Annotated in this window: 37 protein-coding genes; 20 read left to right on the top strand and 17 right to left on the bottom strand. The window is 67.1% G+C overall.

All coding sequences use genetic code 11. The features are described 5' to 3' along the window. Nucleotides 1-98: 98 nt before the first annotated feature. From ABZ260_RS04950 to ABZ260_RS04990, 9 genes are all read left to right on the top strand, one after another. Nucleotides 99-926, top strand: a complete 828-nt coding sequence (locus tag ABZ260_RS04950; protein ID WP_355613173.1) for a class I SAM-dependent methyltransferase — start codon at nucleotides 99-101, stop codon at nucleotides 924-926. 174 nt (nucleotides 927-1,100) lie between these two features. Next, on the top strand, nucleotides 1,101-1,940 hold the full coding sequence (locus ABZ260_RS04955; RefSeq protein ID WP_355613105.1) for a hypothetical protein: 840 nt from the start codon (nucleotides 1,101-1,103) through the stop codon (nucleotides 1,938-1,940). A gap of 43 nt (nucleotides 1,941-1,983) precedes the next feature. After that, nucleotides 1,984-2,280 carry a hypothetical protein gene (locus ABZ260_RS04960; RefSeq protein WP_355613107.1) on the top strand — a complete coding sequence of 99 codons (297 nt, stop codon included), beginning with the start codon at nucleotides 1,984-1,986 and terminating at the stop codon, nucleotides 2,278-2,280. 16 nt (nucleotides 2,281-2,296) lie between these two features. Continuing rightward, entirely contained in the window at nucleotides 2,297-2,626 is a 330-nt protein-coding gene (locus ABZ260_RS04965; protein ID WP_355613109.1) for a PadR family transcriptional regulator, read from the top strand. Between the two features lie 2 nt (nucleotides 2,627-2,628). Beyond that, nucleotides 2,629-3,042 (top strand): DUF1048 domain-containing protein, encoded by a 414-nt coding sequence (locus ABZ260_RS04970; protein WP_355613111.1) that lies wholly within the window; start codon nucleotides 2,629-2,631, stop codon nucleotides 3,040-3,042. Next, the gene (locus ABZ260_RS04975) at nucleotides 3,042-3,848 is read left to right on the top strand and encodes an ATP-binding cassette domain-containing protein (protein ID WP_355613113.1); all 807 of its coding nucleotides are present in this window, start codon (nucleotides 3,042-3,044) and stop codon (nucleotides 3,846-3,848) included. The genes ABZ260_RS04970 and ABZ260_RS04975 overlap by 1 nt, the downstream gene beginning before the upstream one ends. A 9-nt stretch (nucleotides 3,849-3,857) precedes the next feature. Further along, nucleotides 3,858-4,619 (top strand): ABC transporter permease, encoded by a 762-nt coding sequence (locus ABZ260_RS04980; protein ID WP_355613115.1) that lies wholly within the window; start codon nucleotides 3,858-3,860, stop codon nucleotides 4,617-4,619. 91 nt (nucleotides 4,620-4,710) lie between these two features. Further along, the gene (locus ABZ260_RS04985) at nucleotides 4,711-5,919 is read left to right on the top strand and encodes a cytochrome P450 (RefSeq protein WP_355613117.1); all 1,209 of its coding nucleotides are present in this window, start codon (nucleotides 4,711-4,713) and stop codon (nucleotides 5,917-5,919) included. Nucleotides 5,920-6,265: 346 nt separating this feature from the next. Then, nucleotides 6,266-7,627: a serine hydrolase domain-containing protein gene (locus tag ABZ260_RS04990; RefSeq protein WP_355613119.1), complete on the top strand. Its 1,362-nt coding sequence runs from the start codon at nucleotides 6,266-6,268 to the stop codon at nucleotides 7,625-7,627. Between the two features lie 237 nt (nucleotides 7,628-7,864). On the opposite strand, the gene ABZ260_RS04995 is transcribed toward ABZ260_RS04990, so the two are convergent. From ABZ260_RS04995 to ABZ260_RS05040, 10 genes are all read right to left on the bottom strand, one after another. Next, nucleotides 7,865-8,197, bottom strand: coding sequence for a hypothetical protein (locus ABZ260_RS04995; protein WP_355613121.1), 333 nt, complete (start codon nucleotides 8,195-8,197; stop codon nucleotides 7,865-7,867). Nucleotides 8,198-8,218: 21 nt separating this feature from the next. Then, nucleotides 8,219-8,593, bottom strand: a complete 375-nt coding sequence (locus ABZ260_RS05000; RefSeq protein ID WP_355613123.1) for a hypothetical protein — start codon at nucleotides 8,591-8,593, stop codon at nucleotides 8,219-8,221. A gap of 278 nt (nucleotides 8,594-8,871) precedes the next feature. After that, a complete protein-coding gene (locus tag ABZ260_RS05005) occupies nucleotides 8,872-9,453 on the bottom strand; it encodes a DUF4352 domain-containing protein (RefSeq protein WP_355613125.1) in 582 nt (193 codons plus the stop codon). A gap of 301 nt (nucleotides 9,454-9,754) precedes the next feature. Next, complete coding sequence (locus ABZ260_RS05010; protein ID WP_355613127.1) at nucleotides 9,755-11,836, bottom strand: DEAD/DEAH box helicase; 2,082 nt, start codon at nucleotides 11,834-11,836, stop codon at nucleotides 9,755-9,757. Beyond that, on the bottom strand, nucleotides 11,833-13,167 hold the full coding sequence (brxD, locus tag ABZ260_RS05015) for a BREX system ATP-binding protein BrxD (RefSeq protein WP_355613129.1): 1,335 nt from the start codon (nucleotides 13,165-13,167) through the stop codon (nucleotides 11,833-11,835). The genes ABZ260_RS05010 and brxD overlap by 4 nt, the downstream gene beginning before the upstream one ends. After that, a complete protein-coding gene (locus ABZ260_RS05020) occupies nucleotides 13,164-14,762 on the bottom strand; it encodes a hypothetical protein (RefSeq protein ID WP_355613131.1) in 1,599 nt (532 codons plus the stop codon). The genes brxD and ABZ260_RS05020 overlap by 4 nt, the downstream gene beginning before the upstream one ends. 1 nt (nucleotide 14,763) lies before the next feature. Continuing rightward, entirely contained in the window at nucleotides 14,764-15,690 is a 927-nt protein-coding gene (locus ABZ260_RS05025; RefSeq protein WP_355613133.1) for a protein phosphatase 2C domain-containing protein, read from the bottom strand. A 35-nt stretch (nucleotides 15,691-15,725) separates the two neighbouring features. After that, entirely contained in the window at nucleotides 15,726-16,394 is a 669-nt protein-coding gene (locus tag ABZ260_RS05030) for a VWA domain-containing protein (RefSeq protein WP_355613135.1), read from the bottom strand. A gap of 10 nt (nucleotides 16,395-16,404) precedes the next feature. Continuing rightward, nucleotides 16,405-16,941: a hypothetical protein gene (locus tag ABZ260_RS05035; RefSeq protein ID WP_355613137.1), complete on the bottom strand. Its 537-nt coding sequence runs from the start codon at nucleotides 16,939-16,941 to the stop codon at nucleotides 16,405-16,407. Next, nucleotides 16,941-18,692 carry a hypothetical protein gene (locus ABZ260_RS05040; RefSeq protein ID WP_355613139.1) on the bottom strand — a complete coding sequence of 584 codons (1,752 nt, stop codon included), beginning with the start codon at nucleotides 18,690-18,692 and terminating at the stop codon, nucleotides 16,941-16,943. Before ABZ260_RS05040 ends, ABZ260_RS05035 begins: the two co-directional genes overlap by 1 nt. A 533-nt stretch (nucleotides 18,693-19,225) precedes the next feature. Here ABZ260_RS05040 and ABZ260_RS05045 point away from each other — a divergent pair. The 4 genes from ABZ260_RS05045 to ABZ260_RS05060 all read left to right on the top strand — a co-directional run bounded on the left by ABZ260_RS05045 (nucleotide 19,226) and on the right by ABZ260_RS05060 (nucleotide 28,496). Next, nucleotides 19,226-19,369: a hypothetical protein gene (locus tag ABZ260_RS05045; RefSeq protein WP_355613141.1), complete on the top strand. Its 144-nt coding sequence runs from the start codon at nucleotides 19,226-19,228 to the stop codon at nucleotides 19,367-19,369. A gap of 169 nt (nucleotides 19,370-19,538) precedes the next feature. Next, nucleotides 19,539-20,555, top strand: a complete 1,017-nt coding sequence (locus ABZ260_RS05050) for a serine/threonine-protein kinase (protein ID WP_355613143.1) — start codon at nucleotides 19,539-19,541, stop codon at nucleotides 20,553-20,555. A gap of 10 nt (nucleotides 20,556-20,565) precedes the next feature. Then, nucleotides 20,566-23,367, top strand: coding sequence for a DEAD/DEAH box helicase (locus tag ABZ260_RS05055; RefSeq protein WP_355613145.1), 2,802 nt, complete (start codon nucleotides 20,566-20,568; stop codon nucleotides 23,365-23,367). Further along, nucleotides 23,364-28,496, top strand: coding sequence for a class I SAM-dependent DNA methyltransferase (locus tag ABZ260_RS05060; protein ID WP_355613147.1), 5,133 nt, complete (start codon nucleotides 23,364-23,366; stop codon nucleotides 28,494-28,496). Before ABZ260_RS05055 ends, ABZ260_RS05060 begins: the two co-directional genes overlap by 4 nt. Nucleotides 28,497-29,179: 683 nt before the next feature. On the opposite strand, the gene ABZ260_RS05065 is transcribed toward ABZ260_RS05060, so the two are convergent. After that, nucleotides 29,180-29,641, bottom strand: a complete 462-nt coding sequence (locus ABZ260_RS05065) for a hypothetical protein (protein WP_355613149.1) — start codon at nucleotides 29,639-29,641, stop codon at nucleotides 29,180-29,182. A gap of 116 nt (nucleotides 29,642-29,757) precedes the next feature. Here ABZ260_RS05065 and ABZ260_RS05070 point away from each other — a divergent pair, with 116 nt between their 5' ends. The 4 genes from ABZ260_RS05070 (at nucleotide 29,758) to ABZ260_RS05085 (ending at nucleotide 41,432) form a co-directional block, all read left to right on the top strand. Then, entirely contained in the window at nucleotides 29,758-36,315 is a 6,558-nt protein-coding gene (locus ABZ260_RS05070) for a DEAD/DEAH box helicase (protein ID WP_355613151.1), read from the top strand. A gap of 2 nt (nucleotides 36,316-36,317) precedes the next feature. Beyond that, complete coding sequence (locus ABZ260_RS05075) at nucleotides 36,318-38,483, top strand: UvrD-helicase domain-containing protein (RefSeq protein WP_355613175.1); 2,166 nt, start codon at nucleotides 36,318-36,320, stop codon at nucleotides 38,481-38,483. Further along, nucleotides 38,480-39,385 carry a serine/threonine-protein kinase gene (locus ABZ260_RS05080; RefSeq protein ID WP_355613153.1) on the top strand — a complete coding sequence of 302 codons (906 nt, stop codon included), beginning with the start codon at nucleotides 38,480-38,482 and terminating at the stop codon, nucleotides 39,383-39,385. The genes ABZ260_RS05075 and ABZ260_RS05080 overlap by 4 nt, the downstream gene beginning before the upstream one ends. Nucleotides 39,386-39,560: 175 nt before the next feature. Continuing rightward, nucleotides 39,561-41,432, top strand: a complete 1,872-nt coding sequence (locus ABZ260_RS05085) for a DUF262 domain-containing protein (protein ID WP_355613155.1) — start codon at nucleotides 39,561-39,563, stop codon at nucleotides 41,430-41,432. A gap of 123 nt (nucleotides 41,433-41,555) precedes the next feature. Here ABZ260_RS05085 and ABZ260_RS05090 read toward each other — a convergent pair whose 3' ends face one another. Genes ABZ260_RS05090 through ABZ260_RS05105 form a run of 4 tightly spaced genes read right to left on the bottom strand, consistent with a single transcriptional unit; the run spans nucleotide 41,556 to nucleotide 43,141 of the window. Continuing rightward, on the bottom strand, nucleotides 41,556-41,765 hold the full coding sequence (locus ABZ260_RS05090) for a DUF397 domain-containing protein (RefSeq protein ID WP_355613157.1): 210 nt from the start codon (nucleotides 41,763-41,765) through the stop codon (nucleotides 41,556-41,558). Between the two features lie 23 nt (nucleotides 41,766-41,788). Next, complete coding sequence (locus tag ABZ260_RS05095) at nucleotides 41,789-41,998, bottom strand: DUF397 domain-containing protein (protein ID WP_355613159.1); 210 nt, start codon at nucleotides 41,996-41,998, stop codon at nucleotides 41,789-41,791. 23 nt (nucleotides 41,999-42,021) lie between these two features. Further along, the gene (locus ABZ260_RS05100; RefSeq protein ID WP_355613161.1) at nucleotides 42,022-42,231 is read right to left on the bottom strand and encodes a DUF397 domain-containing protein; all 210 of its coding nucleotides are present in this window, start codon (nucleotides 42,229-42,231) and stop codon (nucleotides 42,022-42,024) included. A gap of 16 nt (nucleotides 42,232-42,247) precedes the next feature. Continuing rightward, entirely contained in the window at nucleotides 42,248-43,141 is an 894-nt protein-coding gene (locus ABZ260_RS05105; protein ID WP_355613163.1) for a helix-turn-helix transcriptional regulator, read from the bottom strand. Between the two features lie 351 nt (nucleotides 43,142-43,492). Here ABZ260_RS05105 and ABZ260_RS05110 point away from each other — a divergent pair, with 351 nt between their 5' ends. Both ABZ260_RS05110 and ABZ260_RS05115 read left to right on the top strand, forming a co-directional pair. After that, nucleotides 43,493-43,999: an ATP-binding protein gene (locus tag ABZ260_RS05110; RefSeq protein ID WP_355613165.1), complete on the top strand. Its 507-nt coding sequence runs from the start codon at nucleotides 43,493-43,495 to the stop codon at nucleotides 43,997-43,999. Nucleotides 44,000-44,268: 269 nt separating this feature from the next. After that, the gene (locus tag ABZ260_RS05115) at nucleotides 44,269-44,835 is read left to right on the top strand and encodes a hypothetical protein (protein ID WP_355613167.1); all 567 of its coding nucleotides are present in this window, start codon (nucleotides 44,269-44,271) and stop codon (nucleotides 44,833-44,835) included. A 318-nt stretch (nucleotides 44,836-45,153) separates the two neighbouring features. Here ABZ260_RS05115 and ABZ260_RS05120 read toward each other — a convergent pair whose 3' ends face one another. Further along, nucleotides 45,154-45,636, bottom strand: coding sequence for a MarR family transcriptional regulator (locus ABZ260_RS05120; RefSeq protein WP_350912475.1), 483 nt, complete (start codon nucleotides 45,634-45,636; stop codon nucleotides 45,154-45,156). Between the two features lie 91 nt (nucleotides 45,637-45,727). Here ABZ260_RS05120 and ABZ260_RS05125 point away from each other — a divergent pair, with 91 nt between their 5' ends. Next, the gene (locus ABZ260_RS05125; RefSeq protein WP_355613169.1) at nucleotides 45,728-46,543 is read left to right on the top strand and encodes a class I SAM-dependent methyltransferase; all 816 of its coding nucleotides are present in this window, start codon (nucleotides 45,728-45,730) and stop codon (nucleotides 46,541-46,543) included. Nucleotides 46,544-46,855: 312 nt separating this feature from the next. On the opposite strand, the gene ABZ260_RS05130 is transcribed toward ABZ260_RS05125, so the two are convergent. After that, on the bottom strand, nucleotides 46,856-48,563 hold a 1,708-nt coding region (locus ABZ260_RS05130), incomplete at its 5' end, for a tetratricopeptide repeat protein (protein ID WP_355613171.1).

The following is a 48,563-nucleotide window of genomic DNA, read 5'->3' on the forward strand; positions in this document are numbered from 1 at the left end:
GCCGGAGGGCGAAGTGGAGTTCGACGGTGCCAAGCGTCAAGCGTGTCGCGGTTGCGGGAGCCATCGTTCTTTTCGGGATGGCCGGGCTGGTCGGGCGCATGCCCACTATACCGCAGGGACAATCGCACCCTTCCGAGAATGAGCCGCACAAGGCCAGACAGGTGGCGGAGTCGTTCGGGGCGGACGCCGAACGCTACGACCGGGCCCGGCCCCGCTATCCCGACGCCCTCGTGGAGCGGATCGTCGCCGCCGGCCCCGGGCCCGACGTCCTGGACGTCGGCTGCGGCACCGGCATAGCGGCCCGGCAGTTCCAGGCGGCCGGCTGCACAGTGCTGGGCGTCGACCCCGATGAGCGGATGGCCGAGTTCGCGCGGCACAGCGGGGTCGAGGTGCAGGTGGCGACGTTCGAGGCCTGGGACCCGGCCGGCCGAACGTTCGACGCGGTCATCGCGGGCCAGGCCTGGCACTGGGTGGACCCGGTCGCGGGCGCCGTGAAGGCGGCCCAGGTCCTGCGGCCCGGCGGCCGGCTGGCGGTGTTCGCGCATGTCTTCGAGCCGCCGCCCGCCATCGCGGAGGCCCTCACGGCGGTCTATCGGCGGGTGGTGCCCGACTCGCCGTTCAACGGCCGGCCACCGAAGCAGGGCCTGGACATCTACCAGGAGATGTTCACCGTGTTCGCCGACGGAATCCGAAAGGCGGACGAGTTCGGCGACCCGGAGCAGTGGCGATTCGACTGGGAGCGGTTCTACACCCGCGACGAGTGGCTGGATCTGCTGCCCACGACCGGTGGCCTCACCCGGCTCCCGGCGGACAAACTGGCCGAAGTACTGGCAGACGTCGGGGCAGCCATCGACGCGATCGGGGGCGGCTTCACGATGCCCTACACCACGATGGCGGTCACCGCGGTAAAAATCGGCACCGTCTGACCCGGCTTTCCGGGGTATCCGACGCCGCGGGCAGGACGCCCGCCTTGTGGCCGGGATGAAAGCGCGGTTGGAGAGATCCGGATCGTATCGGCGGTGGCGTGAAAGTACATCCGGGGTCGGAGCTCGATTAGGGTTGAGCGCTTTGTTCGCTTTCTCGCCCCCCGGGAAGTACATATGCGTTCCATCCGTTCCGGCCGTCGATATCGTTTCGGATGGCTGGCCGCATTCGTCGTGGGCGGTTATCTGGCCGCGGTGGTCGCATTCGGGGTCGTCGCGCTGGTGAGCGGTGACGACAGGGTTCTCCGGCCGTTGGTGGTTCTCCCGGGAGAGCCGGGCGCGGGCCGGCAGGTGTTGTTCCTGCTCCTGGTCGGTGCGGCGCAGGGCTGGGCGCTGTGGCAGATTCTCCGCGGGCGGGTCGCCGGGGAGATCGGCGAGCAGGGGAGAGCCGTCCGCCTGCTGCGGGTGGCGCTCTATGTCAATGTGGCCCTCTTTTCGCTCGATTGGTTCGCGGCCTATCTGCCTTGGCGGACCTACGACCTGGAAGAGCTAGGACAGCTCGCCCTGGTGGTGCTGTTCTACCGGGTGCTGGACGGCGCCTCCCGCGCGCTACGGCTCACCGCGCTGGCGGCTGGGACGCTCGCCGTGGCGGGCTCGATCGGTGAGGAGGTGCTCGGCCTTCTCGATCTCCGGAGCCTCGAAGGAGGCTTCGAGATCGTCCAACTGGACGGGTTGACCTGGCTGCTCTGGATGCTGCTGACCCTCGTGGCCCAGGCCGGGGACGGCAGGTGGGGCAGGGGCACCGTGTGGTCGGGGGTGGCGTCCATGGCGCTGCCGTTCTTCGTCGCACCGCTGGCGTTCGCCTTCACCAATGATCACTTCGCCCTCGTGGGGTTCTGGGGCGTGGTCAACCTTTTCTGGCCGGTCTGGCTGGCCCGGTCCGCCCATGACCTCGCCGGCCCGCACACCAGCCGCTCTGGCACAGCGCCGCTCTCACCGCGTCCGCGCTCATCCTGACGTTCCTGTACGGACGGCCGCGCGTTCGCCGTACCGGGTGGCCGTGGCGTGCGTCGCGTCGGTCGTGACGCTCTGCCTGTTCCCGGTGGCGGACCAGGTGCGCGGCCCGGTCACCTCGCGCGGCGACGGCGATCCCTTCGAGGACGGCCTGCTCGACCTGCTGCAGAAGAACGAGCTGGTGGCGGCGCTCCCCGGCCACCTGATGGTCGGCGTTCACTCCGAGATCAGGCTGCCCGCCCCCACATGCTCGCGGCCCCCGATTGCCCCCTGCCGCTATTCGGTGTTGCTAGGTACCAGTAGTCGGTGTTACTTTGTACTGGTAGTTAGCGTCACCGAGTAGCGGCAGGGGGTGTTCCGTGGGCAAGCAACTGACGGAGATGCTCAAGGGAACGCTGGAGGGCATCGTTCTGGCGATCCTGTCCGGCCGGCCCGCGTACGGCTACGAGATCACGGCGTGGCTGCGGGAGCAGGGCTTCTCCGACATCGCCGAGGGCACCATCTACGCGCTGCTCGTCAGGATCGAGCAGCGCGGCCTCGTCGACGTGGAGAAGGTCCCGTCCGAGAAGGGGCCGCCGCGCAAGGTGTACTCCCTGAACGCTCAAGGACGGAAGTACCTCGAAGAGTTCTGGAGGAACTGGAGCTTCCTCACCGAGAGGCTCGAACAACTCCGCGAAGGAGGGAAGTAGACGTGGTCACAGGGTCGAACGAGCCGAAGAGCCGCTACCTGCAGTACCTGGAGGTGGTCACCGGGTCGCTCGAGGACAAGCGGCGCTACCGGCAGTACAAGGCGCGCATCAAGCAGCTTCCCGAGAACTATCGCACGGCCGTCGAAGCGCTGGAGCGGTACCTGATGCACTTCGGGCCGGCGGACGGCGCCGGCGCGATGGCGATGTATGAGGATCTTGCCGATCTGTTCGAACAGAGCGCGGCGGACGGAACCCCAATCCGCGGCATCTTCGGGGAAGACCCCGTGGAGTTCGTGGAGGCGTTCGTGGCCAACTACCCGATCGGGCAGTACAGAACCCGGGAGCGGAACCGCTTCACCGGCGCCATCGAACGCGCCGCCGGCGAAAACACCGCAAGAAAGGACAGGACAGACTGATGACGACACAGCAAGCCCAGGCGATCCAGGTGCAAGGTCTGGAGAAGTCGTACAAGGACCTGCATGTGCTGCGCGGCGTGGACTTCACCGTGGCGCGGGGCAGCATCTTCGCCCTGCTCGGCTCGAACGGGGCGGGCAAGACCACGGTCGTGAAGATCCTGTCCACGCTGCTCAAGGCGGACGCGGGGACGGCCGGCGTCAACGGCTTCGACGTCGCCACGCAACCGGCGAACGTGCGAGAGTCCATCAGCCTCACCGGACAGTTCGCCGCCGTCGACGAGATCCTCAGCGGGCGGGAGAACCTCGTGCTGGTCGCCCGGTTACGGCATCTCAAGAATCCCGGCCAGATCGCCGATGACCTGCTGAGGCGTTTCTCGCTGACCGACGCGGGCGCGCGCAGGGTGTCGACGTATTCAGGTGGCATGCGCCGCCGCCTGGACATCGCGATGAGCCTCATCGGCAATCCGCCAGTCGTCTTCCTCGACGAGCCGACGACCGGGCTCGATCCCCAGGCGCGCATCGAGGTGTGGCAGGCCGTCAGGGAACTCGCCGCCCAAGGCACGACGGTGCTGCTCACCACGCAGTACCTGGACGAGGCCGAACACCTCGCCGACCGGATCGCGATCCTGCACCAGGGCCGGATCATCGTGAACGGCACCCTGGCCGAACTCAAGCAGCTACTCCCGCCCGCCAAGGTCGAATACGTCGAGAAGCAACCGACCCTGGAGGACATCTTCCTCACCCTCGTCGGCACCGACGGCAAGGACGGCGACGCCGACAAACACCGCATCTCGGTACGCAAGTAAGGAACAACGATGAGCAAGCATTTCTTCGGTGACACCGCCGTCCTGCTGGGACGCTCCCTGCGCCACATCACACGCAGCGTGGACACCATCGTCACGACCGCGATAATGCCGATCGCCATGCTGCTGATGTTCGTCTACGTGTTCGGCGGCGCGATCAACACAGGGTCGGTCTCGTATGTGAACTACCTGCTGCCCGGCATTCTGCTCATCACGGTCGCCTCGGGCATCGCCTACACCGCGTTCCGGCTGTTCATGGACATGAAGGGCGGCATCTTCGAGCGCTTCCAGTCCATGCCGATCGCGCGGTCGTCGGTGCTGTGGGCGCACGTGCTGACCTCGCTGGTCGCCAATCTGATCTCGCTCGTGGTCGTCGTGCTCGTCGCCCTGCTCATGGGTTTCCGCTCGGGGGCGGGAGTGCCGGCGTGGCTCGCGGTCGCCGGCATGCTGATCCTGTTCACCCTGGCGTTGACGTGGCTCGCCGTCATCGCCGGTCTGTCCGCGAAGTCCGTGGACGGCGCGAGCGCGTTCTCCTACCCGCTCATCTTCCTGCCCTTCCTCAGCTCGGCGTTCGTGCCCACCGACACCATGCCCGGCCCGCTGCGCGTCTTCGCCGAGCACCAGCCGGTGACCTCCATCGTCAACGCCATTCGCGACCTGTTCACCCAGCAGCCGGTCGGCACCGACATCTGGATCGCCCTGGCCTGGTGTGTCGGCATCCTCATCGTCGCGTACGTCTTCGCCATGAACACCTACCGCCGCAAGATCTCCTAGGCAATATCGGTCGGGCTTGTCGTAATCCCGATGAGCGTGGCGGACAGTTCGAGCTCCACACAACACGTCCTATCGCGAGACAGGGAAGATCATGACTGAATCCCTCCACACCGTCACGACGATGCCGGCGGCGCGTCAGTCCGGCTGTCCCTTCGACCCGCCCAAGGAGCTGATCGACGCCCGCGAGCACGGCCCGATCAGCCGCTTCCCCTTCCCCGACGGGCACCAGGGCTGGCTGGTCACCGGCTACGACCTGGTCCGGGCGCTCCTGGCCGACCCGCGATTCAGCTCGCGCAAGGAACTCATGCGCCACCACCCGCTGATCGACTACGGCGACATCGAGGTCCCCCCGGCGCCGCCCGGCGAGTTCCTCCTCATGGACGAGCCACAGCACGGCCGCTACCGCAAACCACTGGTCGGTAAGTTCACCGTCCGCCGGATGCGACTGCTCACCGAACGCGTCGAGCAGATCACCGCCGACCACCTGGACGCCATGGAGAAGGCCGGACCGCAGGTGGACCTGGTGACCGCGTTCGCCAAGCCCATCCCCGCCATCGTGATCTGCGAGCTGCTGGGCGTGCCGTACGAGGACCGGGGCTTCTTCCAGGAGAACATCGACAAGTTCCTCGGCGGAGAGGTCGGCGACGAGGAGCTGATCGCGGCCTACACCGCGACCCAGCAGTACCTCGCCGAGTTGGTGGCGGCCAAGCGCGCGAACCCCACCGACGACGTGCTCAGCGACCTGCTCGACAGCGACCTGACCGACGAGGAGCTGCAGGGGATGGCCCTGATCCTGCTGTCGGCCGGGTTCGACACCACCGCGAACATGCTGGCGCTGGGCACCTTCGCGCTGCTGCGGAACCCGGACCAGCTCGCCGCGCTGCGCGCCGAGCCCACGCTCACCGACCAGGCCGTCGAAGAACTGCTGCGGTATCTGAGCGTCGCCAAGCAGTTCCACAGGGTCGCGCTGGAGGACATCGAGCTGGGCGGCCACACCATCACGGCCGGTACGACGGTCATCCTGTCGCTCAACACCGCCAACCGCGACCCCGAGCGCTTCCCCAACCCCCACGTGCTCGACCTGCGCAGGCAGGACGGCGGCCACCTGGCCTTCAGTCACGGCATCCACCAGTGCCTGGGCCAGCAGCTCGCCCGCGTCGAGATGCGCGTCGCCTTCCCCGCACTCCTCAACCGCTTCCCCACGCTGCGCCTGGCCGTACCCGCCGAAGAGGTCGCCCTGCGCCCGGAGACCGCCGACATCTACGGGGTCAAGAGCCTCCCGGTCACCTGGGACGCGTAACCACGAACCAATGACAGGCGAGAGCACGTACGGGCCGCCCGCCACCGCTGTGCCTGCTCGCCTGCGGCGATCGCGTCCGCGGCCCGTTTACGCCCGTATTCCGGTGGCCCCCTGACGAGGGCGGCTCGCGTTCCACGACAAGACCACCAAGTGCGAGCCGGAGCGACACGACGGCATGGAACCGATGGCCGGCCGTGTCCGCCTTCGACGAAAACTGCTCGTGCTCCTCGCACACCACTCTTGCCGCACCGATCCAGCAACACGGACCGTCCCGGTCGATCCGACGTACGTCTGCTCCAGAAGTCTCAGACTCCCTGCATTTCAGATCTCCAGAAAGGAATACAGCATGGAGGACACGACAAGCGGGACACCCGAACAGGGACACGTCGGGCGCCGGACCGTGTTGAAGGGCGTGCTGGGTGCCGGCGCGCTCGCCAGCACGCACGCCGCCCTCGCCGGCCGCGCCAACGCCTCCGTGAGCGGTGACGATGCCGGGCACGGTGTCGAGCACGGCTGGGGAAAAGTCGCCGACGCGTTCCGCAAGAACTTCAAAGACAACCCTGGCGAGGTCGGCGCGGCGTGCAGCGTCTACGTGGGCGGCCGCCCCGTCGTCAACCTGTGGGGCGGCCTCGCCGATCGCGAGGCGAACCGACCGTGGCGCAAGAACACCATCGTCCAGGTCGCATCCACCACGAAAGGTGCCACCGCGATCTGTGCCCACATGCTGGCACAGCGAGGTGAGCTGGATCTGGACGCCCCGGTGGCCCGGTACTGGCCGGAGTTCGGCGCTGCCGGCAAGGGCCAGATCCCGGTGCGCTGGTTACTGTCACACCAGGCCGGTCTGCCGATCGTCGACGGACCGCTGACATTCGAGCAGGCCTGCGCATGGCACCCGGTCATCCGTGCACTCGAGGCGCAGAAGCCGCTGTGGCAGCCGGGCACCGAGCACGTCTACCACAGCTTCACGTTCGGGTTCCTGGTCGGGGAGGTCGTGCGCCGGATCTCCGGCAAGTCACTGGGCAGGTTCTTCGCCGAGGAGGTGGCCGCCCCGCTCGGACTGAGCGCCTGGATCGGGCTGCCTGAGAAACAGGAGAGACGGGTGGCCCGGATCCACTACGCCGCACCGTTCAGCGTGGAGGAGCTCACGGCCGGGCTGATCGCGATCACCGGACTCGACGCGGACACCGTCACCGTATGGGTGAACGCCGTGTGGGGCCCGGGCTCGGTCCAAGCCCGCGCCGGCGAGCTCGGCGGCGCCCTGGACAACACGACCGGCTATCACACCACGCGTGCCTGGCGCGCGGCCGAGTTCCCGGCCGCGAACATGCTCGCGGACGCGCGATCGGTGGCGCGGATGTACGCCGCCACGGTCAGCGACGTCGACGGGGTGCGGCTGCTCGATCCGTCAACAGTCGAGAAGATGACAGCCGTCCAGACCGACAAGACGCCGATGCACGGGCTGCCGCCGGGGCTGAACATCCCGGCTGACCGCTCCTTCTACATGTCACTGGGGTTCTGGCGAGCCTGCCCGCCGCTGCCGATGGCCGGGCCGGGGTCGTTCGGCCACCCGGGCTCGGGCGGATCGATCGGTTTCGCCGACCCCGATGCCGGTGTCGGCTTCGGCTACGTGACCAACCTCTGGAACTTCCGGCCCGACGACCCGCGGGCGTCGAACCTGGCCAAGGCCGTCCGGTCCTGCCTCGGTTGACGACAGCCCTCGCGTGACGGAACTCCAGGAGACGCTGCAGGAGCCGGCAGACCGGCACGACATCCCCGACGCCGGCGTCGTTGACCGCCTGCGGCGGGGGAGATAGGAGGCACTGGCCGAACTGGTCGATCCGGGTGGGTCCGGTGGGTGAGCTGCGCGGCACCGGGCAACTGCTGTGGGCGCTGCCCGGCTCCTGGGTCGAGATCGAGCAGGGCCGAACGGCAGTGCTGGTAAGCGTCAGCACAGCACATCGAGGAGCTCGTCAAGCAGCTCACGGTCCTGGAGTACGGTCGCCGTCTCGCCCAGCAGGACGTCCACCCGCTGGGAGTGCCGGTCGACCCGGAGATGGAGGCGGGTGGCGAGCAGATGGTTACGGACGCGCGGGCCGCCGGGCACCTCACAGGAGAGCAGGCCGGTCGCCAGCACCAGTTCCAGCTGGTCCTCGACCTGGTCCAGTTGGTTGGAGATCGAGTAGAGGTCGCGGTACCAGCGCTGCTGCCGTTGCCGCTCCCGTTCCGCCTCCGCCCAGGCCTGCCAGGAAGGCAGCCAGTCGCCATAGGCCCTGACCACCTCGGGCCGGTCCTGCCGGGTCTACCGGCGGGACGTCGTCTGCCCGTTCTCGTCCGTTTCCTCGATGCGGCGCGGACCGGTCTCGGACAGCTCCGGAGCGTCCAGTTCGGCGTCGATGAGCTCATCGTGGCGCAGCCAGCCGTCGAGCCTGTCCGGGGGAGCCGGGTGTGGTGCGCTCCGGACGGGATCGACGGAGAGGAAGACCTCGCCCAGCCCTGCCTCGCGATCCGGTTTGACCTCGTTCGGCAGGTCTGCCAGCCAGAGCACCTGACTGTGTTGGCGGAGGTCCCGGATCGGGGCCCGGCGGGCCGATGCGAGGTCGCGGAGAAACTCCACCAGGCGCGTGCTGGAGTCGATCAGCTGGGGATCGTGGGCCCGGGACTGCTGCACGCTCACGTGGTTCCCTTCTCCTTCGAGTCGTGGGGGGGGTGAGGCGAGGTGATGGGCGCCTGGGGATACGAGCGACGTCAGAGGTCGGGCGCGAGCAAGGCTTCTCTTCGGAGGAACGATTCCGAGTGGACGAGATTTTAGTGGTGGCCGGGTCGTGAAGGAATGGATCGTTCCCGTAATGAGATGACCCTGCGGCTCCGTGCGGTACGGACGCCGATGATCCGGGCCTCGCGCCTGAACCGCCGGGCGGCCTCCTCTGGTTCGATCCGAAAAGGGGCGCGTGGTCAGTCGTTCAGGGCGACGGTGACACCGCCGGAGAAGGGGGAGTCGTGTAGTTCGATCGCCTTGATCCTGAAGTTCTTCGGGACGTCGAAGAGCAGGATCCCGTTGACCGCGTTGCCGGGGTTGATGGTGTTGAGGAAGGCGTTGGAATTCTTCAGCCCGAGGGCGGCGGCGCCGGAGTCGGGGTCGTACTGCCTGCCCTTGGTGTCGATGAGCTTCTGCGAGGAGTCGCTGAACAGCTGGGACTCGTCGCCGATGTTCTTCACGGTGACGTGCACCAGGACGTACTGCCCCTGGGCATCAGATCCGACGTACTCGTCGCCGACCCGCGCGACGCCCTTCTCGATCTTGGTGATCCTGAAGGCGAACTTGCCGTCCCTGACGGTGTCGCCGATTCCCGCCGACTTGGGTTCGGTCTTCTTCGCGGGGGCGGAGGTGTCGGTGGCCGCGGTGTCGTCCGAGCTCGCTGAGTTCCCGCTGTCCTTGTCGCCTCCGCTGAGGAGGACGCCGATCACCACCAGGCCGATCAGCACGGCGGCGCCGATGAGGATCGCGCGCAGGCAGCCGCCTCGCTTCCGCTGCACGATCACCACCTGTGGAGGGGGTTGGGGGTGGCCGTGCTGCGGGGGTTGCGGGTTTCCGTGCATGGCGGGACCTCGCTTTTCCAGGGGGTGGGGGCGATCGTGCGACGCCAGTGAATCATAGTGTGAATACGATGCACAAGATTAAGACTTGTGACTGTCGCATATATGCATATCATCACTAATTGATGTATCTCGTTCTTGTCTGATTGGATTGCACTCAAGTCGCGGCAGATACCCCGGAGCGCGTGTGTTGCCGCACCCCGGGGCGGGCAGGTTCAAGCAGCCAGGACGACCGCCCTGGTCACCGGACCAGAAGACGTGTCGGTTCGGTGAGTACGTAGGCCGCGGCGGGGAAGTCGGCCAGGCGGGCGGCCAGCGTCTCGACGGCGAGTTCGCGCGGTAGCGCGGTGTTGAACTTGAGCCCGTTCAGCGCCCTGTCGTCCACCTGCGGGTGCCGGAGGTGGAGAGCGCGAAGGTCAGCGCGCCGGAGCGGTCCGGTGAGGTCGGCGCGGAGCCGGACGCGTAGGTCGTCCACCCGATGGATGGGATCGGCCAGCGACCCCAGGGTGGCCATCAGCGTGGCGTTGCCCCGGTAACCCGCCCAGGTCCACCAGTAAAGGTCACCGTCCTCGCGCACGATCACGGTGCCGTCGGGGTGGACGGTGTCGGCGATCTCCGCGCGGACCTTGGCGAGTACGTCGACGGCCCGGCGGGTGAGTCGTACCGGAGGGTCGGTGCCCAGGGCGACGTCCCGCATGGCGCGGGCCAGCGCGAAGGACGTGCCGCCGAACGCGGTGGACGTCCAGCGGGCCTCCCCTCCGGTTCCCTCCACGGGGTCGACGAAGCACCGCCGCCGCTTCCAGTCGATCCAATCGACCTTCCAGGTCCGCCCCGCCAGCAGCAGCAGACGCGGTCCCTGCACCGAGGAGGTCAGCAGACCGGGATCGGTACGGCCGATCTCGACGCTGCCGTGCAGCACGGTGAACTCCGGCGGTGCGGTGAAGACTGCGGTCAGGTCCATGAAGTGGCGATGCCCGAAGCGCTGCTCGGCCTCCGGCCCGATGAGCAGCATGCCGCCGTCCCGTTCGAGGAACCCCTCGGTGACCAGGTGGTCGAGCACGGGTCGGGCGGAACGAAGCTCGAAGGGGGACAGGCCGTTCCACCAGTCAGGCCAGAGCGAGTCGCCGATCCGCCCCTCCTGCAGGGTGAGCGCGAGCAACTGCTGCGCGACGATGTGCCGGGGGTTCGGCGGCGGCTGCACGGGCTCGACGTAACCCGTTCCCCATAGTCGCAGCAGACCGGCCGCGGCGAGCAGGTCGTCCCGGCTCAGCGCCAGCAGCAGGCAGTTGCGGGTACCCGCCGAGCGCCGGCCGGTACGGCCCAGCCGCTGCAGGAACGAGGCGACCGACCAGGGCGCGTTGATCTGGATGACCCGGTCCAAGTCGCCGACGTCGACCCCCAGCTCCAGGGTGGAGGTGGAGACGATGACGCAGTCACGGGCCTGGGCGAAGGCCTCCTCGGCGCGGCGGCGTTCGTCGGCGGAGAGCGAGGCGTGGGACAGGAAGGTGGTCACGCCGTGGCCGCGGAGCGTCTCGCCCAGCTCCTCGACCATGCGCCGGGAGTCGCAGAAGACCAGCCGCTTCTCACCCGCGTGCAACGCGGCGATGACCCGTGCCGCGTTCGCCACGGAGCCGACGTAGTCAAGCTCGATGTCGGGGGAACGGGAATCGGTGACCGTCCCGGGGGAGATCACCCGCGCGGGCCGGTCCGTACCGGTTCCCTGCAGCCAGGAGAGCAACTCGCCGGGGTTGCCGACGGTGGCCGAGAGACCGATCCGCTGGATCGGGCGCTCGGCCAGGTGGGTGAGACGTTCCAGGACGCAGAGCAGGTGCCAGCCCCGATCGTCCTTGGCGAAGGCGTGCACCTCGTCCACCACCACGGTCCGCAGGTCCCGCATGAAACGCCGGTGGTCCACCCGGGTCCCGATGAACATCGCCTCCAGCGACTCCGGGGTGGTCAGCAGCACGTCCGGCGGGTCACGCAGGATCGACTGCCGCCGCGAGGCGGAGACATCGCCGTGCCAGAGCTCCACCCGCCTGCCCAGCCAGGTCGCGTACCTCTGCAGCCGTGGCAGCAGGTTGTTGAGCAGCGCCTTCAGCGGGCACACGTAGATCACCGACAGGCCGCTCCAGCGCTGCTCCTCCATCATGGAGAGCAGCGGGAACACCACCGCCTCGGTCTTGCCCCCGGCGGTCGGGGCGACCAGCAGCGCGTCCAGCCCGTCCCCGATCGGGGTGAGGGCATCGGCCTGCAGCGGCCGGAGCCGGGACCAGCCGAGGGTGTTGGTGACGTGGTGGGCCAGCGTCGGGTGCAGCGCGATCACAGCAGGTCGAGTTCCACCTCGTCCGCCGACACGGCCCGAGGTACCCGGCGGGTCGCGTTGCGCTCGTCGTCGTTCAGTTCGGTGTCGAGGACGGTCAGGCGGTAGTGCCTGCGGGGGGCGAACTCCTCATGCTCGGCCACCCGGTGCAACACGTCCGCGACGAGTTTGCGCAGGAACGTCCGCGGTGCCGTGCCCACCCCCAGGTGGCCCGCGACGGCGGTGGCCAGTTCCTTGATGTAGCCGTCGTCGACCAGCGACCTGATCCGCGCCTCGGCGGGATTCCCCTCGGCATAGAGGTCGCGTACGGCGCAGCCGAGCTGGACGAGCTTGTCGGTGTCGAAACCGGTGAGCCGGATCTGCACCGCGTGGGCCGTGTCGAACCGGGGGTCGGTGTCGAAGTCGGTGGCCAGCCGCTGAGCCAGCGGCGTGAGTCGCTGTACCCCCTGCTGCCCGTCGTAGAACGCGGGGGTGCCGGTGATGACGAGATAGAGCCCGGGGAACCGGCCCTTGTCGATCTCGTCGATGAGCTGCCGGAGCGTGTTGAGGCTCCGCTCCCGGATGTCGCTGCGCATCCGCTGCAGCGTCTCGATCTCGTCGAGCACCACGAGCAGTCCGGGATGACCGCAGTCGCGCAGCACGGTCAGCAGGCCCTGCAGGAAACCGAGCGCGTTCCCCGAGTCCAGGTTCCCCTTGATGCCCGCGTAGCGGCGGACCGTCGCCGCCACGTTCGGCTCCCCGCCCACCCAGGCCAGTAACCCGTCCGCGGTGGCCTGGTCCCCGGCGAGCCTGGCCCGGCGGTAGAAGCGCAGCGCGGTCGCGAAGGCGGGAGCGTTCTGGGCCGCCTCGGTGAGCCGGGACTCGATGAGTTCGTCGACCGCCGAGACCATCGCCCGCCGGTCGTCCTTGGCGATCCCCGTCGCGGCACTCGCGTCGTCCTCCAGGGTGAGCAGCCAGGTGTCGACGATCTCGCGCAGCGCGCTCGGTGGGCTGCTGGCCGTGGAGAGGCCGCTGATCAGGGCACGGTAGACGGTCTCCAGCTTGTGCAGCGGAGTCTGGGTGTCCGAGATCTGGATCTCGCTGGTGGCCATCCTCATCCGCTTCGCCCGCTCGGCGAGCCAGCGCGCGAAGAAGGTCTTGCCGGAGCCGTACTCGCCACGGATCGCCTTGAAACCGGCGTTGCCTCCGGTCACGGCGGTGAGGTCCTCGTCGAGCGCCTTCTCGAACCGCTCCATGCCGACCGCGAAGAGATCGAGCCCGTTCTGCGGTACGGTGCCGCGCCCCAGGGCGTCGATGATCTGCCGCCGTCTCGCCCGGCTGACCTTACGTGTCACGGTTCGACCTCCTCGTCGAGAAACTGTTCCTTCAGAAGCCCCAGGTTCAGGTCGACGGTCTGGTCTCCGTCCTTGAGCGTGAGGACGTCGTAACCATCCACATTGAGCAGCCGCTTCGCCGTGACCATCAGCAGCCGGGTCCTGTCCACCGGCTCACCGATCAGCGCCGCTACCTCCGTCACGGCGAGACGGCCGCCTCGCGCCTGCAGTGCGTCGAGCAGCAGGACCACCTTGTCGTCGGAGATATTGCCAGGGGAGATCCGCCGCTGCTCGGCGAACTCGTCGGACGCGGTGACCCGTTCGCCGAGCGTCAGCGGCCGACTCGGGGCGGCCGGTTCGGCAGGTGCCGGGGCGACGGGAGAGCTTCGGCGCGGTGCGGGCGACGCGGCGGGGGGCAGTGACCGCAGGGGTGGCGAGGGCGGTGGTGAAGGCGGTCGGGGCAGCGACCGCATGGGGGGCGGGGGGAGCGGTGGTGAAGGCGGCCGGGAAGGCGGCGCAATGGGAGGCCGCGACCGCATGGGCGGTGGTGAAGGCGGCGCGGAGAAGGGCAGGGAGATCGGCAGATATACGCGAGGTTCTCCCGATGACGTTTTCGAAGGATCATCCGCCGGTGTCACCGGACGGAGACGGTCCTTCGGCACTGAGTGGATCGGCTGCGAGAGCCGCTTGGCGCCGGGGAGATGGATATCCGCCCGCTCGGGAGGCACGGTGACCTGCCGGACCGGGGGCCGGTTCAGCAGGATCCGCCTGCGGCCGAGAACCGCCTGAGCCCACTCCGCGGCGGTCGGGCGGAGCCCACGCGGGGTGGCTGCCTGGGCGAACAACCCGGTGACTGCGGTGGCCACGTACGGATCCAGCCCGGAAAGCAGCTCCGGTTCCGCACCGGGGCGGACATAGGCGTTGCGGGTCAGCAGACGGCCCATGAGCAGTGCGAGTTTGTAGCGGTCGGTGTCCAGATCGGGGCCGGTGGCGGGCTGGTGAGGATCGTCCCAGTCGGGGGTGTGCGCCTGCCGCAGCACGGGCTCACCGCCATGGCGGCGGAAGCCGTCACAGTCGAGGACGAATATCCGGTACGGCGGGGCCGGCCGCCACAGCAGGTTGCGGAACGAGATATCGCCGAGCACGAACCCGTGCCCGTGCAGCAGGTCGATCAACTGGGCGGCGAGCAGGGCGATGGTGACTCGGCCTTCGAGGTCCGGCTGGTGCAGGTCCTGCCAGGACCAGTTGGGGGTGTAGAGCAGGTACTGCAACTCGACCAGCTTGGACTTGCCGCCGATGGTCCCGCGGAACTCGCCGGGGACCTCATGCATGAGGAACCCGGTGACCCGGTCGCCGTGCAGGACCCGTGCCACCGGCCACGCGCAGTGGGCGAAGAGCAACTGCCGGTCCCCGGGGGGAAGGGCGTGGCCGAAACTCACCAGGTCGGCGAGGGCGTGGCCGTTCACCGTCCCGGCCTGCGGCATGTACTCCTTGTAGACGAGCGGACCGGGGCCGTGCACCCGGGTGACCACTCCCTGGCCGCCCTCGCCCAGCGGCTCGGACTCCAGTGACAGCGAGGTGCGTTGCCGGTCATGGGGGTGCGTGCCGAAGGCCATCTCAGACCCTCCAGACGCAGATCGCCGTACGGTCGTCGTCATAGCTTTTGGCGCGGAAACTGGACTGCCAGAAGAACTCCGGCAGGGAGGGTGGCTCCGCCTGACTCCACCACGCCGAGAGCTGGTCACCGACCCGGCTGTTCCGCGTCAGCGGCGTGGAGATGCCGTCTGTACAGAGCAGCAGCATGTCACCCGGTTCGAGGTCGGCGACCGCGACCTCGACATGCCCGATGTCGCCGGGAAGCGCGTGGGTCGCCGAGCTGGCGATCGTCTCCTCGCCCTCCTTCCCGAAGCACTCCTCCCAGACGCCCCTGCGCAGGAGGAACGCCGTGCTGTCACCGACCCGCATGAGGCGGGCGCGATGCGAGGAGGCATCCGCGCTCTGGTCGATGACGGCGGCGAGGAAGGTGGTGCTCAGCGCGTCCGCCGGCACCTCGTGTTGCACGGCCTGCTTGCGGATGTCATCGGCGATGCCTTCGATGAGATACTCCGCCGCGACCTGGAGATCGGTGTACGCCCGAAGATCGGTGATATTTCGGTAGGCGGACGCACACGCCTGGGATGCCCCCGCGTGAGACAGTTCCTTGCTGCCGAGCCCGTCGGCGACACAGGTCAGCAGCTGGGCCTCGCCGGTCTGCCACAGTCCCATCGCGTCCTGACGAGGGGTGCCGTAGTAGCGATGTGCGTCCCCCCGGATCGAGGCGGCCCGCACGACCAGTCCGGGCAGCGCGGCGCCGTCCAGTTCACTGTCTGGGCGTCCGAGATGCTCGGGATGGGGGGTCGGTAGTACACCGGGGTCCGAGCGCAGCATCGGCGGTCGACCGATGACCAGCGGCTCCGGGAACGTCGGGACCGGCGTCGATGGTTCGGGGAGCGCCTGGACCGGCTCAGGCAGCTCGGGTCGCGCGCTTCCGTGTGACTGCTCCACGTGGGGGATTCCTCTGAGGTCCGGTTGGGGTGGGATCAGACGGGTTCGGCGGCCAGTACCGTGTAGCCCTTGGCTTGTTCGGGGAAGGCCATCAGCGCGCCGTTCGACGAGTTGGCGGAGGCGACTGCTGACTGGACCACGGAGTTGAGCAACTGCCGGGCGAACTCGCGGAGCGCCTGGGCGGGCGACACGTCGCCGTGGGCGATGAAAGCCCTGAAGGTGGCCACCTGCTTCAGCGTCGCGGGCTGAACATCACCGAAGCCGAAGGCCAGAATGGTCGGGCGGGCCTTGAACCCGGGGCTGATCAGCTGCTGGTGGGCGGCTGCCCAGTCGTCCGTGGGCTGACCGTCGGTGAGGAAGAAGACGGTCGGGCGGAACGGTGCGTGCCCGGCCTGCTTGAGCTCTCTGATGTCCTGCTCGATCGTGGCGCGGAGCAGCGAGAACGCGGCGCCGTAGTTGGTGACGCCCCGGGGTGTCAGCTGCGCGAACGACTGGACCTCGTTGAGATCGGCGAGGGGGAGTAGCACTTGGGCGCCCGTGCTGAACCCGATGAGGCCGAGCCGGGTCTTGTCGGCGACCACCGGGTTGCTGGCGATCTCCCGGTAGATGTTCGGAAGTTCCTGGTTGATGGCGTCCAACGGCGCACCCTGCATCGAGTAGGACTCATCGCAGACCAGGTAGAAGGGAAGTACCTGCTCACCCATCAGGTGATCCTCAGTTCTTGGGAGTAGGGGCGCAGCCGTCCGTCACGAAGTAGACCTCCATGGAGATCGACCCGCTGGGGGCGGCAAGGTCATGGAAGTTACGGGTCGCCGCGGTTCGGAAGATGTTCGGGTAGGTCGTGCGCAGGGCCGTGTTGACCCGGGTGGCCAGATGGACACCCTGACCGGCGGCGCCGTTGGCGCCGAAGGTCAGGACCATGCCGGCGTGCCGACCGGCCAGATGTTTCCGGTGCTTTCGAAGCTCCTTCCTCACCTTCGCGGCCAGCGCGTCGTCATCGGCACCGGGGTTCACCCGGAACGTGATCTTGGTCGCTTTGGCGCCGACGCCTCCGATCCGGGTCGCGCAGGGGGACGGCGTCGGCGAGGGGGTGGGAGTCGGGATGCCGGTGCCCTCTCCGGCCACGGGTACGGCGGGCCGCGAAGGCGGTGCCTGGGCTCCCAGCATGATGATCGTGAGACCGAGCAGCAGGTCGGCGAAGAGCCAGCCGGCCAGCAGGATCGGCGTGGACCTCCGGCGCCGGGTGGCCATCACCGGCCCTTCGGTGAGGAGCCGAAACCGAAGCTGAAACCGGAGCCGGAGCCGGAGTCAGGGACGGGATCGGGAGCAGCGGTGGAGGTCTCGACGGCCTCGGCCGCCCGATCCACCGCGGACTGCAGCCGGGTGATCGCGAGCCCCAGCTCGGCGAAGTCACCTCCCGAGATCTCCTTCACCCGGACCGGCAGTTCGGCCAGGACCGTGGAGATCGCGGCCGGGAGCCGGCCGAGGGAGTCGTGGGTCTGTTCCAGGAGGGCGATCGTCCGGCCCGAGGTGTCGGAGACCATCTCGATCCGGGAGGCGTGGGCGTGCGCGGTGGTGGACCAGTCTCCGAGGGCTTCACGGATTTCCGTACCGGTGTCTCCGAACGTCCGGCGGAACTCGGCGGCCGTGACGACGAGGGAATCGGTGACCTGCCCCCCGATGAGGCCGACGGCCTTCTCTGTCGTCGCGCCGACCGAGTCGATCGAGATGGCCGTGCGGTTGACCGCGCCCTCGATGCCCGCGGTGGCGGTGACGAGTTCGCCGACGCGGGAGTCGAGGTCGGTGACGGTGCCTTGGACGGATTTCATGGAGCGGGTGAGTCCGTCGTTGAAGGTGTCTTTCATGGTCCCTGTGGCGGTGATGAGTTCGCCGATGCGGGAGTCGAGGTCGGTAATGGTGCCTTGGACGGATTTCATGGAGCGGGTGAGTCCGTCGTTGAAGGTGTCCTTCATGCTCCCCGTGGCGGTGACCAGCTCACCGACCGTGCTCTGAACTGACTTGGTCGATCGTTCCAGCTCCTCGACGAACGCGCGCCGCATGTCGAGGGTCGTCTGCGTGATGGCCGCGGCCAGCTGGTCTCCGACGTTGGCGACGGCCTGACCGGTGCTGGAGCCGACGGCGTCGATCGAGGCCGACGCCTGTTCCACCGCCGCGCTCACGTCGTCGTAGGCGACGTTGATGTTCGCCAGGTGGGTGCGGAGGGTCGCCATGGTCTCCCGCACGTCCGACGCGCCGCTGGTCAGCAGTTCGGTGGTCTGCTGGGTGGCCTTCCAGGTTCGGGACAGCGCGTCGACCAGTTCGGTCTGCGCCTTGCTCACGGTCTCACCGACGCTGTTGATCTCGGCGACCGTCTTGGTCAGCTCGGTCCCGAACCGGGCCGGGGAGGAGAGCCGGACCTGGCCGAGCAGCAGGCTTGCTCTGGTCAGCGCCCGGCGGAGCCGGGCACGGAGGAGCGCCAGATCACGCTCGGAGGTGTTGTCCTGCCGCTCCTCGCTGTTCCGGGTGACGTTCTCGTAGACGGTCCAGGAGATGAGCAGGGCGATCGCGACGAGCGTGCACAGGGCGATGTTGTCGAATTTGAAGAATCCATTGAGCCGACCGCCGAAGCCCTGCTGCCACATCTCAAGAAAGGGCTGCTGGGCGGCCTCGGAGCCATTGGCCTGAAGAACCTCGCCGTACGCCTCCGTGGCCTGCCGGAGTCCCAGCCAGGTGATGAGGATCGGGGCGAAGACCAGGAATGAGCTCAGGAAGATGCCGAACCAGCGGAAGGTCTTCTTCCGCTTCGTCTCCGCTGGCTCTCTGCTCGGGACGATGCTGTCCTCGGGCGAGAAGGCGGCGAACAGGTCGACCTCACACCAGCGTTCGGCCCGGTCGGAGTCGGTGATCGCGAGCGCGAGGTCGCGCAACTCGTCCTCGCGGGTCGCCAGGCGAGGATCGGTGGCGAGTTCACGCAGCTCGGCGGCGAGCTCGTGGTCCATCACGGGCAACCACCACCCTCTCATTAATAAATTCGGACATAAATCAATGAACGTGACGCGTTGCCCAATTTATGCATTTGCATGATTATTGCGGCATGCGACACTTGCGTTAGCTGACGCACCAGAAAGTGGCTGGGTTTACCGCCGAGATGGGAGCGATGCGAGATTGTCGGTTTGCGTGGAATGTTCCCTGCTAGCGACAGTCGCGGTCCGGCGCCTGACGGCGTTGTCGGGGGTGCCGGATCCTCCCTCCGTCGAGGCGCGCAGCAGGAGGTGGCACTCGCCTGGTAATCCGGTCGGGCAGGTGCCGCGTCACCCTGCTGCAGCTTAGATCATTTTTGGTAAAATGTGAACCGAGCACACAGATGATTATTCTTGTAGACATGAAACACGTGTGTGGCATACAGTCCAGTCCCAGCCCCTGACGGAACGGTCACAGGGCGATCGACTTTGCAGGTCCTTTACTCCCGTCTCCCCCCGACGGTCACGCCCTCCGCGATCACCGCATGGCACCCCGGGGGGCCAGCGAGGAGTTAATGGTGACCAGTGCGACCCGGCAACGACCGGGCATCGGAACCCTGGTGGAGATTCGAGGGCAGCGCTGGGTGGTCAGTGAGGTCGACGCCGGCGAGCCCGGCATCCTGGTTGATCTGCGGAGCGTCGAGGCAATTCCATTGTGAATATGATTCACTTGAAAAACATTGCTAACTGTCGCTAAGCTGACCGGACGTCAGGAAAAGGGATAACGATCTGTTCGCAGATCTCTGATTTGGAAGTGCATTTCTTTCGCGTACGTGATGAGGTCGTACTTTGGCCGGACGGCGTTCTGCAATCTCAAGGCAGGTGCGAATGGACCCCCTGGACCGTTCCGACCCCCGGCGGATCGGTGACATCACGCTGCATGGCCGGCTCGGCTTCGGAGGCATGGGCCGGGTGTTCTACGGCCTGACCCAGGACCAGGAGCAGGTCGCCGTCAAGGTCATCCGTGAGGAACTGACCGGCCGTGCCGAGGTGCGGGCACGGTTCGCCAGGGAGATCGACGCGCTCCGCACCGTTCAGGGAGCGTACGTCGCGGGGCTCGTCGACGCCTCCGAGGAGGAGAACGAGCAGCCCTGGCTCGCGGTCGAGTATGTCCGCGGGCTGAGCCTCAAGGAGTTCGTCGAGCTGCACGGCACGCTCGCCGCCGAGGACGCGGCGGTCCTCGGCGTTCTCCTCGCGGGCGCGCTCAAGGACATCCACCGGGCCGGCCTGTTCCACCGGGACCTCAAGCCCGGCAACGTGCTGATGGGCCGGGAGGGTCCCAAGCTCATCGACCTCGGGCTGGTGGCCTTCGCGGACGGTCCGACGGACCTGACGACCTCGGAGTCGACGCTGGGCACGCCCGCCTGCATGTCACCCGAGCAGGCCAACACCCCCAAGAACGTCACGTCGGCGACGGACGTCTACGCCCTGGGCGCGACCCTGCTGTTCGCGCTGACCAAGCACTACCCCTATGACGCGCCGAACCTCGCGGCGCTGTTCATGCGGATCGTCAACCCCGAGATCGCCCCGAACCTCGACGGGCTTCCCGCCGCGTTCGAACCGATCGTCGCCGCGATGCTCGCGCACGACCCGGCGGCCCGCCCCGAGCCGGTGCAGGCGACGGCCTGGCTCTCCGAGCTGGCGACCGCCGACGGAACGACCCTTCCGGTGGCCTCTCGCAGGCTGGCGGTGGTGACCTACGTGGAGCGGGAGTCCGACCCTCCGGAGATCGAGCCGCCGCTTCCCCCCAGGCGCGACCTCGGCCAGGTGATCGTTCCCGGCTCCGTTGTCGCCCTGCTCGCCGCACGCCTGCGCGGCGCCTACGCTTCGAAGGCCCGTTTCTAAGAGGAGAGCCGTGACCGAGACCCAGTATCCGCCAGGTGCCCGGATCGAGGTCCGCGACGCCGAGTGGATCGTCCGTACCTGCGAGACCAGAGGTGCGGGGCAGCGGATCACCGCGATCGGCGCGTCGGAGTTCGTCCGCGACGAGGACGCGGTGTTCTTCACCGAGTTCGACACCGTCGAGCTGATGCGTCCCGAGGACACGATCCTGGAGCAGGACGAGACACCTAGGTTCGCCAAGAGCCGTCTCTTCCTGGAGGCGGTTCTGCGCAGGACGCCGCTGCCCCAGACGGAGAAGGGCCTCGCGCTGGCCGACCGGTTCCTGCTCGATTCGCTGCCCTACCAGCGGCGCCCGGCCGAGCTGGCGCTGAGGGGACTCCGGCCGCGCATCCTGCTCGCCGACGTGGTCGGCCTGGGCAAGACGCTGGAGATCGGGCTCATCCTGGCCGAGCTGATCCGCCGTGGCCGGGGCGAACGGATTCTCGTGGTCACCCCGCAGCAGGTGCTTGAGCAGTTCCAGCACGAGCTGTGGACCCGGTTCTCCATCCCGCTGATCCGCCTCGACTCGGTCGGCATCGAGCGCATCCAGCGGCAGATCCCGGCCGGTCGCAACCCGTTCACCTACTACAAGCGGATCATCGTCTCGATCGACACCCTCAAGAACCAGGGGAAGTACGGCCAGCACCTGGAGAAGATGCACTGGGACGCGGTCGTCATCGACGAGTCGCACAACCTGATCGGCGAGAACAGCTTCCGCAACCGGCTGGCCAAGCTGCTGGCCCGCAACACCGACGCGCTGCTGCTGGCCAGCGCCACCCCGCACAACGGCGAGCCGAAGTCCTTCGCCGAGCTGATCCGGATGCTCGACCCGGCTGCGATCGCCGACGACACCCGCTACTCGGCGCGCGACATCGACCACCTCTACCTGCGCCGTACCAAGATCAACCCTGAGGTACGCGACCAGATGGGCAGCAAGTGGCCCGACCGGGGTCCCTCGGTCCCGGTCCACTGCCCGGCGACCGACGCCGAGGAGAAGATCTTCGAGGAGCTCGCCCAGGTCTGGCTGGCCGGAGACCAGCGAGCCGGTGGGCCGGTGGTCGACGCGAAGAACCGGCTCTTCCCCTACACCCTGCTCAAGTCCTTCCTCTCCTCGCACGTCGCCCTGGCCAGCACGGTGGGAAAGCGGTTGAAGAACGCCAAGGAGGCCCGCGAGATCGACGCGCTGAAGACCCTGCGCGATCTCACGGCGCGGATGACCGACGACGACTCGGCCAAGCTCGCTACCCTGGTCACCCAGCTGGAGAAGATCGGCGTCGGCCCGCGCAGCGAGACCCGGGTCGTGGTCTTCTCCGAGAGCGTGCCCACCCTGGAGTGGCTGCGGAAGACCGTCCCGGCTCGGCTGGGGCTGAAGGACGACGCGATCGCCGTCATGCACGGCGGCTTCTCCGACACCCAGCAGCAGGAGATCGTCGAGCGGTTCTCGCTCTCCGACAGCAAGGTGCGCATCCTGTTCACCGGCGACGTCGCCTCCGAGGGCGTCAACCTGCACCGGCAGTGTCACCAGATGATCCACTATGACGTGCCGTGGAGCCTGATCCGGATCGAGCAGCGCAACGGCCGTATCGACCGCTACGGCCAGGAAAACCAGCCGAAGTTCACCGCGCTGATCCTGACCTCCGACGTCGAGGGGGCCAAGGACGACCGGACCGTGGCCGAGAAGCTGCTGACCAAAGAGTCGGCGGCCCACCAGAGCCTGGGCACCGCCGAGGCCGTCACCGGTGAGTACCGTGCCGAGCGCGAGGAGCGCCGTCTCATCCAGGACCTGCTCGACGGCAAGAGCGTGGAGGAGTCGCTGGAGTCGCACGTGGCAGACGACTTCCTCGCCGACTTCTTCAACGAGGAGAAGAGCCCGGAGAGCACGCTGCCCCCCGAATCGCCGAGGGCGAAGGTGCCACAGCTCTTCGACAGCACCGAGGAGTTCGTCCACGAGTCCATCAGGACGCTCAACCTCCTCGACGGCATGGAGGACGACGGCGAGATGCTCGCCTTCGAACCGCCGAAGGACCTGACCCACCGGCTCTCCGTGCTGCCCTCCTCCTACCTGCGCACCCATGACGTCAGGAAGCGGATGAAGGTCACCTTCAGCCGTACGCTCGCCCAGCGCAAGCTGGACGAGGCCCGTAGGACCAAGACCATGTGGCCGGAGATCGCCTACCTGTCCGACCTGCATCCGATGGTCGACTGGCTGACCGACAAGGTCCTCGTCCGGCTCGGCCGCAAGAAGGCCCCGGTCATCACCGCCGAGGTGGACGAAACCGTCTTTCTCATCCAGGGCATCTACTCCAACAGGCGTGGCCGGCCCACGGTCGTGGAGTGGATGGCGGTCAGCGGACCACCCGAGGCGCTCACCGTACGGAACGAGGAGATGGTCGAGGTCCTCAAGGCGGCCAAGGTCAGACCCGGGATGATCAACACGGGTCGCCGGCTGGATCTCGAATCGCTCCAGCAGCTGGTGAAGCCCGCCGTCGAGGTCGCGCGCACTCACCTGGAGGAGCGCCGCGCCCGCTACGACGCGGAGGTGGTCGCGCCGCTGAACGCCTACCGCGCCCAGCTCTCCGACTGGCAACAGCTGACGCTCGACGGCGTGCACATCTCGCAGCGTGGCCGCAGGGAGGCCGACGTGCGCCAGACCGTCACCGAGCAGGAGCAGCTCCTCGAATCCCTGCAGACCACCGGCGAACCACTGCTCCGCGTTCTCGCCGTACTGATTCCCATGCCGGACTCGGCCGTGACCAGGCAGGACGGGCAGCGATGAGCTTCGACTCGATAGTCAACCGCGGCGACTACTTCTCGGCGCACTACCTGGCCGAGGTGCTGCCCAAGGACCTGAAGAAGTCCGGTGGCCTGCTCGCCCGCTGGAGCGAGGACGAGAAGGCCGACCGGGTCACACCGCGCCGGGGTCTGCGCGAGCTGCGCAAGCCGTACTTCGCCGACCGCCCGTTCTTCGCCGACGTCGACGCACGGCTACGCGAGGGCGAACTCATCAGCCCCAACGACAGGGCCGAGTGGTGCAAGGAGCTGGCCGAGCTGCACGGCGACGTGCTGCGCGCGCTCGGGTTCGCCGCGCAGCCACGCGAGCTGACCGTGCGGCGGGCGGGCCGGGAACACGCCGTCCCGGTGGCGTACTCCGACCAGCACCTGGTCGCCATCGAGTGCGGCTGGGCCGCCGAGGTGGACGCCGCCCTCGACGACGAGCGGGCGGGCCTGCTGGCGGCACCGATCCGGCTGGACGGCGGCGAGCAGCTCACCTCGGGCACCAAGCTGGCGTCCTGGCTGTTCGCCGCCGACACCCCGCCGCGCTACGTGCTGATCCTCGCCGGTGGCGTGGCGGTCCTCGCCGACCGGGCCACCTGGGGCGAGGGCCGCTACCTGGCCGTCAGCCTCGATGTGGCACTGGGCCGGAACAATCCGGCCGAGCTGGAGGTCATCGCCGCGCTCTTCGGCGCCGACTCGCTGCTGCCGCCGGAGGAGGGCGGTTCCGAGCCGCTGGCCGAGCTGCTGGCGAACTCGCGCAACCACGCGGTCGGCGTCTCCACCGAGCTTCGCAAGGGGCTGAAGGACTCCGTCGAGCTGATCGCCAACGAGGTGCTCAACCGGATCCGCCAGGCCGAGATGCGCCTTGAGGACGGCACCGTCCGCGCGGTGCGGCCCGAGGACATCATGGAGCCGGGCGCGCTGGCCAAGGAGTTGGGTAAGGAGTCACTGCGCTACCTCTACCGGATCCTGTTCCTGCTGTACGCCGAGGCCCGCCCGGAGCTGGGCATCCTGCCGACCGACGACGAGGACTACGGCCGGGGCTACAGCCTGTCCCGGCTGGGCGACCTGGTGGTCCGCGACCTGACCGGCGAGGAGGCGCGGAACTCCTTCCACCTGTACGAGTCGCTCGACCTGCTGTTCCGCCTGGTCAACGGCGACAACCCGAAGCCCGGCACCGAGGGTACGAAGCCCGAGGTCCCTGCGGTTTCCGAGAGTTCGGAGAGTTCACCGAGGTCGGAGAGCGTCGACGGTTCACAAGACTCTTCGGGGCCCACGGTCTCCACGGGGGAGAGGCTGCGGTTCGAGCCGCTCCGGGCCGACCTGTTCAACCCGGAGAAGACCAAACTGATCGGCCGTGCCGCGCTGACCGTGCCCGGCTACGACGAGGACGACCCGACCGCGCCGAAGATCGACACCCGGCTCAGGAACGCGACGCTGCACCGGGTGCTTCAGGCGCTCATGCTCACCAAGGGACGGCGCAAGGAGCGGGGCGGCTTCATCTCCTACGCCCAGCTCGGCATCAACCAGCTCGGCGCGGTGTACGAGGGCCTGATGTCCTACACCGGCTTCATCTCCACCGAGGAACTGTACGAGGTCGCCAAGAACGGCGACTCCCACGGCGGCACCTGGACGATCCCCGCGTCGAAGGTCGACGACTACCCCGAGGACGTCTTCGTCCGCCGGGTGGACGAGGACGGCCACAAGACCGAGGAGTACGTGAGGTACGTCAAGGGCTCGTTCGTCTACCGGCTCGCCGGTCGCGACCGGGAGACCAGCGCCTCCTACTACACGCCCGAGTCGCTGACCCAGGTCACCGTCCAGCTCGCCCTGCAGCACCGCCTCGACCAGGACGGCACGGTCACCCCGGCCCGCGAGATTCTGCGGTGGAAGATCTGCGAACCGGCCCTCGGGTCGGGTGCCTTCCTCAACGAGGCCATCAACCAGGTGTCGGCCGAGTATCTGCGCCGTCGGCAGCAGGAACTCGGCGTCTCGGTCGATCCGGAGCAGTACGAGGAGGAGCTGCAGCGGGTCAAGGCCTATGTCGCGCTGCACAACTCCTACGGTGTCGACCTCAACGAGACCGCCATCGAGCTGGCCGAGGTTTCCGTCTGGCTCAACGTCATGCACCCGGGGTTGCAGGCCCCCTGGTTCGGCCTGCACCTGCGCCACGGCAACTCCCTGATCGGTGCGGGCCGCCGGGTCTACGACGCGGCGCAGTTGACCAAGGGGGAGTGGCTCAAGTCGGCCCCCGAGGACCTGCCGTTCTCGGCGGGGAAGCTTCCGTCGGGGAAGGTCCACCACTTCCTGCTGCCCGCCGAGGGCTGGGGCGCGGTCGCCGGTGCCAAGGAGGCCCGCGAGCTGGCACCGGTCGAGGCCAAGAAGCTGGCCGACTGGCGAAAGAAGATGCGCGCCAAGGTCTCCGACAAGAAGCGGCAGGGGCAGAAGCTCACCCAGCTCCAGCGCCTCCAGGCCCTGTCCGGCCGGGCCGAATACCTCTGGGGCCTGGTCGTTCAGCGCCTGACCATCTCCGAGCGCGAGATCAGTCGCAAGATCGACGTCTGGGGCGCCGACTGGATCGACCAGCCTGCCAACGCCGTCAGCAGGGAGAAGGTCCTCGGCGACCTGGTCGCCCCCGGCACGCCGTACTGGCGGCTCAAGAAGGTGATGGACGCCTGGTGCGCCCTGTGGTTCTGGCCGCTCGACCGCACCGGCATGCTGGACGGCTCCGACGACATCTACACCCGGCTTACCTCGGATACAGCATCTGACTACGGATCAGATTCTGTAACTCCTGTTGTCCGGGCGGAGACTCGACCAGAGGTGATCGAGGAGCCGACCGGTTTTGGAGAGAGCTGGACGACCGATTCGCTGTTCGACACCGGTCAGCCGGAACAGATCAGCCTCGGCGGCTTCGCTCGCGAGTCCCGCCGCACCACCGGACGCAAGCAGAGCCTTGCTCTCGACCCACTTCGTCAGGTCATCCCTCTCGCCAATCTGGACGACTGGCTCGATTTCGCCGAGGCCATGCTTGGCCGCGCTGACATCCCGAAAGACTCGTTGGTCGCGAGTTTCGCCTCCTTGGCAGCTCTGGAGGAGTACGAGGACGAGTTGCCCGCATGGGTGGGTATGGATTCGGCCATCAAACTCGCTGAGCGCTTCCCCTGGTTCGACTTGGTCGAGGACATCGCCGAACAGCAGGGCTTCTTCCACTGGGAACTCCAGTTCGCTCAGGTTTTCAAAAAAGACGGTTTTGACCTTCAGGTCGGTAACCCGCCATGGGTTCGTCCTGTCTGGAATGAGTCCGTGGTTCTAGCTGAGATGGATCCATGGTTCCAGCTTGCTAGAGGTATGGGAGTTGAGGATCGAAAAGCTCGCAGAGGAGTAGCGCTTTCTCTGAGGGGAAATCAGATTTTTGTATCCAATGAACTTGCCCGTAATGCAGGAACGGATGCATTTCTCAGTTCTGGGGCCACATATCCAATACTGAGTGGAACTCAAGCAGACTTGTATCGTTGCTTCATGGTTAAGTCGTGGGAAAATTTAAGCACCAACGGGATCGCCGGTCTTGTTCATTATGATACTCATTTCAGTGGGGCTCGCGAAGGGTATTTTCGTTCTCATGTGTATCCGCGCTTGCGTCTGCACGCTCACTTCCAAAATAGGCGCCTCATCTTCCCGGAGGTTGATTCAAATAAGCAATTCGGGCTCAATGTCTATGGACGCCCCAGGGATATTTCTTTTCTACATCTGAGCTGGCTATTCGATCCCTCTACGCTCGTTTTTTCGCTAAACCACGATGGTTCGGGAGAGATTCCTGCACTTAAATATAAAAAAGATTGGGATATTCGCCCGCATCGCGCGAGGGTGGTTAGTGTAAATTCTGATGTTCTTGCTGGATGGCGCCTCGTATCCGGAGATCAAGGTGTGCCAGCTGCCCAGGCGAAGCTCCTCTACCCCGTAACGAGTGACGAATGGCGCCCCATCGCCCTGATCGCTGGCTACGAGCGCCGCCTTGGAGACATGAATGCGTATATTAGTAGCGGATTGCATGAAACTGGCGCAAAGAAATCGGGGTTAATCCGAGAGGAGATAAACGATCCAGAAGAGTGGTCCGATGTAATCATTCGAGGTCCGCAATTTTCCATTGCAACGCCTTTCGCGAAGAAGCCGCCAATTCCCAAGCGTGGCGGTAGGCCAATGGACCTTGTAGCGCTATCCAGAAATGCTGTGCCTCGAACCGATTTTTTGAGAGTCGCGGACCTTGAGGTATATAGGGGTGCTCAAGATAAGTGGATGGGGAGGATTTCTTCTGAGTTTTTTCGGGTCTTCTGGAGGGAAATGGTGCCTGCCTCTACGGAACGTAGCCTGTTTGTAGCCCTGATGCCGCCGGGGCCGCTGCATATCCATGCAGTACGAAGTATGGCGCTGAGCGACCCTCGCGATACTACGCTAGTAGCAGGATTTTGGGCGACGCTTCCCTTAGACTACTCCCTTCGCATCGGAGGCAGAGAGCACCTGGATGTGGCAGATGCTCGATCCATGTTGGCTCCGTACTCGGATCATCCCCTTGCAGAGGAATTGATTTTCAGGACCCTGCGCCTAAACTGTCTTACGGATTCCTATATCTCTATCTGGAATGAGCTCTATAAGGAATCATGGAAAACTGATGATTGGGCTGTGTTTTGGCCTGGACTTGCATCTCTGAAAGATGTTCGCTCCGAATGGAACGAAAAGACGCCACTGCGTGCAGAGCGTGCGAGACGTTCAGCTTTGGTCGAGATGGACACGTTGGCGGCACTTATGTTAGGGCTTACTGCGGGCGAGCTTATAACCCTATACCGATCCAGATTTCCGCAGCTTCTCACCTACGAGGGGGAGATGTATTTTGATGCTGACGGTCGAAGGGTCGCTGCGAATTTCGATGCTTACGGTTCTGGTCAGACCAAGGAGCACTACGAGCAGCTCATAGCCCACCTCGACCCCGAGGTCAACGGCCCCGTCCCCGACGGTTACACCGCACCCTTCTACAAGGCCGACCGTGAAGCCGAGTACCGCCAGGCCCATGCCGTCTTCTCCGAGCGCCTCCGCCAGGCGCAGGCCGTACCGGCTCCCGAGGTCACCCCGTGACATCCTCATCTGTCCCGTTTCTCGCTCCGGGAACAGCATCGATATCGGGAAGTGAGTTGCCGAACGCGGATGGTGACCGGTCTAATGGCCGACAGATACCGCTCATCCGTTTCGACGGATGGGCGCCGGGCACGGCATGTAGTCCGTCTGGCGTGTTTCGCGTGTCCGGTGGATCCCTCACCATGCCATGGTCGTGGACGAGATCCCGTCAGTCCTGTGCGCACAGGACGGGATGCATCCGCGCGGTCGGAGGGAGGGGATGGGGGCGTCTGGGCGGACGCGGAGATGGACACCCCATTCCTCGGATTTTCTCCCGGTCGGCTCTTTGCCCCGAAACCGGTTGCCGGATCACTCCGCGTGACGCACACTGGCCGTGCCGTACTCCCGGTGAGTACGGAAGTGAGGCCGGGACCACCGATGGAATCGGGTGCCCGGCCTTCGCGCTTTCGTTGATGGCTCAATGCGCTTGCCTGATCACTTTTGGTGAGGCACACTGGGGAGTGCCGCACCCCCGGTGGGTGTTGGAAGTGAGGCCGGGCCTCCCGATGGAATCGGGCGTCCGGCCTTCGCGCTTTTCGCTCTCAGTCAAGGCAGATCACCTGAACCTGCTCGGCCAGCAGATCGAAGCACTCTGTGTATCCGTCCAGCCGCCAGGTTGTGGCTCCTACCACGGTATCGGCGGCTCAGAGAAGTGGCTCTTTGTGGGAGGACTGCCAGGAGACCCTGATGTTCTTCGACAGGGCACGAGTCTTGCGGACCCCCATAAGAAGCAAAAGGTCCAGGTGATCCTGGTCGGGAGAACGACTCTCGATGAGAACCGTTGTGACCCCGGCATGATCAAGCTCAACCAGCAGTTTTTCCAGGCATCTCCGGCGAGCTCGTTCGGTTCGGGTCTCCTTGCCGTGAAGGTAGACCGTGACGATTCCGTGCACCGGCATGCCGGCGAGTCTCTTGGTGATGGCGAGCTGCCTCGCGGAAGACTCCTCCCGCCAGTGCAGGCGGGGACTCTTGCCGAGGCGGAGAGACTCCAAGGTCGCGCGGATGTCGTCGTGGTCGGTGGAGTCCACCACGACAGCCGCCATCGCGTAAACGCTGCAGTCGTCAGGGCGGCGACGGAGGCTCTCGTCGACGTAGGCCGTAAGCACTGCGTAAAGATATCGTCACGCAAAGTGCGTGCTGCATGGTTTTCGTGCAGTGCTCGAACGAGAGCACGGGGCAGGCCCGGCAGGGTGTGGGCCGGACAACTTCATGGGGAGATGGCGTGAAGCCGACGTTGGCCGCTGACGAGTTGCAGCGGAGCCTGACGCAGTACCTCACGACCACCTTCGCGCTCGCGGAGAAGCCGGTCCGCGACGCGCTGGAGCGGTTTCTCAACCATCCCGAGCAGGGCATCTTCCGTGGTCCTTACCTGCGGATCAGCACCCCGTTCCGCGCCGCGGACGCGGGGTGGAAGGACCATCTGGAGTGGGTGCCGTCCGGCGGCTGGACGCCGTACCGGCATCAGGCGCAGGCGTTCCGGCGGCTCAGCACGCTGAACAAGGCGGCCGAGCCGACGCTGATCACCACCGGGACCGGCTCGGGCAAGACCGAGTCGTTCCTGGTCCCGGTGCTCGACCACTGCCGGAGGCAGAAGGCGAGCGGCAGGCGCGGGGTGAAGGCGGTGCTGCTCTACCCGATGAACGCGCTCGCCACCGACCAGGCGCACCGGCTCAACGACTACCTCCAGCAGGCCGGCCTGCACGAGGTGACCGGCGCGCTCTACATCGGGGACACCCCCGAGGTCGGTTATCCGAAGGTGATGACCCGGCGGGCGGAGATCCGCAGGAATCCGCCGGACATCCTGATCACCAACTACAAGATGCTCGACCTGCTGCTACAGCGGGCCGACGACCTGCCGCTCTGGCAGGACGCCGAGCTGGCGTACGTGGTGGTCGACGAGTTCCACACCTACGACGGTGCGCAGGGCACCGACGTCGCGATGCTGCTGCGGCGGCTCGCCTCGGCCACCGGGCACTCCCGGCCCGGCAGGCCGCTCGGTGACATCTGCCCGGTCGCCACCTCCGCCACCCTCGGCGAGAGTGGCGACAGCACGGTCATCAGGGAGGTCGCCGAACAGGTCTTCGGCACCCCGTTCCCGAAGGACGCCGTCGTCGGGGAGGACCGGCTTACCGCCGAGGAGTTCGTCGGCGAGATCGACGTCACGCTGCCGCTGCCCGACGCGCAGGAACTGGCCGCCCTCCCCGACCCGCTCAGGAACCCGGCCGCCATGGAGCTGATCAGCCAGGCCGTCACCGGGAAGAGCGGACTCAGCCCGCAGGAGTTGGGCGGGGTGCTGCGTCAGCACATCCTCACCCAGGCGGTGCTCGACCTGCTCAGCGACCGCCCGGCGACGCCGGCCGAGATGCTCGAACTGCTGCCGCGCCGGGGTGCGTACAACTGGGGCGCGGCCATCCGCCGGTCGCCCACCCAGGCGGCCACCGCGCTGGCCCGGTTCGTGGCGCTGCTCTCGCACGCCCGCGACCCGGAGAGCCCGGAAGGCCCGGAGGACTCCAAACGGCCGTTCCTGCACATCGAGACCCACATCTGGGTGCGGGCCGTCTCCCGGCTGCTCCGGCTGGTCAGTCACACCTCGGCCTTCGCCTGGATCGGTGAGTCGGCCGTGCTGGACGCCGACTCGACGTTCGACGTGCTGGGCAAGACCCTGCTGCCCTCGGTCTACTGCCGCCACTGCGGGCGGTCGGGCTGGGCCGCCTACTCGCCGGAGCGGGACCCGGAGGAGCTGGTCACCAGTCCGGAGAAGATCTACCGCGCCGCCGTCGGGCCGGAGAAGAAGCGCGTCCGTCCACTGATCATGGCCACCCAGGGCGAGGCCGAGGGGCAGGTCCGGAACCTGGCGATCCTGGATGGCGAGCGGGTCCGCCCCGTCGATCCGGCGAAGGACCGGTACGACAAGGGTGACATCGTTTTCGTCCTGGCCAACCTGGATACCAAGTCCGAGGCGAACAACGCCGCCGAGCAGGACCGTTGCCCAGCCTGCGAGATGGACCAGGGCATCCGCTTCCTCGGTGCGGGCCTGGCCTCGCTGGCCGCGGTGACCGTCACCCAGCTCTTCGCGGGCAACCAGCTGGAGGCCAGGCAGCGCAAGACGCTGCTCTTCAACGACTCGGTGCAGGACGCCGCCCACCGGGCCGGCTTCGTGGCCAACCGGTCGTACGCCTTCTCGCTGCGGCGGCTGCTGACCGCCCGGCTCGATCCCGGCACGCCGATCCTGCTCAACGACCTGGTCGCGGACCTGGCCGCGGTGGCGAGCGCGGAGGACGTACTGCCCTCGGTGGTCCCGCCCGACCTGCACGACCGGCCGGAGATCGACGCGATCCTGGCGCGGGAGACCGCCGGATCCCCGCAGGCGTGGGATCTCATCGGCGAGCGGCTGGCGTTCGCCACCATCATGGAACTCGGCCTGCGCTCCCGGCAGGGCCGCACGCTGGAGCTGACCCGTACGGCGGCGGCCGAGGTGGTGCTGAGCGATCCGGCGAAGATCGCCACTCTGGCGCGCGACGTGCACACCGGCATGCCCGGGATGATCGAGCTCGCCCCCGAGGACCGCTACCTCGCCTACATCCGGGGTCTGCTGGAACGGCTGCGCTACCGTGGCGCGATCAAGCACCTGTGGCTGGACAAATGGCTCGGCAATGCCGGAAGCAACAGGTACAACGCGATCTGGGGCAGGCGTCCGGAGGGGATGCCCGCATTCCCCCGGGGACTGTCCGCGCCGACGTTCCTGCTCGACCGGCAGAAGCGGAAGTCGGAGTTCGACCGAATCGACGCCGACCAGGGCTGGTACCAGGACTGGACCACCCGCTGCCTCGGCCTCGAACGGGGCACGGCCGGTCTCTACCTCTCCCGGCTGCTGCCGATGCTCGCCGACGAGGGCGTGATCTCCGTACGGCCGGCCGATGACGGCGCGACCAGGGTGTACGGGCTGCAGCCGGGGCACATCCAGGTCCGCCTGCTGGAGAAAGCCCAGGTCAACGATGCCGGGATTGGCTGCGACCGGTGTGCCTGGGAGCAGACCGTCCACCCCGAGATCCTCGGCGACTGGTACGGCCAGCGCTGCCCGCGCTACCGCTGCGGCGGCCACCTGACCAACCGGGGCAGTCAGAACTACCAGCTCGACTACTACCGGCGGCTCTACCTCGCCCAGGGCGGCGAGGGCGCGTTCCGGGTGGTCACCGCCGAGCACACCGGCGCGCTGACCCGAAGCCAGCGTGAGCAGGTCGAGCAGCGCTTCCGCGACGGCAACCGCTACAGCGACCCGAACGTGCTCGCCTGCACGCCCACCCTGGAGCTGGGTATCGACATCGGCGAGTTGTCGGCGGTGATCCTCGCCTCGCTGCCGCCGGGCCCGGCGAACTACGTGCAGCGGGCCGGTCGCGCGGGCCGCCGCAGCGGCAACGCGTTCCTGGTCACCATGGTCGGCCGGTCCCCGCGCGACCTCTACTTCCTCAACGAGCCGCGCGACATGATCGCCGGTGAGATCGTGCCGCCCGGCAGTTACCTGTCGGCCGTGGAGATCCTGCACCGCCAGTACACCGCCCACCTGGTCGACCTGTGCGCCAGGGGAGGGCTTGACGGCGTGCTGCCGCTGCCGAGGCTGGCCTCGGCGCTGTTCGGCGAGACGGGCTGGCTGGCCGGGTTCACCACAGCGGCCCTCGCGGTGGGCGACACGGTGGTGCAGGGGTTCCTCGACCTGTTCGGCACGGCGCTGACCCCCGAAGCGGTCGCCGACCTGCGCGGGTTCGCGACCGAGGACCTGGCCCGGGTCGTGGCGGAGGCGACCGAGTCGTGGCGGCAGCGCCTTGCCGACCTGCGGGAACGAATCGGTGTCATCGACGCCGCGATCGAGGCGCTGGTGGAGTCCGACCCCGTCCAGCGCGCCCAGAAACGGGCGCTGACCGCCGAGCGGCGGGCAGTGGCCAAGCGCATCGGCGAACTCGGCCGGGAGAACGCCCAGGGCGCCCTCGTCGAGCTCGGGCTGCTGCCGAACTACTCCCTGATCGACTCGACCACCACCCTGGAGGCGACGATCACCTGGGAGGAGGAGGTCGAGGGAGGCAGGCGCTACCACGGTGAGGTACGGGAGTACCAGCGCTCGGCCCGGTTGGCGCTCACCGAGCTGGCCCCCGGCAACTCCTTCTACATGCGCGGCTACCAGCACGAGGTGACCGGCCTGGACATCGGCACCCCGTCCCGCCCGACCTGGGAGCGGTGGCGGGTCTGTCCCGGCTGCGGTTACGTGCGGACCACGCTCGCCGCCGAGGACACGAGCCCCTGCCCGCGCTGCGACGGCCGCGACATCGGCGAGCTGGGCTCCCTGTACGGCGTGTTGCGCCCGACTCGGGTGACCGCGCACGACCGGCGCGACGACGCCCAGATCCGCGACGACCACGATGACCGGCAGAGCCGCTACTACGAGACGGCCGTCGCGGTGGACATCGAGCCCGCCGACATCGCGCCGGGATCGTGGCGGCACCGGAAGGTGGTGTTCGGCCTCGACTTCACCCGCAAGGCGGTCATCCGCCGGTTCAACCTGGGCACCACCCGCTATGACCGGCCCGCCACCGACCGGTTCGCCGGGGAGGACGTCCGGCTCAACCCCTTCCACACCTGCCCGGCTTGCGGCGGCACGACCGTGGACGGGCCGCCGGTGGCCTCCCAGCAGGACGCGCTGATCGCGAGCTCATACGCCGACCCTGGCCGCAAGCACCACCGGCCCTGGTGTGCTCACCGGCGCGAGGCCCAGGACGCCGAGCACCTCAGGCTGCTCCTCGCGCACGAGCTGCACACCGAGGCACTGCGCATCCTGCTCCCGGTCGCCACGCTGCTGATCGAAGAGCGGATGGCCTCCTTCGAGGCCGCGCTGATGGCGGGGGTGGCAGCCAGGTACGGAGGTGACCCCGACCATCTCGCCGTCGTCACCGCCACCATGCCCGACCAGGAGACCGGCCGGCGCCGTCGCTTCCTGGTGCTGCACGACACATTGCCCGGTGGCACCGGATACCTGCACCGTCTCTCCTCGCCGGAGGGTTTCCGCGAGGTGCTCGAAGCGGCGCTGCGGATCGTGGAGGAGTGTCCCTGCAAGGAGGACCAGCGCAGGGCGGCCTGCCACCGCTGCCTGCTCTCGCACGTTCCGGGGTCCAAGTACGACAAGGTCAGCCGGTCCGAGGCGCTCGTCATGCTGCGCGAGCTGCTCGACACCTGGGACCCCGCGCAGGTCGCCACCACCGACGCGATCTCGCTCTGGGACCAGGTGGAGAGCGAACTGGAGGCTCGTTTCCTCGGCGGCCTGCAGTCCTGGGCCCGTCGTACGGACACACCCGGCACGCTGGGCATGGCCGGTGTGCTGAATGAGAAGAAGACCGCGGACCTGCGCATCGAGGGGCCGGACGGCTCGATCGTGCACTGGCAGATGATCCTGCAGAACACCATCAAGGGCACCCGCCCCGACGTGCTGTTCCGGCGGTTGGACGACGTGCCGCTGGAGGTCGCGGTCTACCTCGACGGCTACGCCTACCACGCCTCACTGGAGAAGAACCGGCTGGCGGGCGACGCCGCGAAGAGAGCCAGGCTGCGCGCGGACGGACGGGTCGTCTTCCAACTCACCTGGGACGACATCGCCGACTGGGAGGCACTCGAACACGCGCCCTTCGTCAAGGGAGAGCCGCCGCGTGCCCCCTACCTGGGCAACGCGCAGGCCGCCGCGCGCCGGACCTACCAGCAGGTCAGCCCGGATCGGGACCCCGACGAGCTGGTTCGCACGGTGTGGGCCAATCCCGTTGACACGCTGCTGGCCTTCCTTCGTGACCCCCGGCCCGAGCTGTGGCTGCACCGAGCCGAAGCCGCCACCGCCGGACTGATGGGGCTGGCGAAGGGCCGGAGCCGCTCCGGCCCCGGCGGTGTGCCGGAACGGGTGACGGCTGCACTCCGTGGGGCGTCCCTCCCGGCTCCGACCAGCGAAAAGATCATAACCATGCACGCTGTGGACGCGGCCGGTTGCCCGCTCGTCGTGGTGCTCGACGGCCGCGACGGCTACCGGTGGACCGCCTTCGCGCTGATCGACGACCGGAAAGAGACCATCAAGGCGGACCGGGAGGGACACGAGAGGCGCTGGGCGGCCTGGCTCTACTGGGGCAACCTGCTGCAGTTCCTGGACGCGGGGTCGGGAGAGGGCGGGCAGCTCGCGCTCACCGATCTGGACGCCTTCGACCCCTCACTGCTCGCGGTGGCCGGGGGCGGCGGGACCGCCTCCGTGCTGAGCCTGCTGCCCCTCGAAGACGACGAGGGCGAGGTGACCGTTCCGGCGGATACCGTACGGCCGCCACGGGAGAGCTCCCAGACCGAGACCGTTCCCTTCCCGAGGGTTCCCACTGCGCCACATGCCGAACGGATCGTGCGGGGAGGCGGTGCCGAAGGGCCGGATCCGCGCTGGGAGAAGATCTACGACGTGCTCGACCCCGGAGAGTCGGGTCTGGCCGCGTTCGCCCGCGAGCTGGCCAGGCTGGAGATCCCCGCTCCTGCTTCCAACGAGGTGGGATTCGAGCTGGGCGAGCAGGCCTGGCAGGCGGAGCTGGCCTGGCCCTCGGCCAAGGTGGCGATCGTGCTGGCCGGAGACGACGACGAGGCGCACCGGCGGAACGCCGCCTATGCGGCGGCCGGGTGGGACGTACGCGATGTGCGGGGCTGGGCCCCGGAGGAACTGGTCGAGCGCGTTCTTGGCGGGGGCGCGGCACAGTCTGAGCGGAGCGAGAGGACGAGGTGAACATGCAGGGCGAGGCGACGCTGCGGCTGCTCGACAAGGCGGACAAGGAGATCCTCAAGCTCCCGAGGGAGGTCAAGGGCGCGATCTACGACTTCCAGCACAAATTCCGCAAGAGCCCGGCCAATCCCGGCCTGCACTTCAAGCAGCTCAAGGGGCATCCCCGGCTGTACTCGGCGCGGGTCAATCAGGAGTACCGCGCGCTTCTGCTGCACGCGGGCGAGGCGGACTACATCCTGGTGGCGGTCAAGAACCGCAGGGACGTCTACGACAACCTCGACCGGTTCGCCTACCAGATCAACCCGGTCACCGGTGGCATCGAGTTCGTCGACCTGGTCTCCATCGAGGAGCGGGTCCGGCATGAGCCTTCCGTCTCCGAGGAGCCGAAGCCGCTGTTCGCCGCCTTCACCGCGGAGCAACTGCTCGGGCTCGGGGTGGCGGAGCCGCTGCTCGGGCTGATCGCGAAGATCACGACCGAGGACGAGCTGCTCGGCCTGGCCGAGTACGCGCCGCAGCTCACTACGGAGGTGCTGCTCGGGCTGCACGACGGCAAGAGCGTCGACGAGGTTCTCGACCAGATCACCACCCCGGTCACCGCGCCCGAACCGGTCGACGCCGAGGACTACCAGGCGGCCCTGACCAGACCCGCCACCCAGGTCACCACGGACGACACAGCCCTGCAGGAGGTGTTGGAGGAGAGCTTCGGCCGCTGGCGCGTCTTCCTGCACCCCACCCAGCACAAGGTGGTGGAGCGCGACTACAGCGGACCCGCCCGGATCAGCGGGGGACCGGGAACCGGGAAGACCATCGTCGCGCTGCACCGGGTGAGATACCTGGTGGACCGGCTCGGCCCCGGGGACGACAAGGCGGTCCTGTTCACCACGTTCAACAAGAACCTGGCAGCCGACCTGAGGCAGCGACTGCTTGAGCTCGCGGGGGCCGAGGTGGTCCGGCGGGTGGAGATCGTCAACATCGACAAGCTCGCCACGCAGATCGTCGCGGAAGCCGAGCCCGGCGGGCGCCGCCGCTGGATCGACGACGCCAGGGCGCTGCAGGAGTGGGACGAACTGCTGCTGGAGCAGGAGGAGACCCGATGGGACGGCGAGTTCCTGCACGCCGAGTGGTCCCACGTCATCCTCGGCCAGGCGATCCACTCGCGGGCCGACTACTTCCGGGCCCGCCGCGCGGGACGGGGACGCCCCATCAGCAGGGAGGACCGCGCGGAGATCTGGCAGCTCGTCGAACGGTACGTCAAGCGGCTCGACGAGAAGGAACTGTGGACCTTCCGCCAGGTGGCGGAGCGGGCCGCGCGGCTGGAGATCGAGCGCGCCCGGGAGCTGGCCTCCTACGAGGCCGACCAGGTCAGCTCGGTCAAACTGCAGCGGGAGTCGGGGATCTGGCACCGCCCCCGCTACCGGCACGTCGTCGTCGACGAGGCACAGGACCTGAGCAGCGCCCACTGGAAGATGCTCCGCGCCATGGTCCCCGAGGGGCCGAACGACATCTTCCTGGCCGGCGACACCCACCAGCGGATCTACGGCAACTACGTCTCGCTCGGCAGCCTCGGCATCAACATCCGGGGGCGCTCGTCCAAGCTCACCCTCAGCTACCGGACCACGCACGAGATCCTCGGCGCGGCGCTGGGACTGCTCGGCACCGAGGACTGGGACGACCTCGACGACGGCCGCGACGACCTGCTCGGCTACCGGTCGGTCCTGCACGGGACACGTCCGGTGCTGCGCCCGGCGTCCACCTGGGCGGCCGAGCTTGACGCCGTCGTCGAGCAGGTCAAGGAGTGGGACGACGTCGCACCCGCGGCGATCGCGATCTGCGTCCCCGAACGCCGCATGGTGGCCGAGGTCGAGAACCGGCTGGGTAAGGCGGGAATCGTCGCCGCGGCCATCGGCCAGGACGGGCCGAAGCTGTACGACGCGATTCACGTCGGCACGATGCACCGGTTCAAGGGCCTGGAGTATCAGCGAATGATCCTCGTCGGCGTGGCGGAGGGGCTGGTTCCCTCACGGCACGTCTTCCAGTATCGGGAGAGCGACCCGCTGCGCCATCGACGGGAGTTGCAACGTGCTCGCTCGCTGCTGTTCGTCGCCGCCACCCGTGCCAGGGACACCCTGGTGATCTCCTGGCACGGTCAGAAGAGCAGATTCCTGCCGTGAAGACGATCGCCGACCGTTATCGGCTCTCCGCCCCCATCGCCCGAGGCGGGATGGGGGCCGTCTGGCAGGGATCGGACCTGCAGCTCAACCGTCCCGTCGCGGTCAAGCTGATCCACCAGGACGACCTGGTCACGAAGAACGAGGCCACCCGCCGTTTCTACCGTGAGGCACGGATCACCGCCCGCCTGCGGCACCCCGGCGTGCCCGTCGTCTACGACTTCGGCAGCGAGAACGGGGAGCTCTTCATGGTCATGGAGTACCTCGAGGGCCACATGGTCGCGGATCTGATCGCCGAGCGCTCACCGCTGCCGGTCTCCTGGGCGGCCCTCATCGGCGCGCAGGTCTGCGCCGTCCTGGCCGCGGCCCACGGTGTCGGGCTGCTCCATCGGGACATCAAACCGGGCAACCTGGTGATGTGCCCGGACGGCACCGTCAAAGTGATCGATTTCGGGGTGGCAACCGCTCTGGGAACCAAGGAGTTCTCGCAGATCACCCAGGCCGGGCAGGTCCCCGGCACGGCACGCTACATGGCGCCGGAACTGGTGGACGGTGCGGAGGCGAGCCGTTCCAGCGATCTGTACACGGTGGGTTGTCTGCTCTATGAACTGCTCACCGGCTCGCGCCCGTTCGCCTCGAAGGACCTGCTGACGGAGATCGACCGGAGCCGGCGTGAGCCTCCCCCCGGCCTGGGGCGGCCGGACGTCTCCGGTGAACTGGAGGGGCTGACACTCCGGTTGCTCGCGAAGTCTCCCGAACAGCGTCCCGAGAGCGCTCTGGCGGTCTTCGAGGGTCTGATGCCGCTGGTGAGGGACCTGCCACCGCTTCCCGGACTGATCGGCAAGGAACTCCACACCGACCCGGTGCACATGTACGCAACGGCCATCCGAAATATCAGCGGGTGATGTGAATAGTGCACCCGAATCGAGGAACGGGTCGCTTCAAATCTACATTTGAAAGGGGTTTTCATCCGTAAGCAATAGCGACGAAGCACTCGCGGCTCCTGGCTGAAAGTGTAAGACTCGTCGAGTTCAAAAACCTTCTCGGTGGTTCCCCCATAACGACGCTCCCTGAGGACGCATGAAGGCTGACACTCATACCCCTGCTGAGATCTTCGGTCGCGACATTCGCTATCTGGTTCCCCTTTTCCAACGCCCCTACGTATGGACCAAGGACGACCAGTGGAAACCCCTCTGGGAGGATGTGCGGGCCGTTGCCGAGCAGGTCCTGGAAGGCAAATCGAGTGCGTACGGCGCCCAGGAGATCCCTCCGCACTTCCTCGGCGCCGTCGTCCTGGAACAGCAGTGGTCACCGAGCATGTTCATCCCTGTCAGAAACGTCATCGACGGGCAGCAGCGTCTGACGACCCTGCAGATCCTGTTGGACGCCGCGCAGCTGGTGGCCGAACGACACGGCCTGCCGAGGGATGCCCAAGCGCTTCAGTCGCTCGTTCTCAACCGCAAGGAACTGACCGAGAGCCCGGATGAGGTCTTCAAGGTCTGGCCCACCGATCGTGATCAGGATGCGTTCCGTGTCGTCATGGACAACGAGCAGGAGGTTCCCGAGGAGCTCGCCACCAGTACGATCGTTCAGGCCCATCGGTTCTTCGTCGAGACGCTGACCGAATGGGCCGAGCCCGACGGTGACGCGGAAAAGTGCCGGCACCGGATCACCGCGCTTACCCAAGTTCTGCGGAGCTACCTCAAGCTGGTGGTGATCGACCTTGAGCCGGGTGACAACGCGCAGGTCATTTTCGAGACGCTCAACCACCGTGGAACGCCGCTGCTCGCGGCGGACCTGATCAAGAATCTGGCGTTCCAGCTGGCCGCGGCCCAGGGGGAAAACCTCCAAAGCCTGTACCAGCAGTACTGGAAGCCCTTCGACTCCAATCACTGGCGGCGGAACGTCCGGCAGGGACGGCTCTACCGCCCCTATGTCGATACCTTCCTCCAGCACTGGCTCACCATGCAGCGACTCCGCGAAGTGCCCGCGGATCGTGTCTTCAGCGAGTTCCGAGACCATGTGCGCCTCTCCGAACTCCAGGCATGGGAGATCATGCGGGACCTGGCCGCCGATGCGAAGGTCTACGAGGAACTGGAGAACCTTCCCTGGAACTCGGTGGAGGGGACGTTCTACTACCGGGTCATCCGTATCATGGAGGCCACCGTCGTCGGCCCCTTCCTGCTGTGGATTCTGCGATGGCCCAAAGAGCGGATGCCGGTGGCGCAGCGCCTCAAGGCGCTGACATCGATGGAGAGCTGGCTGACCCGCCGGATGCTGTGCAAGCTGTCGACCAAGAACTACAACCGCATCCTCATTGACCTGCTGCGGGAACTGGACCGTAACGGGCCTGAGGCGGCCGGTGACGTCACGGAGACGTTCTTCGCCACTGCCACCGCCAACGTCGGCTACTGGCCGTCGGACGACGAGGTCATCCAGGCCATGGAGCGGCTGCGGGTCTACAAGGACCTGACCCAGACCCGGTTGCGGATGGTACTGGAGGCGCTTGAGGACAACCGTCGGCGCAAGTGGTCGGAACATGAGCACTGCCCTCGGGGATGTCTGACGATCGAACACGTGATGCCGCAGAGCTGGGGGGAGCACTGGGGTGGAGACACGATCGACCACGCCTCGCGCCAGCGCAGGGACCACCTTGTCCAGACTCTGGGCAACCTGACCCTGGTCAATGATCGACTCAACCCCAAACTCTCGAACCGGCCGTGGACCAATATCGAGGTGCAGGCACGAGGTCTGACCGATCCAGAGCCGAACATCGGCAAACGGGATCTGCTCCTCAGACACGCCACGCTCAAGCTCAACGCCGAGATCGTCGCCGACCAGCAGGAGGCGTGGACCGAGGAGACCATAACGGCGCGCTCGACCGAGCTCGCCGAACGCCTCGTTCGAATCTGGCCGCGCCCGGCCGGGTCACCGGAAACCCCTTCGGCCTAGCGGTAAGGGCCGATCGCTCCTCCGCACCGGTCGAAAGCTGTTTTCCGGGAAGCTCACGTCTCTCTTGAGTCGATGTCACGCTTCCCGGAAAACGACTTTTCCTCGGCGAGGAAGTATCGCCGGTCAGGCGGGGTTGTTGAAGCTGTTGTTCTTGATGGTGCTGATGAAGACGGTCCATTCCTTGCGGTGGAAGATGAGGGTGCCGCCGTCGCGGTTCTTGGTGTCGCGGACGGCGATGGTGTCGTCGATGAATGCCACTTCGACGCAGCTTGCGCCTTCGCCGCTGAGGCTGCTCTTGCGCCAGTGCGCGTGGGGGAGGTCAGGGTGCTGCATCCTGCTTCCTCCTTCTTCGGGGGTTAGGTGAGGTTGTCGTAGTGGCCGCTCTTGATGCCGTTGATGAAAGTGGTCCACTCGTTTCGGTGGAAGATGAGGGTGCCGCCGTCGCGGTTCTTGGTGTCGCGGACGGCGACGTCGTTGCCGACGAACGCCATCTCGACGCAGCTTGGGCCGCTGCCGCTGAGGCTGCTCTTGCGCCAGTGCGCGTGGGGGAGGTCAGGGTGCTGCATCCTGCTTCCTCCTTCTTCGGGGGTTAGGTGAGGTTGTCGTAGTGGCCGCTCTTGATGCCGTTGATGAAAGTGGTCCACTCGTTTCGGTGGAAGATGAGGGTGCCGCCGTCGCGGTTCTTGGTGTCGCGGACGGCGACGTCGTTGCCGACGAACGCCATCTCGACGCAGCTTGGGCCGCTGCCGCTGAGGCTGCTCTTGCGCCAGTGTGCATCGGACAGATCTGGCTGCTGCATGCCCTGCTTCCTTCCTCTATCGATCTTCGCGTAGAGATGCGAGTAGCGAGGCCGTGTCGGTAGGACTGAGCGCTATCGCGCGAAGATGCTCACAAATGTGGTTGTACTGCTGAATATCTGCCTCTTTTTCAAAGAACAGATCGCCAGCCATGCTGTCAATGTGAATTACGTCGGAGCCCTCCGTGGCGAACTTCAGGACGATGAAGCTACCGGGCATCCCAGGATGGGCTCCGGCGGAGAACGGGATGACCTGGACGGTGATGTGCGGACGTCGAGCCTGTTGAATGAGATGCGCGAGCTGGGCGCGCATGATGGCGTCGCTGCCGACCGTTCGGTGTAGAGCGGCTTGGTCGATGATTGCCCACAGTCGCAGGGGAGTCTCGTGCTCAAGAAGAGCCTGGCGCTGCATCCTGGCGGCGACGAAGCTGTCAACCTCTGCGGCGGTGGCGGTTGGCAGCACGCCCGGGATCACCGCCCGCGCATAGTCCTCGGTCTGCAGCAGACCGGGGATGAACAGCGACTCGTAGTTGATGGCCTGCTGGGCCTCGGCCTCCAGGCCGATATAGGCGCTGTACTTGTCGGGGAGGTCTGCTTCGAGGCCGTGTAACCACCCGCGCTGCTTGGCCTCCTTCTGCAGCGTCACCAGGTCGGTGCGCTGGCTGCCGGTGACACCGTAGGCGTCGAGCAGGGCGTTGAGTGTCCGGAGCTGCGGCTTGGTCTTGGCCGTTTCGATCCGGTGGAGCGTAGCGAGGTTGACGTCGGTCTTCTCGGTCACCTCGGCCTGGGAGAGTCCGGCCTCTTGGCGGAGGCGGCGCAGCTCGGCTGCCAGACGCCGAAGACGCACCGTTGGCGGTTGGCGCTTGATACGTGGCAGGGGTGTAACTGCCCCCAACTCATCCTTCTCCTGCATCTTTGGCACCTCTCTGGACTATGCGGGCAGTGTAAGAGCCTGCATTGCATTTACCCATGGTGATGGTGCATGCTCTCTCCGTAAGCCTTCCAGGCGGCATCCCCGCTGGAAGGCGAAACGCATGATTTCCCTAGACGGCCGGGCGGACGATCTTCCCTCCCGAGGCGGCCCACCCTGTATCGGGTGTCCGTCCGGCCCCAGCGGTACGACCGGCGATACATCTGCGACGCTCCCCGGCCGTACTTCCCGTAGGACCGGCACCGTGCCCCCGTCCCCCGTGGGGGAGAGCGGCGTCCCCGGCTGCGAACGGTGCCGGTCCTATGCCCGACGTACCAACCTGGAGCGGGTGAAATGACCGGTGCCATCAGCAGCACGCAGTACCTCAAACTCTCCGTCTTCCCGACCTCGCCCTACTACGCCCGGGTCCACGTCCGGCGCGTACTGGAGAGCTGGCACCGGGACGACCTGATCGAGACCACCCAGCTCATCGCCTCCGAGCTGGTCTCCAACGCGATCACCGCGCACGCCGCGTGCCCCGACGCCGCCAAGGCGATCCGCTACGCCGACCCGGACCAGATCTGGATGGACCTCTACCGGATGGGCGAGACCGTCGTACTCCGCGTCTGGGACGCCAGCCCCCTCACCCCGGTCGTCCGCGACCCCACCCCCGACGACGAACACGGCCGCGGCCTCCACCTGGTGGACCTCCTCGCCACCGACTGGGGCTACTACCGCCCCACCCCCGGCGGAAAAATCGTCTGGTGCACCCTGGCACCGCCGCCGCCACTCCCCGAAGAGCCGCTCAGTCCCGAGGTAGGGGATGATCGGATGCCTCTGGAAGGCCACCGACCGGTTTGAGCCGTACGGCGACAGCGTGTCGGTTGACGAGAGCCGCGATCGTCTGAAATACAGGCTCGTGGCCTGACCACGCGCGAAACCGTGGCGTACCCGATCGATGAGCGGGTTCTGTCCATCGGTTCGCCCGGTGAGATCCACGCAGGGGCCTTCCTGGCAGGGGACCCTTCCTTGGTGAGCAGGTCCGTGGCGGACGGTGCTCTCTGTGTCGACCGCATGTCGATAGCAAAGAGTAAGACTTCAAAAGCTCTTGGTAACGTAAAGTTCGGTGAGTGCTCTTCGCCTTCATCGATGAAAGCTGTCGTGTCCGTCAGGATGACGATTGCGTTTATGTTCTTGCTGCCGTCCTCCTACCGGCGGAGAAGCTCGACCAGATCAGGTCAATGATGGACGCCTTGCGGTACGGCAAGGCGCCCACCGTCCACTGGAGGACGGAGCGAGGCGCACGCAGGTTGCTCATTGCGCAGGCAGTGGCCTCCTTGGAGTGTGCATCGGTGGTTGCCGTCAGCCTGCACGGCACCGCGAGCCGCTCGGAACGCGCCAGGCGTCACTGCCTACTCCGGCTGTTGCCCGAATTGTCAGCACGTCAGGTGGAGGCGGTGGTCTTTGAGTCGAGGCGGGAGCAGGACGCCGGAGACAGGGCGATCCTGACCGCTCTGCGTCGAAGCGGGCAGATCGCCGCGAAGATGTCGGTCAACTGGGAACGGGCCAGCGCGGATGCCGCGCTGTGGATGGCCGATGTTATCGCGGGGATCGTGACCGGATGGCTGGATGGGGATCAGCAGTGGTGGCCGCTGTTCGAAGACCGCATCACATTCCTGGAAGCGTCGGCGACCTGACCGGAGAAAGCGCAAGCGCCGGGCTCCCGATTCCATCGGGGGGTTCCCGGCGCCACTTTCGTACCCCAGAGAGCACGACACCGTCAGTATCTGCTTGCTACCCCTCAGTCGTCAAGCCGAGATGCTCGCCGGGATCGGGATGCTCACCCGTGGAGACCTCGCACCCGGTATACACGAGGTCTCCGCACCGCCACCGCCACCGCCACCGCCGTCGGCCGACTCCAGACCGAAGAGATCGCCGCCGCCTGGCACGAGACCGACAGCATCAGCGACCCCACCCTGAGACAACGCGTCACCCAGGCACTTCGCTGAGACCCCCTAGCCGGCCTCGCGTTCGGCCGCCTGGAGTCGCTGCCACTTCGCCATCGACTGCTTGATCTCCTCGCGTAGGAACGCGAAGAACCGGCGGGTCTCGTCCAGCCGCTGCCCGGCGAGGGAGTCGAGACCCAAGAGCGCGGTGCCCTCGTCGGCGCCGGCCTGCACCCGGACCAGCATCGGGTCGGACTGGCTGACGAAGTGACTCCAGGTGTGCTCGTGTATCCGGCAAAAGTCGTGCCGGGTACCGGGTTCGCGGCCGCGTTCGACCAGCCGTACCTGCACCAGGTATTTGACCGCCCCCGAGATCGCCGACGCGCCGACGCCCAGTTGCTCGGCGAGCTCGGCGGCCGACAGCTTGCCGGAGTCGGTAACCAGCAGCGCGGCGTACACGCGCGCGGCCATCCGGGGCATGCCGGCTTCGACCATGATCTGCGCGAAGCGTTCCCGGAAATCGGCGATGGCACCCTCGTTCGCTCGCGTCATCAAAGCTCCCTTAATCGTCGCGGACTCGCCAGTTTAAGATGATTCACAAACTTCACGAAATTTGTGAAATATGAGTAGTATCGTAGCTGTCATGAAAGACAGCGAACTCGTCGGAGTGCAGAAGACCCTCAGCCCCGTCCTCAGGGCCAAAGCACTGGACAACCGGCTGCCGGACCCGATCCTCGGCGACGAATACGCCGAACAGGCGATGCGCCGCCTCGATCCTGACTACGACAAGCGCAGATTCGGCACCAGCCAGCTGGGCCTCGCCGCCGTGGTGCGCGCCAAGGCCCATGACGACTGGGCCCGAAGCTTCCTTGCCGATCACTCCGACGCGGTGGTGCTGCACCTGGGCTGCGGCCTCGACGCCCGGGTGTACCGGATCGACCCGCCCGCCACTGTCGACTGGTACGACTTGGACTACCCTTCCGTCATCGAACTACGGCAACAATTCCTGCCGCCGCGCGAGCACTACACCCTGATCGCCTCCAGCGTCACCGACCTGGCCTGGCTGGAACGCGTCCCCCACGGCCGGCCGGTGCTGGTGATCGCCGAGGGACTGGTGCCCTACCTGACCGAGACTGACGTCAAGCGGCTGCTGACCAGCGTCGTCGATTCCTTCCCCACCGGCCAAATACAGTTCGACACGGTGTCGGTCTGGGCGTGGCGCACCTCGAAATGGGACCCCACGCTGCGCAAATACGGCACCCGGTTCCACTGCGGCTTCAACGACCCGGCCGCGCCGGCCGATTGGCATCCGCGGCTCGAATACGTCGACGAGGCGCCGATGAACGACTCACCGGTGCTAATGGCCAAGGCACCCGCGAACGTGCGCCGCATGTACCGCCTCATGAACCTACTGCCGGGCATGAAACGGTCCACCCGCATCGTGCGGTTCCGGTTCTAACGCGCCGACGGCCGGTGCAGGCTGGACAGCAGCGAGGTGAACGCGGGGATCTCGCTACTTCTGGTCGCGATCTGACGCTGGGCGATCACGGTCTGGTCGTCGTTGCGTGCGGTTGCATCTCACCGGCTGAGAACGCTTTGACCCTGGACCAGAACAGCGTCCGGCAGGGTTTCCTATCTCGCCGGAGGTGGTCGCATCTGTTCTGTGCTCGCTGACCACGCTCGTGCCGTCGACGGCCGACTTCGTACGCGTGGGCAGAACATCGCAGATGCCTGCCTGTTTGCGGGGAGTACCTCTTGGCCCATTGATCGTTCATCGTCTCCGAAACCATCGCCTCCACGCTGAGCGTCTGGCGTACTTCGCCCAATGGGCATGCTCGGCGCGGGCGGTCAGCGCGGTGGGGTGGTCCGGCCCCAGCAGCCGCTCAATCATCGGCCCCAGCACCGCCAGCTGGTCTCGGGCGTCGACGGTGTTTCCCGTCTGCCCCGCCAAGGAAGCGAAGAAGAAACGGGCGGCCAGCGTGGTGGGGTGTTCGGGGCCCAGGACCCGTTCGATCACCGGCACCAGCACCGCCAACTGGTCCATCCCACCGGCCACGTCCCCCGCCTCGCTCATCCACACAGCGAGGTGGAAGCGTCCGGTCAGCGTGGTCAGATGCTCGGAACCCAGCACTCGCTTGAACACCGGTATCAACATCGTGAACTGATATCGGGCGCCGGCCGCGTCTCCCGCCTCCCCCATCCAGCGGGCCAGGTGGAAACGAGCGCCCAGAGTGATGGGATGCTCAGGGCCTACGACCCGCTCGAGTACCGGTACCAGCGCCGAGAATCGGTCCCGGGCACCGGCCGCGTCCCCGGCCTCTCCTGCCCAATCGGCGAGAGCACTGCGGATCTCAAAGGTGACGGGGTGCTCAGGACCCCGTGCTCGTTCGACTAGGGGGAGCAGTGCCGCGAACCGGTCTCGGGCATCGGCCGGGTCGCCGCTTTCCCCGCTCCAGCGGGCGAGGCCGACGCGGGCGTTCAAGGTAGTGGGGTGCTCGCAACCCAAAGTTTGTTTCAACACGGGCACCAGCGCCGCGAACCGGTCTCGGGCATCGGCCGGGTCGCCGCTTTCCCCGCTCCAGCGGGCGAGGTTGACACGGGTGTTCAGGGTGATCAAGTGCTCGCAGCCCAAAGCTTGCTCCAGCACCGGCATCAGCGCCGCGAACCGATCCCGGGCCTCGGCGGCCGGGGTCCCCGCTTCCCCCGCCCAGAAAGCGAGGTTGGCGCGGGCGTTCAGGGTGACGGAGTGCCCAGGACCCAGGGCCCGCTCCAGTACCGGTACCAGCGCCGTGAATCGGTCCCGGGCCTCGGCGGTGTTCCCCGCTGCTCCGACCAGGCTGGCGAGGTTGGCGCGGATGTCCAGCGTGGTGGGGTGGTCCGGCCCCAGCAGTCGTTCGGTCATCGGTTCCAGCTCGGCCAACCGACCCCGGGCCTCGGCGATGTTCCCCATCGCCCCGACCAGGGAGGAGAGGGCGGCGCGGGCGGTCAAGGTGTCGGCATGTTCGGGGCCCAGGGTCTCGTGCATGACAGCGTGGCGCCGGCGTTGCAGGGACAGGGCGGTGCTGTACTCACCCCTGTCGTACAGGTACTCGATGACGGAGCCCATGGTGGAAGAGTCGAGGGCCAGGACGGTGCGGGCATGCGCCAACAGGCTCGCGTAGGTCGGCCACGAGGAGGGATGCCCTGAATCGGAGGGGAGCGCCGCCTGCAGCAGGGCGGCCGCGGTAGCTCTGCAGGCGGCGCGCTCGTCCTCGGTCAGCCCGGCCACGATGACGGCCTGGACCTGACGGTGCACGCTTACCAGCAGACCATTCGGCGACCGGTCGATCACGCCGTAGGAGACCAGCAGGTCCAGTGCGCCGTCCAGGGCGCTCTCCTCGGCGCCCTGGAGCCCGTTCAGCACCGCGCGCGGCAGGTCCTCGGGCGCCCCCGCGGGACACATCGGCCGCACCCCGAACTCGACGCTCAACTCGGTCACG

Origin of the sequence: Streptosporangium sp. NPDC006013 (genome assembly GCF_040614275.1) — a bacterium.
GTDB lineage: Bacteria > Actinomycetota > Actinomycetes > Streptosporangiales > Streptosporangiaceae > Streptosporangium.

Coding starts and splice junctions, on each gene's coding strand:
- ABZ260_RS04980 (WP_355613115.1), top strand. CDS start 3,858: ATGAGCAAGCATTTCTTCGGTGACACCGCCGTCCTGCTGGGACGCTCC.
- ABZ260_RS05075 (WP_355613175.1), top strand. CDS start 36,318: ATGCAGGGCGAGGCGACGCTGCGGCTGCTCGACAAGGCGGACAAGGAG.
- ABZ260_RS05045 (WP_355613141.1), top strand. CDS start 19,226: ATGGTGACCAGTGCGACCCGGCAACGACCGGGCATCGGAACCCTGGTG.
- ABZ260_RS05060 (WP_355613147.1), top strand. CDS start 23,364: ATGAGCTTCGACTCGATAGTCAACCGCGGCGACTACTTCTCGGCGCAC.
- ABZ260_RS04990 (WP_355613119.1), top strand. CDS start 6,266: ATGGAGGACACGACAAGCGGGACACCCGAACAGGGACACGTCGGGCGC.
- ABZ260_RS05020 (WP_355613131.1), bottom strand. CDS start 14,762: ATGGCCTTCGGCACGCACCCCCATGACCGGCAACGCACCTCGCTGTCA.
- ABZ260_RS05050 (WP_355613143.1), top strand. CDS start 19,539: ATGGACCCCCTGGACCGTTCCGACCCCCGGCGGATCGGTGACATCACG.
- ABZ260_RS05035 (WP_355613137.1), bottom strand. CDS start 16,941: ATGGCCACCCGGCGCCGGAGGTCCACGCCGATCCTGCTGGCCGGCTGG.
- ABZ260_RS05105 (WP_355613163.1), bottom strand. CDS start 43,141: ATGCAGGAGAAGGATGAGTTGGGGGCAGTTACACCCCTGCCACGTATC.
- ABZ260_RS04950 (WP_355613173.1), top strand. CDS start 99: ATGCCCACTATACCGCAGGGACAATCGCACCCTTCCGAGAATGAGCCG.
- ABZ260_RS04975 (WP_355613113.1), top strand. CDS start 3,042: ATGACGACACAGCAAGCCCAGGCGATCCAGGTGCAAGGTCTGGAGAAG.
- ABZ260_RS04955 (WP_355613105.1), top strand. CDS start 1,101: ATGCGTTCCATCCGTTCCGGCCGTCGATATCGTTTCGGATGGCTGGCC.
- ABZ260_RS05090 (WP_355613157.1), bottom strand. CDS start 41,765: ATGCAGCACCCTGACCTCCCCCACGCGCACTGGCGCAAGAGCAGCCTC.
- ABZ260_RS05110 (WP_355613165.1), top strand. CDS start 43,493: ATGACCGGTGCCATCAGCAGCACGCAGTACCTCAAACTCTCCGTCTTC.
- ABZ260_RS05095 (WP_355613159.1), bottom strand. CDS start 41,998: ATGCAGCACCCTGACCTCCCCCACGCGCACTGGCGCAAGAGCAGCCTC.
- ABZ260_RS04985 (WP_355613117.1), top strand. CDS start 4,711: ATGACTGAATCCCTCCACACCGTCACGACGATGCCGGCGGCGCGTCAG.
- ABZ260_RS05085 (WP_355613155.1), top strand. CDS start 39,561: ATGAAGGCTGACACTCATACCCCTGCTGAGATCTTCGGTCGCGACATT.
- ABZ260_RS05125 (WP_355613169.1), top strand. CDS start 45,728: ATGAAAGACAGCGAACTCGTCGGAGTGCAGAAGACCCTCAGCCCCGTC.
- ABZ260_RS05120 (WP_350912475.1), bottom strand. CDS start 45,636: ATGACGCGAGCGAACGAGGGTGCCATCGCCGATTTCCGGGAACGCTTC.
- ABZ260_RS05100 (WP_355613161.1), bottom strand. CDS start 42,231: ATGCAGCAGCCAGATCTGTCCGATGCACACTGGCGCAAGAGCAGCCTC.
- ABZ260_RS05030 (WP_355613135.1), bottom strand. CDS start 16,394: ATGGGTGAGCAGGTACTTCCCTTCTACCTGGTCTGCGATGAGTCCTAC.